The organism is Cupriavidus sp. CPT47-8839-RL05A (assembly GCF_058792255.1).
In genome coordinates, this window is sequence record NZ_JBYTEG010000003.1 from 307328 (window position 1) to 349343 (window position 42016).

Sequence of the window (42016 nt, forward strand, 5' to 3'; positions counted from 1 at the left end):
GTGCGCGGCATTGCCTGCACCCGCTTTACCAGCATCGACGTGGTGCGCCATCCGCTGGTGGCCCGCATCGTCGATGCCTATGACGAATACCACGCCCAGCACAAGGACGCTTAATTGAAATCCCAGAAATCCAAGTCTTCCGCCGTGAGCCTGACCCTGTTCGACGGCGACGGCCGCGCGCGCAAGAGCGCCGCGCACGCGCTGCGCGTGCAGCTGCCCGACGGCCGCAGCCTGACGCTGGACCTGTCGCAGGCAGCCGACGGCGTGGTCGCGCTGCTGGCCGAGCACACCGACACCAACCAGCAGGCTGGCCTGCTGGTGCGCCCGGACAACCATGACTCGCTGTCGGTGGCCGTGACCGCCACGCCGGTGGTCACCACCACCGGCACGCCGGCCACTCCGCCCGGGCTGGAGCTCGAGATCCAGAACGGCGACGGCGTCGGCAAGCGCGCCGGCCTGCCGCCGCGCCGCAAGATCGAGACCTGGGTCAAGTCGGCGCTGTATGCCGACGCCGCGCTGACCATCCGCTTCGTCGACGAGGAAGAAGGCCGCACGCTGAACCGCACCTATCGCGGCAAGGATTACGCCACCAATGTGCTGACCTTTGCCTATGCGGAGAACGAGGAAGACCCGGTCACGGGCGATATCGTGCTGTGCTGCCCGGTGGTGGAAACCGAGGCGCGCGAGCAGCGCAAGCCGCTGGAAGCGCACTATGCGCACCTGATCGTCCACGGCGTGCTGCACGCGCAAGGCTACGAGCACGAGGAAGACGTCGAGGCCGAGGAAATGGAAGCGATCGAGACCGAAACGCTGCAGGCGCTCGGTTACGCCGACCCCTACCAGAGCGACCGCGCCGCGTGATCCCCGCGTAATCCCTTTCTCACGGGCGGCGCCGACCGGGCGCCGCCTGCTGCACATATCGTCGCAGGACACCGCCCGCCGTCACGGGACGGCCAGGCTTTTAGTGTATCCTTCAGACGATCTCCACCACGCGCTCGCCGCGAAATGAACGACCCTTATCCCAGTTCGAAGCCCGCTTACCTGAAGCAGGCCGATCGTCCCAGATCGCTTCTCGAACGCCTGTCAGACCTGATTTCCCCCGAGCCGGACACCCGCGCGGAATTGCTCGAAGTGCTCCAGGAAGCGCATGAGCGCAACCTGATCGACGCCGACTCGCTGTCGATGATCGAGGGCGTGTTCCAGGTCTCCGAACTGACCGCGAGCGACATCATGGTGCCGCGCGCGCAGATGGATATGGTCAATATCGCGGATGCCCCGGAGGCGTTCATCCCCTTCATGCAGCAGACCGCGCACTCGCGCTTTCCGGTCTATGAAGGCAGCCGTGACAACATCATCGGCATCCTGCTGGCCAAGGACCTGCTGCGCTACTACACCGACCCCGCCTTCGACCTGCGCGAGACCCTGCGCCCGGCGGTGTTCATCCCCGAGTCCAAGCGCCTGAACATCCTGCTGCGCGACTTCCGCATCAACCGCAACCATATCGCCATGGTCGTCGACGAGTACGGCGGCGTGGCCGGCCTGGTGACGATCGAGGACGTGCTGGAGCAGATCGTCGGCGACATCGAGGATGAGTTCGACCTCGACGAAGACCAGGACAATATCCTGCCAATGCCCGACGGCAGCTGGCGCGTGCACGGCCTGACCGAGATCGCCCAGTTCAACGACGCCTTCGGCACCGCCTTCTCCGACCACGACGTCGATACCGTGGGCGGGCTGCTGTCCAACCACGTGGGCCACGTGCCCCACCGCGGCGAGGTCATCACCCTGCCGCCGATCCGCTTCGAGGTGCTGCGCGCCGACGCGCGCCAGGTGCACCTGCTGCAGGTGCACCGGGAATCCAACGGCGACAACGCGGGCGCGGCCGGCGCATGAAGCGTTCCGCCCCGATCCTCAACGGCGCCGCCGCTGCCGACGCCGCCCCGGCGGGCGTGCCTGGCACGCGCGCGCATTCGCGCACGGCGACCATGGCGCGGCTGCTGCTGGCCGGCGTGCTCGGCATCGCCCATACGCAAGCCTTCGCCCCCCATGACTGGTGGTGGCTGCAGATCCTGTCGCTGGCCGGCCTGGCCGCGCTGATGGCCGACGCGCCGCGCGCGCGCCTGGCCGCCGCCACTGGCTACGCCTTCGGGCTGGGCTGGTTCCTGTCCGGCATCTGGTGGCTCTATATCAGCATGCACGTCTACGGCGAGATGCCGGCGTGGATGGCCGCGCTCGCGGTGGTGCTGTTCTCTGGCTTCCTGTCGCTCTACCCGGCGCTGGCCGGCGCGCTGTGGCATCGGCTGACGGCGCGCCTGCCCGGGGCCACGCTGCTGGCGCCGCTGGCCTTCGGCGCTGCCTGGGGTCTCACCGAATGGCTGCGCGGCGTGGTGTTTACCGGCTTCCCGTGGCTGTCGGGCGGATATGCCCATGCCGATGGCCCGCTGGCCGGCTTCGCGCCGCTGCTTGGCGTATACGGCATCGGCGCCCTGGCAGCCGCGGTGGCGGCACTGCTGGCGGCTGCCGTACGCGGGCTGGGCCGCGGCGAGCGCGGCCGGGCGCTGGGCGCCTTGGCACTGGCACTGGCCCTGCCCGCCGCGGGCGCCGCGCTGGCGCCGCTGGCCTGGACCACGCCCGCCGGCAAGCCGCTGTCGGTGCGGCTGCTGCAAGGCAACGTGGCCCAGGACATCAAGTTCGAGCCCGCCGGCATCCAGCGCTCGATCGAGCTGTACCGCGACATGATCACCGCCGCGCCGGCCGACCTCGTGGTCACGCCGGAAACCGCGTTCCCGGTCATCCTGCAGGAGCTGCCGGTCGACGTGGCCGTGGCGGTGCGCGACTACGCGCTGGCCAGCGGCACCACGGTGCTGTTCGGCGCCGCCGGCGCCGACTCGCCGGTGGACTTCACCAACAGCGTCTTCGGCCTGGGCCCCGAGACCGAACGCCTGTACCGCTACAACAAGCACCACCTGGTGCCGTTCGGCGAATTCATCCCGCTGGGGTTCCGCTGGTTCGTCGACATGATGAAGATGCCGCTGGGCGACTTCCGCCGCGGCGGGCTCGACCAGGCCTCGCTGCCGGTGCGCGGCGTGCGCGTGGCGCCCAATATCTGCTACGAGGATCTGTTCGGCGAGGAGATCGCGCAGACGCTGCGCCAGCAGCCGGCGCCGGCCAATGTCCTGGCCAACCTGACCAACCTGGCGTGGTTCGGCGACACCATCGCGCTGGACCAGCACCTGCAGATCTCGCGCATGCGCGCACTGGAAACGCGCCGGCCGATGCTGCGCTCGACCAATACCGGCATGACTGCGGTGGTGCGTCCGGACGGCTCGGTGCAGCAACGCCTGCCGACCTTCACGGTCGGCACGCTGGCGGCCGAGGTGCAGGGCATGCAGGGCTTGACGCCCTATATCCGCTGGGGGAACGCGCCGGTGCTGGCGCTGTTTGCACTGGTGCTGGGGCTTGCTGCCTGGCGTATGCGCAAGCTGCGCGGTGCAGGCTGAAGGCACAGGCTGGCGCAGGCACCGGACGCGGCGGGATCGCCGCCGCCGTCCGGCGCTGGATTGCGGTGCCGGTGGTGGCGCCTCAGGTGAGCGCCAGCCGGTTCAGTTCAGCAGCCCGGTCGCCACGGACACGGTGGCCGCGGCGATCATGACCGCGATTGCGACCAGGTAAGGTTTGCGAGAAAGAAGTGCCATGATGCCAAGTCCCCATCAATAATCAGTTACCGACAAACGGCCACTGCGGTGCCAGCCAGCAGCCGCCGTGCCCGCCATGCCGGCACGGACTGTCAATCGCAACGCTCTGAAACGGGTTGCTTACTCATACTGTATACAAAAACGTTATCGGCCAGCAGCGGCCAAACCTGAAATCCGCCTCGGTATTTTCCCGATGCGTTGCGTAGGACCGACATTGGCGGGCATCCTCCACCATCGGTGCGTGACCTAGCCGGCCCCGCCAAACGGGGCGCCTCGCCAAAAAGCCGATAGAATTCAGGGTTTGGCAAAATCCGCATGCGCCGGCTCCGGCACGCGCCGCGCGGCCTGCATGCCGGGCGCCGCGACCGCGCCCGGGTGCCTCTACCTAGTCTTCATATGCTGACCTTCCAACAAATGATTCTGACCCTGCAGGCCTATTGGGACCGGCAGGGCTGCGCGCTGTTGCAACCCATCGATCTGGAGGTCGGCGCCGGCACATCCCACGTACACACCTTCCTGCGCGCGCTCGGCCCCGAGCCGTGGCGCGCCGCCTACGTGCAGCCGTCGCGCCGCCCCAAGGACGGCCGCTATGGCGAGAACCCCAACCGCCTGCAGCACTACTACCAGTACCAGGTGGTGCTCAAGCCCGCGCCGGAGAACATCCTGGAGCTGTACCTGGGCTCGCTCGAGGCGCTCGGCCTGGACCTGAAGCAGAACGACATCCGCTTCGTCGAGGACGACTGGGAGAACCCCACGCTGGGTGCCTGGGGCCTGGGCTGGGAAGTCTGGCTCAACGGCATGGAAGTGACGCAGTTCACCTACTTCCAGCAGGTGGGCGGGATCGACTGCAAGCCCATCACCGGCGAGATCACCTACGGCATCGAACGCCTGGCGATGTACCTGCAGAAGGTCGAGAACGTCTATGACCTGATCTGGACCGAGTGGGTCGAGAACGGCGAGACGCGCCGCCTGACCTATGGCGACGTGTACCACCAGAATGAAGTCGAACAGTCGACCTACAACTTCGAGCACAGCAACACCGAGATCCTGTTCCGCCATTTCGCCGAGCACGAAGGCGAGGCCAAGCGGCTGATGGGCAACGGCGAAGGCACCGAGGAAGGCCAGGCCGCCGGCACGCGCCTGGCGCTGCCCGCCTACGAGCAGGTGCTCAAGGCCGCCCACACCTTCAACCTGCTGGACGCGCGCGGCGCGATCTCGGTGACCGAGCGCGCGGCGTATATCGGCCGCATCCGCAACCTGTCGCGCCAGGTGGCGCAGGCCTACTACGACTCGCGCGAGGCCCTCGGCTTCCCGATGTGCGGCAACGGCGGAGCCCGGGCATGACGCAACTGGCGCGCAGCGCGTTGTGCTGCGCCACGGCGATCGCCGCGCTCGCCGCCGCCGGCAATGCCATCGGCGCGCGCGCGCAGGCGGCACCCAGCGCGCAGGTGCTGATGCTGCCGGCCGAACTGAGCAATGTGTGCGAGGCCGATCCGCAGGCGCTGCAGCTGGCCATGGCGCGCCAATGGCGCCCGTCGCTGAATGCGCTCGACCAGTGGACGCAGCTGGTGCGCTCGTTCTCGTGCGACCTGTCCGGCCAGCGCGACCTGGGCTGGCACCGCGTGCCGCTGCGCGCCTATGAAAGCGCGATCCGCTACCCGCTGACGTGGGTGGAGATGGAGACCCACAACGGCCGCACCCGCCGCACGGTCAAGACTTACTACTCGGCGGCGCAGCTGCCGCCGAAGATCGATTTCTGGGTGGGCGGGCGCATCGACGAGATCCGCTACGACAAGCGCCTGCGCCGCATCGACGCACGCTTCCCGGCTGCAGGCAGCCGCGGCGGCAGCAACGGCGCGGCCAGCGCCGCGGCGGCCGCGCAATGCGCCTACACCACGCTGCAATTCCGGCAACAGAACGGCCTGTGGCTGCTGTCCGGAGTGGAACCTAATCTTTCGCCACGCTGCTGATAAGCGGCGCGCGCTACAACCTGTTGGATACGATTCATGTCGCAACCCATGACCGACTCGCTGCTGATCGAACTGTTCACCGAAGAGCTGCCACCCAAGGCGCTGGCGCGCCTGGGCGACGCCTTCGCGCAGGGCCTGTTCGCCGGCCTGGGCGAGCGCGACCTGCTTGAGCCGGGCGCCACCGTGACGCCGTTCGCCACCCCGCGCCGCCTGGCCGCGCTGGTGTCGGGCGTGCGCCGCAGCGCGCCGGACCGCGAGCAGCGCGAGAAGGTCCTGCCGCTGTCGGTGGCGCTGGACGCCAACGGCGAGCCCACCGCGCCGCTGGCCAAGAAGCTGGCTGCGCTGGCCAAGTCGGTCGGCGTTGCCGAGATCGACTGGCAGTCGCTGGAGCGCGCCTCCGACGGCAAGGCCGAGGCCTTCTTCTACCGCTATACCGCACGCGGCGCCGAACTGGCTGCCGCGGTGCAGGCAGCGCTGGAAGACACCATTGCGAAGCTGCCGATCCCCAAGGTCATGAGCTACCAGCGCCCGGACGGCAGCACCGTGCATTTCGTGCGCCCGGCGCACAGCCTGATCGCACTGTTCGGCGCCGAGATCCTGCCGGTGACGCTGCTGGGGCTGCAGGCCAGCAACCTGACCCAGGGCCACCGCTTCCTGTCGCATGGCGTGATCGAGATCGCGCATGCCAATGACTATGCGCAGCGGCTGGAATCCGCCGGCCACGTGGTCGCCAGCTACGCCGAGCGCCGCGAGCGCATGCGCGCCGCGCTGCTCAAGGAAGCCGGCGCCGACCAGGTGATCATGCCCGAGCCGCTGCTCGATGAAGTCAATTCGCTGGTGGAATGGCCGGTGGTCTATGCCTGCCATTTCGAGGAAGCCTTCCTGGCAGTGCCGCAGGAATGCCTGATCCTGACCATGCAGACCAACCAGAAGTACTTTGCGCTGACCGATGCCGACGGCCACCTGCGCAACCGCTTCCTGATCGTGTCGAACCTGGCCACCGAGACGCCGCAGTCGATCATCACCGGCAACGAGCGCGTGGTGCGCCCGCGCCTGGCCGATGCCAAGTTCTTCTTCGACCAGGACCGCAAGAAGACGCTGGCGTCGCGCGTGCCGCAGCTGGCCAGCGTGGTCTACCACAACAAGATCGGCACCCAGCTGGACCGCGTGCAGCGCCTGCAGCAGATCGCCGGCCATATCGCCGATGCGCTCAACGCAGTCGGCGTGCCTACCGACAAGGCCGCCGCGATGCGCGGCGCCGAACTGGCCAAGGCCGACCTGCTGACCGACATGGTCGGCGAGTTCCCCGAGCTGCAGGGCACCATGGGCACGTACTATGCCCGCCACGACGACGAAGCCGAAGACGTGGCGCTGGCCTGCTCCGAACACTACCGACCGCGCTTTGCCGGCGATGCGCTGCCCGCAGGTGCGGTCAGCACCGCCGTGGCGCTGGCCGACAAGCTCGAGACCCTGGTCGGGATCTGGGGCATCGGCCTGCAGCCCACCGGCGAGAAGGATCCGTTCGCGCTGCGCCGCCATGCGCTGGGCATCCTGCGCATGCTGATCGAAAAGCCGCTGGCGCTGTCGCTGACGTCGATGCTGGCGCTGACGCAGCAGGCCTTTGCCGGCATCGCTGCAGTCAAGCCGGCACCCGAGGCGATCGCCGACTTCCTGTACGACCGCGTGCGCGGCTACCTGAAGGACAAGGGCTACACCACCAACGAAGTCGAGGCCGTGGTCAGCCTGCGCCCGGACCAGCTGCACGACATCCTGGGCCGCATGGAAGCCGTGCGCACCTTTGCCGCGCTGCCCGAGGCCGAGGCCCTGGCCGCCGCCAACAAGCGCATCACCAACATCCTGCGCAAGAACACCGAGCCGGTCGGCACGGTCGATCCGACGCTGTTCCGGGAAGAGGCCGAAGGCGCGCTGCACGCCGCCATCGAGCGCGTGCGCCCGGCCGTGGAAGCCGCCTTCGCCAGCGGCGATTTCACCGCCGCGCTGCGCGACCTGGCCCAGCTGCGCGATGCCGTCGACCGTTTCTTCAATGATGTGATGGTGATGGCCGAGGACGCGCAGCTGCGCGCCAACCGCCTGGCGCTGCTGGCTTCGCTGCACGCGATGGCCAACCGCGTGGCCGACATCTCCAAGCTGGCCGCCTGATCTCAGCCACCGGAGCCGCACATGCCGCAGACGCCGCCCAAGTTTGTCATCCTGGACCGCGACGGGGTGGTCAACCTCGACAGCGACCAGTTCATCAAGACGCCCGATGAATGGGTGCCGATAGACGGCAGCCTTGAGGCCATCGCCGCGCTGAACCAGGCCGGCTACCGCGTGGTCCTCGCCAGCAACCAGTCCGGCATCGGCCGCGGGCTGTTCGAGATGAGCGCGCTCAACGCCATGCACGAGAAGATGCACACGTTGCTCGCGCGCCTGGGCGGGCGCGTCGACGCGGTGTTCTTCTGCCCGCATACCGCCGCGGACGGCTGCGATTGCCGCAAGCCCAAGCCCGGCATGCTGGAGCAGATCAGCGAGCGCTTCGGCATCGAGCTCCGCGGCGTGCCCATCGTTGGCGATTCGTTGCGCGACCTGGAAGCCGGCGTGGCGGTCGGTTGCGCGCCGCACCTGGTACGCAGCGGCAAGGGCCAGAAGACCCTCGACCAGGGCGCCCTGCCGCCGGGCACGCAAGTGCACGACGACCTGCTCGCGTTTGCGCGCTGGCTGACCGGCAACGGCGGCGCACAGCGCCCGCCCACTCATAGCGCCGGCTGACCGCCCGCATCCATTCCCTATTCGCACCCCCGCGCGCCCCCCCCGCATGACGTTTCTCCGTTCCCTGTTGTTTGCGCTGTACCTGCTGGTGCTGACGCCGCCGTACGCCTGCGCCTGCTTCCTGGTGTTCCCGTTCATGAATGCCGACCAGCGCTTCCGCTTCGTGCGCGGCTGGCCCCTGCTGGTGATCTGGGCCGCGCGCGGCATCTGCGGCATCCAGTACCGCATCGAAGGCCATGAGCATATGGACGTGATGCTCGACAAGCCGGTGGTGCTGCTGTCCAAGCACCAGTCAGCCTGGGAAACCGTGGCCTACGTGGCGCTGATGCCCAAGCCGCTGTGCTTCGTGTTCAAGCGCGAGCTGCTGCTGGTGCCGTTCTTCGGCTGGGCGCTGGGCATGCTGAAGATGGTCCATATCAACCGCAAGGAAGGCACCCGCGCCTTCGCCTCGGCCGCGCGCCAGGGCCGCGAGCGGCTGGCCGAAGGCGCCTGGATCATCATGTTCCCGGAAGGCACGCGCACGCCTTCGGGCCTGGAGAAGGCACGCTACAAGAGCGGCGGCGCGCGCCTGGCGGTGGAAACCGGCGCCTGGGTGCTGCCGATGGCGGTCAACTCGGGCCGGGTGTGGCCGCGCAATTCGTTCCTGAAGCACCCGGGCATGGTGACGATCTCGGTCGGCCCGGCGATCGCCTCGGCCAACAAGACCGCGGACCAGCTCAACCAGGAGGTGGCGGAATGGATCGAGCGCGACATGCGCCGCATCGATCCGCAGAGCTACCGGAGCGCGGCCCCGGCCGGGCCCGCCGCATGAAGCTGCTGCGACCCGCCACCGACGCCGACGGCGCGCAGCTGGAGCTGCCGCTGGCGGAGTCCGCCCAGGCGCCGCAGCCTGCGGCCCCGCTTGCGCCGGAGCCCCCGCAGCAGCCCGCCTGGCCGGTGCCGCAACCCAACGCACGCCTGCTGCGTATCGGCGAACGGCCGCTGCACTACACGCTCAAGCGCTCGGCGCGCCGCACCATCGGCTTCACCATCGACGACCGCGGCCTGTCGATCACGGCGCCGCGCTGGGTCACGCTGGCGGACATCGAGTCGGCCATCCTGGAAAAACAGCGCTGGATCTTCAACAAGCTGGGCGAGTGGCGCCACCGCGAGTCGCGCCGCATCCTGCCCACGGTGCAATGGCGCGACGGCGCCAGCCTGCCCTTCCTGGGGCAGCCGCTGACGCTGTCGCTGGAGTCGCCGCTCGGCGCGCTGCTGTTCGATGCCGACCGCCGCGTGCTGCACCTGGCGCTGCCGGGCCATGCCGACGAGCAGCAGATCAAGGACCGCGTGCAGGGCTGGCTGCAGCAGCAGGCGCGCCGGCTGCTGGCCGAGCGCCTCGATATCTACGCCGACAAGCTGGGCGTGCGCCACACCGGCTTTGCGCTGACCTCGGCCGCCACGCGCTGGGGCAGCTGCACCGCCGACGGCAAGATCCGGCTGAACTGGCGCCTGATGCATTTCCCGCTGTCGATGATCGACTATGTCGCCGCGCACGAGCTGGCGCACCTGAAGGAAATGAACCACGGCCCGCGTTTCTGGCAGACCGTGGAATCGATCTTCCCCGAGTTCCGCGATGCGCGCGCGCAACTGCGGGCGCACCCGCCCGAGCTGTTGCCGACATTCTGAGCGAGCGGGAGCGGGCCGGTACGTTTCGGCCAAACGCACTAAAATGGCGCCTTCCTATACCTAAAGCAGTTGAAGGCCCTCAAATGCGACTCCTCCACACCATGCTGCGCGTCGGCGACATGCAGCGCTCCATCGATTTCTACACCCGCGTGCTCGGCATGCAGCTGCTGCGCCAGAGCGACAACCCTGAGTACAAGTACCGCCTCGCCTTCGTCGGCTACGGCCCCGAGAGCGAGACCGCGGTGCTGGAGCTGACCTACAACTACGGCGTCGACCAGTATGACCTGGGCACGGCCTACGGCCATATCGCGCTGGAGACCGACGATGCCGCGGCCGCCTGCGAGCGCATCCGCGCCGCCGGCGGCAAGGTCACGCGCGAAGCCGGCCCGGTCAAGGGCGGCACCACCGTGATCGCCTTTGTCGAAGACCCGGACGGCTACAAGATCGAACTGATCGAGCGCCATTCCACCCGCGACGCCAGCCGTCCCTGACGGACGCTGACGATGAGCACGCAAGCCCTGACCCGGCAGCCGCTCGACGGCATCGCCGTGGGCCTGATGGTGGTGCTGTGCGCCGCCTGGGGCCTGCAGCAGGTGGTGATCAAGGTCACCGCGCCGCTGATGGGCGCGGTGCTGCAGGCCGGCGTGCGCTCGGCGGTGGCGGCGTTGCTGGTGTTCGGCTTTGCCGCCTGGCGCGGCACGCCGCTGTGGCGGCGCGACGGCACGCTGAACGCCGGCTTGCTGGCCGGGCTGCTGTTCGGCGCAGAGTTCTTCTGCATCTTCGTCGGGCTGGGACACACCACGGCCTCGCGCATGGCGGTGTTCCTGTACACCGCGCCGATCTTCACCGCGCTGGGCCTGCATTTCGTGGTGCCGGGCGAGCGCTTGCACACCGGGCAATGGCTGGGCGTGGCGCTCGCGTTCGCGGGCATGGCGCTGGCCTTTGCCGATGGCATTGCCGCGCCGTCGGCGCAGGGCAGCACGCTGCTGGGCGATGCGCTTGGCATCCTCGCCGGCGCACTGTGGGCTGCCACCACCGTGGTGGTGCGCGCCAGCCCGCTGGCCAGCGCCCCGGCCAGCAAGACCCTGCTGTACCAGCTGGCGGTGTCCGCGGTGATGCTGCTGGCGATGGCGGTGGCCGCCGGCCAGACCGCAACCGTGCAGATCGACGGGGTGGTGCTGGCGAGCCTGTTCTACCAGTCAGTGCTGATCGCGTTTGCCAGCTACCTGACCTGGTTCTGGCTGCTGCGGCGCTACCTGGCGTCGCGGCTGTCGGTATTTTCCTTCCTGACGCCGCTGTTCGGGGTCGCCTTCGGCGTGGTGCTGATGCACGACGCGGTGGGCCCGCGCTTTGCCATGGCGGCACTCCTGGTGCTGGCCGGCATCGTGCTGGTCAATCGCCGCGCCTGAGCGGCGCGGCAAGCGCAATACTGCGGCGGCCGGAGCCGCCGCTGCCTGACGCTCAGCGGCGTGCCTCGAACGAAAACATGCCGAGCGCGTCGCGCACTTCGTCCAGCGTCTGCTGGGTCAGCGCGCGTGCCTTCGCGGTGCCCTGGCGCAGGATGTCGAACACATAGTCCGGATCCTTGGCCAGTTCTTCGCGGCGCGCGCGGATCGGGGCCAGCATGTCCTGCAGGATGCCCTCGACGCGGCGCTTGAGCACCATGTCGCCCAGGCCGCCCTTCTGGTAGTGCTCCTTCAGCGCCTTGACTTCCTCGGTGTTGGGATCGAACGCATCCAGGTAGGTGAACACCACGTTGCCCTCGACCTGGCCCGGGTCCGACACGCGCAGGTGGTTGGGGTCGGTGTACATGCTGTGCACCGCAGCCTTGATCTGCTCAGGCGAAGCCCCCAGCGCGATCGCGTTGCCCAGCGACTTGCTCATCTTGGCCTTGCCGTCGACGCCAGGCAGGCGGCCGAACTCGGGGATCAGGGCCTTGCATTCGGGCAGCACTTCGCGGCCGACCTGGTGGTTGATGCGGCGCACGATCTCGTTGGTCTGCTCGATCAGCGGCGCCTGGTCTTCGCCCACCGGCACCACGTGGGCCTTGAAGGCAGTGATGTCCGCGGCCTGCGATGCCGGGTAGCACAGGAAGCCGGCCGGGATGTCGCGGCCAAAGCCACGCGCCTGGATCTCTTCCTTGATGGTCGGGTTGCGCTCGAGCCGCGCCACCGTGACGAAGTTCAGGTACATCAGCGTCAGCTCGGCCAGCGCCGGCAGGTGCGACTGCACGGTGATGGTGGTCTTGGCCGGGTCGATGCCCACGGCCAGGTAGTCCAGCGCCACTTCCAGCACGTTGCGGCGCACCTTGTCGGGATCGTGCGCGTTGTCGGTCATGGCCTGGGTGTCGGCCAGCAGCACGTATTGCTCATGCGTGTCCTGCAGCGTCACGCGGCTCTTCAGCGAGCCGACATAGTGGCCAAGGTGCAGCGGGCCGGTGGGACGGTCGCCGGTCAGGATCACGGGACGCCGGTTGGTTTGGGTCTGGGCTGTCATGGGACGGTCTTGCACGAAATAGTCGCGGGAAACTCGGGATTCGGGAATCGGGATGTGCGGGCCTCAGGCGGCCTGTCCGGCCTGGCCGGATGGCGTACCACCGAGGCGCCGGGCCAGTTCGACATATTCGCCGACGGGCACTTCCTCGGCGCGGCGGCCGAGGTCGAAGCCCATCGCATCGAAGTCGACCTGGTCGCGCAGGAACGAGAGCGTGTTGCGCAGCACCTTGCGCCGCTGCGAGAACGCTGCAGTGACCACGTCGCCCAGCACGGTGATGTCGCAATCGGCATGCGGCGAACGCAGCCGGCCGTCGCTGTGGCGCGGCCACGGGATCATGCGGACCACGGCGGAATCGACCTTGGGCGGCGGATTGAAGGCGCCCGGCGGTACGTCCAGCACGTGTTCCATGTAGTAGCGCACCTGCAGCATGATCGAGAGCCGGCCGAAGGCCTTGCTGCCGGGTTCGGCCACCATGCGCTCCACCACCTCTTTCTGCAGCATGAAGTGCTGGTCGCGCACCTGGTCGGCGAAATCCATCAGGTGGAACAGCAGCGGGCTGGAGATGTTGTACGGCAGGTTGCCGACGATGCGCAGCGGGCGGCCGGGCACGGCGAGCTTGTCGAAATCGAACGCCAGCGCATCGCCGGCGTGGACCTGCAGGCGCTCGCCATAGCGGCGGCGCAGGCGCTCGACCAGATCGCGGTCCAGCTCAACCACCTGCATCTGCGGGATCCGTTCGAGCAGCGGGTCGGTCAGCGCGCCCAGACCGGGACCGATCTCGACCAGCACGTCGTCGGCCTGCGGGCTGATGGCATTGACGATGCCGTGGATGATGGTGTCGTCGACCAGGAAGTTCTGCCCGAATCGTTTGCGGGCCACATGGCCCTGGTGCACGTTTGAACGCATGGGTTATTCGTCCAGCTTCAGCATGGCGGCTGCAGGCCGGAATGGGTGTGGCCAGGATGGCTGCCCGTGGCACCGTTGCTGCCAGGGCGCCGGCCATTGGCGTGGCCGGCCATGGTGACCGCACTGCGGATGGCCTCGATCATGCTGCCGTGTTCGGCCTGGCCGGTGCCGGCAAGGTCGAGCGCGGTGCCATGGTCCACCGAGGTGCGGATAAAGGGCAGCCCCAGCGTGATATTCACGCCGTGGCCGAAGGTGCCGTATTTCAATGGCGCCAGCCCCTGGTCATGGTACATCGCCAGCACGCAGTCGGCATCGCGCAGGTGGCGCGGCTGGAACAGCGTGTCGGCCGGAAAGGGCCCGCGCGCGTCGATGCCGGCATCTTTTGCCTGCGCCAGCGCGGGCGTGATGATGTCGATCTCTTCGCGGCCCATATGGCCGCTTTCGCCGGCGTGCGGGTTCAGGCCCGTGACCAGGATGCGCGGCCGCGAGATGCCGAAGTAGCGGCGCAGGTCGGCATCGATGATCGACAGCGTCTGCACCAGCAGCGGCACCGACAGCGCATCGGGCACCGCGCGCAGCGGCAGGTGGGTGGTGGCCAGCGCCACGCGCAGCATGGCGCCGTCGTGCGCGGGCTGCGGGCCGGCCAGCATCATCACCACGCGCGGCACGCGGGCGCTCTCGGCCAGGTATTCGGTATGGCCGGTGAAGGGGACGCCGGCGTCGTTGATGGTGCTCTTCTGCACCGGCGCCGTGATCATTGCGGCATACCGGGGCGCGGCCTTGCCGCGCGCGCGGCAGCCGCGGATGGCGGCATCGAGCAGCTTCAGCACATAGGGGCCGTTGCGCGCGTCGAGCCGCCCGGCCTCGCACGCGACCGCCAGCGGGATATCCTCGACCACCACGTCGCCGTCGGCAATGCGCCGCTCCCAGGCGTGCGTGGCGCCCAGCGCCGCCGCGCGGTCGGCCAGCAGGCGGGCATCGCCCAGCACATGGAAGCGGTATTGCCCGCCGCCGACGCCATTGTTGGCGCCCGCCAGCTGCAGCAACGCCCCGATGGTGATATCGGGACCGATGCCGGCGGGTTCTCCGGTCGAGATGGCAAGGGCTAGCGGGTCGGGCATGTCAGGTCAGCGGATCGGGGACCGGCGCTTCAGCGCTGCCGGTTGACCCGGTACTCCACGTACGCCTGCGAACGCAGCTGGCGCACCCAGTCATCATAGGCTGCGCGCAGCTTCTGTTCGCGGACTTCGGCACGGGCGAAGTCGCGCTGCTTCTCGGGCGACATCTCGGTCTCGCGCCGGTTGAGCACCTGGATCAGGTGCACGCCGAACTGCGTGACCACCGGCTCCGAGATCTCGTTCGGGCGCAGGCGGCTCATGGCCTGCTCGAACTCGGGCACCAGCTCTCCCGGCGAAACCCAGCCGAGGTCGCCGCCGTTCTGCGCCGAGCCGTCCTGCGAGAAGCGCTTGGCCGCGTCGGCAAAGTCGCCGCCGTGGGTGATGCGGTCGCGCAGCGTGCTGAGCTGGCGGCGCGCCTCGGCCTCGGGCATGTTGGGGCCGGTGCGGATCAGGATATGGCGCACCTGGGTCTGGGTGATCTTCGAGGCCGCGGCCGGGCTGGATGCCGGCGCCGCGCGCTTGGTCATCAGCTTGACTACATGGAAGCCCGCCGCGCTTTCCACCACCTGCGGCGCCACCCCGCCAGCCTGCAGGTCGACCACGGCGTTGGCGAACAGTGCCGGCAGGCGGCCGATCTCGCGGAAGCCCATCGCGCCGCCCTGGGCCGCCTCGGGGCCCTCGGAGTTGGCCTGCGCCAGCTGTGCGAAGTCGGCACCGCCCTGGGCCTGCTTGAGCAGCCCTTCGGCCTTGGCGCGCTGCGCCTGCTTCTGTGCCTCCGAGGCATTCTCGGGCACGCGCACGAGGATCTGCGCCACGTTGTACTCGGTCGGGCCGCTGGCGGCGCCCTGGCCGCCGCGCGCCGCCAGGTAGTTGTCGATCTCGCCGTCGTAGACCTGCACCTTGGAATCGACCTCACGCTCGCGCAGGCGGATCACCTGCACCTGCTTGCGCAGTTCCTCGCGGTACTTGGTCCAGGTCATGCCGCTGGCCTCGACGCGGCGGCGCAGCTCGGTCGCGTTCAGCCGGTTCTGCTGTGCCACCGATTCGATGGCACGGTCGATTTCCTGGTCGGTCACGCGGATGCCGGCCTCCTGCGCGGCCTGGGTCTGCACGCGCTCCATTACCAGGCGCTCAAGCACCTCGCCCAGCAGGTCGGCGCGCGCGGGCGCCGGGCGGCCGGCGGCACGCAGCTGGCCTTCGATTTCATCGGCACGGTCGAGCAGCTCGCGCCGCGTGATCACGCTGTTGTTGACGACCGCGACCACTTCGTCGACCAGTTGCGAACGCTTCTGGCCCCCGGCCTGGGGCACGCCCAGCTTGGGCTGGCTCGACGGCGCCGCGACGTCAGACGCCTGCGGCACGAAGATGCCACTGGAGCGCGGCGCCGTCCCGGGCGCCTTGAGCTGCGCCGCAGCCGGCACCGTCATGGCGGCCAGCACGGCCGGCAGCAGCAAGCGGTGCCAGGACGTCAGGAGAAAGGAAAACACGGCGAATTCTTGACGTTTCATCGTAATCCGTCATTCATAGTGATCGAACTGGGTCGTCGGCACCGGCTTGGCCGACACCGGCTCATAGCCGGGCACGTTCAGGCGCAGGATGTTCAACGGGTTGGAACCGATCTTGGAAAGGCCACGGAACTCCACCTGCAGGAAGACCCGCCCGGTGTAGCCTTGCGTGGTGTTGCGGAAGCGCTGGTAGACCACGCGGCCGACCCAGCAGTCGGCGGCGTACTCGACGCCGGCCAGCGCATCGACCATCTGGCTCGCGGTCAGGTCGAAGGCAAAGCGTGCGATGCCGTAGGCACGGCGCGTGATCGGCCACTGGCTTGACACCTCGAACTGGTCGATCGCGGTGTTGTCGGTCACCGAAGTCGGGCGGCGGTAGCGGTAGCCTGCATTAATCACCTTGCGCGACTCGGGCCGGTAAGAGACCGCCACGTTGCCGTAGTTGATCCGGTCGCTGTCCGGGTTGTACTGCACGCCCGCGTCCAGGTAATAGCCGCGGAACATCTGGATGGTGGTGGCCGCCAGCAGGTCCGAGAAACCCGCCTTGGGATCCGCCAGCGTGCCGTTGATCTGCACGCGCTGGCCGGTGAAGTCGTAGCGCTGCGCGATGGTGCCGCGGAAGCGTTCGATCCCGGTGTCGGCTTCGATCAGGCGCGTGGTCAGGCCGCCGGTCAGCTTGTTGTTGTCGGCGACGCGGTCGTAGCCGGTGAACGGGTTCTCGCTGAAGATCTGCCCGTAGCCGAAGTCGGACTGCACCGTGTCGAACAGCGGGAACTGGCTCTGGTCGCGGAACGGGGTGTACACGTAGAACAGGCGCGGCTCCAGCGTCTGCACATAGTTCACGCCGAACAGGCGGCTGACAGTCGGTGCCTCGCGCTCGAACGTCATGCCCGAGTCCAGGCTCATGGTCGGCAGCACGCGTGAGAAATTATTCTGCACCGTAGGCGTGTTGGAGGCTGCCTCCATCTGGTACTGGGTCGCGTTGAAGGTGACCTTCGGCGTCACGTACCAGCCTGCCCGCACGATCGGGTAGCTGATGCTCGGCTGGATAAACATGCGCTCGCCCTGCGGCTGCTGGAAGCCGGTGGACGTCAGCGGAATGCGGAAGCGCGTGTAGTCCGCTTCCACCTGCACGTCGAAGCCGCCGAGGTCATAGCGGATGTACTTGCCGTTGAGCTGCGGCACGCGCTCATACGACGGCTCGCTTGGACGCAGGGTCTGGAACTTCTGCACCCGAGCCAGGAACGTGAAATCCTGCCAGTTATAAGTAACGCCCCCTTCCTGCGTGTACTGGCGCAGCGTCGATTGCGACACGCTGCGGTTGAAATCGTCCGGGTACTGGTCGTCCGATACCCGGTTCACATTCAGGTAGGCATTGAGACCCTTGGCCAGGTTCTGGTTATGCTGGATCGAATAGGCCCAGCGGTTCGAATTGGTCTTCTTGTCGTCCGGCAGGAACTCGGCGCGCAGGCGCCCGTTGTAGCCCTGGCCAAGGTAACGGTACTCGCCGCCGAGCTGCAGGCCGCGCTCCGTCATCAGCCGCGGATAGATGGTCAGGTCGCGGTTCGGCGCGATGTTGACGTAGTACGGCGTGGTCAGGTCGAAGCCCGAACGCGAGCCGTAGCCCATCAGCGGCGGCAGGAAACCGCTGCGGCGGTCGTCGTTCAGCGGAAAGCTGAACGCCGGCGCCGCCGCGATCGGCACGCCGAAGAAATTCAGCACGCCGCCGTAGGCCACGCCCACCTGGCGGTCGTTGTCCAGGTCGATCCGGTTCGCGCTGAAATACCAGTCGGCGTTGTCCGGCGAACAGGTGGTGTATGACGCGTGCCTGGCGGTGCTGCGGTCCTTGTCCAGGAAGTCGATGCGCTCGGCCTTGCCCGAGCCGCCGGTCTGCTGGAAATAATAGTCCGGCGACAGCATATAGCCTTCGTTGGCCTCGACCTTCATCCGCGCCTCGGGGCCGACCGCCAGCGTGCCGCTGCGCGACATGCGCACATTGCCCTGCGCGAAGGCTTCGTCGGTGTCCTGGTCGTAGGTCAGCTTGTCGCCCTTGATCGCACCGCCGTCACGGCGCAGCTCGGCATGGCCTTCCAGCTCGACGCCGCGCTCGCTGTAGCCGGTCATGCGGTCGGCCTCGATAAAGGTCGGGGCGTCGGAGCCGGCGTCAGACTGTTTGCCGGGTTCGGCAAGCCGCGGCACCAGTTCGCCGGATTCCACGGGAAGCGGCGGCGCTTTCGGCGCGGCTTCGAACACCGGCTCGACCTGGTCGAGATCGGGGATCGCCGAACCGGACATCTGCGCGTGTGCGCCGGCCGAAAGGCTGGCCATGGCCAGCACCAGCGGCCGCAGCGCGCCCGCGTGCAGGCCGCCGGCGCGCCTGGCTCGGGCAGGAACGCTGGTTGGGGCAGGCGAAGGCAAGGCCCTGTTGTTCGGTGATCGTCGTTGTTCGGTCATTCGCACGGGTTGTCAGTCTCGGCGTCGGCTGCGGCCCGCCTGCAAGCCGCCAGCCCCCGCCGGAGCAGGCTGCGGGGCACCGAATGGCCCCACCCGGGGGCCGCCCGGCGCCCGGGTCTGGTCGGGTATTATACGGGGCAACCTAGGGTCGCCTTCCCGCTTACTTTCGGTTTCATTTACGTTTCCACTCTGCGCCCGTTCCCCACACGTATCTGTATGGCAGCTCTCCCCCACGACCCGCGCCTGGACCAGCTCAAGGCCTGGGTATCCGGACTTGGCCCGACTTGGTCCGCCGATCCCGATTCCTGCGCCCCCGCCTCGGCCGACGCCAGCTTCCGGCGCTATTTCCGCGTCAGCACCGGCCATCCGGCGCATCCCACCGCCATCGTGATGGACGCCCCGCCGGCGCACGAGGACTGCCGCCCGTTCATCCACGTATGCGGGCTGTTCGGCGCGGCCGGCGTGACCGTGCCGACCGTGCTGGCGCAGGACCTGGAGCAGGGTTTCCTGCTGCTGGCCGACCTTGGCAACCAGACCTACCTGTCGCGGCTCGATGACTCCACCGCCCACGGCATGTACGCCGACGCGGCCGCCGCGCTGGTCCGCATCCAGGCCGCCACCCGCCCCGGCGAGCTGCCGGCCTACGACCGCGCGCTGCTGCAGCGCGAGCTCGACCTGTTCCCGCAGTGGTATGTGGCCAGGCACCTCGGCGCCACCCTGACCGAGGCTCAGCAGGCGGACCTGCGCGAAGTGACTGAAGCGCTACTCGCCAATATCCTGGCGCAGCCGCAGGTCTACGTGCACCGCGATTTCCACTCGCGCAACCTGATGGTGCTCGACGGCGGCGCCAACCCGGGCGTACTCGACTTCCAGGACGCGGTGATCGGCCCGATCACCTACGACGCGGTCTCGCTGTGGCGCGACGCCTATATCGAATGGGACGAGGAGCAGCAGCTGGACTGGCTGATCCGCTACTGGGAGCGCGCGCGCAAGGCCGGCCTGCCGGTCAGCGCCGACTTTGGCGAGTTCTATCGCGATTTTGAGTGGATGGGCCTGCAGCGCCACCTCAAGGTGCTGGGCATCTTTGCCCGCCTGTACCACCGCGACGGCAAGGACGGCTACCTGGCCAACCTGCCGCTGGTGATGAAGTACACCCGCCAGGTGGCCGGCCGCTACACCGAACTGCGCAAGCTGATCCGGCTGCTGGACGCGCTCGAAGGCGTGGCCAGCCCGGCCGGCTACACGTTCTGACGCCGTGCCCGACAACCAGCCCGTTCTGCCCGACCACCGCGCGCCCGCCATCACCGCCGCCGGCGAATGGCTGGCCGGCGCGCGCGCGCTCGCGCCGATGCTGCTGGGCGTGGTGCCGTTCGGCCTGATCTACGGCGTGCTGGCCGTCGGCGCCGGCATGCCGGCGTGGCTGGCCTGCGCGATGAGCGTGGTTGTGTTCGGCGGCGCCTCGCAGATGATCCTGACCCAGTTGTGGACTGCCGGCACGCCGGCAGTGGTGATCACGCTGACGGTGGCCATGGTCAACCTGCGCCACGCGCTGTATTCCGCCACCATCGCGCCCACGCTCGCGCACCTGCCGCGGCGCTGGAAGGCGCTGATCGCCTACCTGCTGACCGACGAAGCCTTTGCCGCGATGACGCACCGGCTTGGCGACAGCGGCCCGCGCGCCCGCTACCGCCACTGGTACTACTTCGGCGGCGGCTTCGCGCTGTGGGCCAGCTGGCAGCTGTCGACGCTGGCCGGCGTGCTGGTCGGCGCCCAGGTGCCGCGCGACTGGCCGCTCGATTTCTTCCTGCCGCTGACCTTCATCGGCATCATCGTGCCGGGTCTGAAGCACCGCTCGCACGTGGCCGCGGCGCTGGCCGCCAGCGTGCTGGCGGTGGCCTGCTACAGCCTGCCGCACAAGCTCGGGCTGATGGTGGCGGCGCTCGGCGGCATTGCCGTGGGCATGCTGGTGCTGGGCCGCGGCAACCGCCCCGGGCAACGCCCGGCCAGCCGTGGCGCCGATGCCACGCCAGGCGGAACAGCCGGCAAGGAGGCCGCATGAGTGCGATGACCCTGCTGTGGGTCTTCCTTGCCGCGGGCCTGGCGACCTTCCTGATCCGCCTGTCGTTCATCGCCGTGGAAGGCCGCGTGCGGCTGCCGTCGTGGTTCCGCACCGCGCTGCAGTTCGTGCCGGCAGCGATGCTGTCGGCGCTGATCGCCCCTGACCTGCTGATGCAGCATGGCGAGCTTGCCCTCACCCCCGCCAACGCGCGGCTGGTGGCCGGCGTGGTGGCCATCCTGATCGCCGCTCGAACCCGCAGCGTGGGCTGGACCATCGCCGGTGGCATGGCCGCGCTGCTTGCCCTGGAGGCTCTGTTCTGATGAAGGCCATGATCTTCGCCGCCGGCCGCGGCGACCGCATGCGTCCGTTGACCGATACCTGCCCCAAGCCGCTGCTGGCGGTTGGCGGCAAGCCACTGATCGTCTGGAAGATCGAGGCGCTGGCGCGTGCCGGCCTGCGCGACATCGTCATCAACCATGCCTGGCTGGGCGGACAGATCGAAGCCGCGCTGGGAGACGGCAGCCGTTTTGGCGTGCGGCTGGCCTATTCTGCCGAGGGCACTGCGCTGGAAACCGCCGGTGGCATCGCACAGGCCCTGCCGCTGCTGTCCGCGCACCCGGAGCGCGGCGAGATCTTCCTGGCCGTGTCGGGCGACATTTTCTGCGACTACGACTTCCGCAGGCTGTTGCCTCGCGCGCACGACATGGCCGGCGCGCCCGCCCCGCGCATGCACCTGGTGATGGTGCCCAACCCGGACTTTCACCCGAACGGCGACTTCACCTTGCAACCGAACGGGCTGCTGACGCTCGACGGCAAACTGGCCAACGGTGGCGAACGGCTGACATTCGGCAATATCGGCCTGTACGACACGCGCCTCTTCACCGCCATCGAACCTGGCACCAAAATGCCGATGACACCCTACTACTGGGAGGCCATCGAGGCCGGCGCCGCTACCGGCGAACGCTTCGACGGACGCTGGGAGAACGTGGGCACGCCGGCGCAGCTGGCCGAGCTGGATGCGGCGCTTGCGACAGCAGCGCCTGTGGCGGCGCACGGGCGCTAGGTCGACTGACTGGGCGGGGGCTGGCAAGGCGCCCGGACGATCCCGCGGCCAGCGAGGCGCCAGCGGCGGTAGAATCGCCCTGATCCTCCTCATCCCAGGCCCTACCATGTCCTCACCCGACAACGCCCTCCTCGCCGCCTGCCGCGACCGCCGCGCCCGTGTGCTGCAGCACCTGCGCGCCGGCGGCGGCGGCGTGGCGATCCTGCCCACGGCGCCGGAAGCCATGCGCAACCGCGACAGCGACTACCCGTATCGGCACGACAGCTATTTCTATTACCTGAGCGGCTTTACCGAGCCCGATGCCGTGCTGGTGCTGGTGGCCGGCGCGCCGGGCGACCCCGCCGATGCCGACCGCAGCATCCTGTTCTGCCGCCCCAAGCATGAAGAGCGCGAGATCTGGGACGGTTTCCGTTTCGGCCCGGATGGCGCGCGCGCCGCGTTCGGCTTCGATGAAGCGCATTCGGTCGAAGAGATCGACGCCGCGCTCCCGCCGCTGCTGGCCAACCGCGCGCAGATCGCCTACCCGCTGGCCGACTCGACCCGCACCGACGTGCAGATGCGGCGCTGGATGGACGCCGTGCGCATGCAGGGCCGCGCCGGGGTGGCCGCGCCGTCGGTTGCGCTCGACATCCGCACCGTGCTCGATGAAATGCGCCTGTTCAAGGATGCCGGCGAGCTGGCCACCATGCGCCGCGCGGCGCAGATCTCCGCCGGGGCCCATGTGCGGGCCATGCAGGCCACCCGCGCCGGGCTGCGTGAATACCACCTGGAGGCGGAACTGCTCTATGAGTTCCGCCGCCATGGCGCGCAGAGCGTGGCCTATAACTCGATCGTCGCGGCCGGCCCCAACGCCTGCGTGCTGCACTACCGCGCCGGCCCCGCCGAACTGAGGGACGGCGACCTCTGCCTGATCGATGCCGGCTGCGAGTTCGACGGCTACGCCTCGGACATCACCCGCACCTTCCCGGTCTCGGGCCGCTTCTCGCCGGCGCAGCGAGAGCTGTACGACCTGGTGGTGGCCGCGCAGGACGCCGCCATTGCCGAGACCCGCGCCGGCGTGCCCTACAACGTGCCGCATGACGCCGCCGTGCGCGTGCTGGCACAGGGCATGCTCGATACCGGCCTGCTCGACCGCAACAAGGAGGGCACGCTCGACGATGTGCTCGCCAGCGGCAGCTACCGCCGCTTCTACATGCACCGCACCGGCCACTGGCTAGGCATGGATGTCCATGACGTGGGCGAATACCGCGTGGCCAGCCACGGCGGCGAAGGCGAGCGTCCGTGGCGACCGCTGCAGCCGGGCATGGTGCTGACCATCGAGCCCGGCATCTATGTGCGCCCGGCCGAGGACATACCCGAGCGCTATTGGCATGTCGGCATCCGCATCGAGGACGACGCCGTGGTCACCGAGGGCGACTGCGAGCTGATCACGCGCGGCGTGCCGGTGCTGGCCGACGAGATCGAGGCGCTGATGCGCGACAACGCGAGCGTTGCCGGAGGTCTGCGATGATCGGCTGGCTGCGCAGGATCTTTCCGGGCCAGGCCCGCAGCGGCAGCAATGCTGGCAGCGACCGCCGGCCCGATCCGTCCGAACCCTTCATCATCAACCTGTACGACGACCGCGTGGTGGTGCACCGCCCCGACGGCCAGCGCGAGGAAGTCGCCTGGGACACGCTCGAGCGCGTGGTGGTGCGGGTGTCCGACCGCGCGCCCTGGGCCGGCACGGCCTGGCTGATCCTGATCGGCACGCCCGATTCGGGCCAGGGCTGCGTGGCGCCGCTGAATGCCGCCAACCATGGTGCACTGCTTGAGCAGCTGCGCGCACTGCCGGGTTTCAACCACCAGAAGCTCGAGAACGCGCTGCGCGACGCTGCGGCCGGCAAGTCGCGCTCGGATGCGATCTGCTGGAAGCGCGATGCGGCAGCACCAACGGAGGCGGATGCGGGTCATGCAGGAGGCAGCGACGATGCCGGCCGCGCAGCCTGATTTCCAAAGCCTGCGCGATATCGCCATCGTCGGCGGCGGCCCGGTCGGGCTGGCGCTGGCCTGCCAGTTGCTCCGCACTACCGGCTGGCGCCTGACACTGGTCGATGCCGCCACGCCGGCGCGCGCCGCGCGCGATCCGCGCGCGATCGCGCTGTCGCATGGCAGCCGCCAGCTGCTGGAGCAGATCGGCGCCTGGCCGGTGCCCGGCAGCCCGATCGAGCATATCCATGTCTCGCAGCGCGGCCGCTTCGGCCATGTGCGGCTGCACCATGACGACTACGGCGTGCCGGCGCTCGGTTACGTGGTCCGCTACGGCGACTTGTGCGAGGCACTGGAGCGCGCGCTCGCCCATGCCGCGCAGGCGGCGGGCGAAGGCCGGCTGCAGCGCGTGTTCGAGACCCGCATCGACCAGATCGCACAGGAGCACGCGCCGAGCGCCGCGGACGATCCCGATGCCGGCGCCGTGCGACTGGCCGGCACCGGCCACGACGGCCAGGTGGAGCACCTGGCCGCGCGCCTGGTGGTGCAGGCCGAGGGCGGGCTGTTCCACCAGCAGGCCGCCCACCAGGGTCGCGGCGCGCGCACGCGCGACTATCGCCAGACCGCGGTGATCGCCCATGTGACCTGCTCGCGCCCGCAGCCGGGCTGGGCCTGGGAGCGCTTTACCGACGAAGGCCCGCTGGCGCTGCTGCCGCACGAGGAGCACGGCGTGCCGGGCTATGCGCTGGTGTGGTGCTGCCCGCCGGAGCAGGCCGCGCGGCGCATCGCGCTGCCGGAAGCGGAGTTCGCGGCGGAACTGGGCCGGGCCTTTGGCGACCGCATGGGCCATTTCACGCTGGCCGGCAAGCGCCATGCCTTCCCGCTCGGCCTGAATGCGGCCCCGGTGACCGTCAACGGCCGCGTGGCGGCCGTCGGCAATGCCGCGCAAACGCTGCACCCGGTGGCCGGACAGGGGCTCAACCTGGGCTTGCGCGACGCCTTCGCGCTGGCCGATTCGCTGCGCAGCGCCTGCACGCCGCAGGCGCTGCAAGCCTTCGCCAGCCGCCACCGGCTCGACCGCGCCGTCACCATCGGCGTGACCGACCTGCTGCCACGCGTGTTCGGCATCTCCTACCCGCTGGCCGCGCACGCGCGGGGCGCGTCGCTGGCCGTGCTGGCCTGCCTGCCGCCGCTGCGGCACGCGCTGGCGCGCCACATGATGTTCGGGATGCGTCGCTGACCTCGCCAGTGGCGCAAGCGCCACGCGCATGGCGGCGTTTGCGCCACGGTCCCTGCCGGGTTGCGCTCCGGATGCTCAAATCTTGGGCAATGGCGATGGTTTGGCGGTAGAATCCTGCCCTCGCACATGTCCCGATCCAACGCCGGCAGCAGTTTCGGCAGGGGCATGTTTTTCCGTTTCGTCTTCCGTCTCAGAGCAGGCTGTCCCGATCCCTTCCCTGGCGCCATCCGCGCCGCGAGGGCGCTACGGTCACCGGGACGGCCTCTCAGAACCGCCGCCCAACCGTGCAGATCGGACCTCACCAACTCCGCAACAACCTGTTTGTCGCCCCGATGGCGGGCGTGACGGACCGGCCCTTCCGCCAGCTGTGCAAGCAGCTCGGCGCGGGCTATGCGGTGTCGGAAATGGTGGCGTCCAACGCACAGCTGTGGAAGAGCGAGAAAACCATGCGCCGCGCCAACCACGCCGGCGAGGTCGAACCCATCGCCGTGCAGATCGCCGGCGCCGAGCCGTCGATGATGGCCGAGGCCGCGCGCTACAACGTGGACCGCGGCGCGCAGATCATCGACATCAACATGGGCTGCCCGGCCAAGAAGGTGTGCAACGTCGCCGCCGGCTCGGCCCTGCTGCAGAACGAGCCGCTGGTGGTGCGCATCGTCCAGGCCGTGGTCGGCGCCGTGGGCGACCGGGTGCCGGTCACGCTGAAGATCCGCACCGGCTGGAACCGCGAGAACCGCAATGCGCTGCGCATCGCGCACATGGTCGAGGATGCGGGCATCAGCATGCTGACCATCCACGGCCGCACCCGCGCCGACCTGTACCACGGTGACGCCGAGTACGAGACCATTGCCGCGGTCAAGGCAGCGGTCTCGATCCCGGTGGTCGCCAACGGCGACATCACCACGCCGCAGAAGGCCAAGCAAGTGCTGGCGCTGACCGGCGCGGACGCGATCATGATCGGCCGCGCGGCGCAGGGCCGGCCCTGGCTGTTCCGTGAGATCGAGCACTTCCTGAAGACCGGCGAGATGCTGCCGTCGCCGGAAGTGGCCGAGATCCGTGCCATCATGAATGCGCACCTGGAAGACCACTACGCTTTCTATGGCGAATTCACCGGCGTGCGCACCGCGCGCAAGCATATTGCCTGGTACACGCGCGGGCTGCGCGGCGCCAACCTGTTCCGCCACCGCATGAACACGCTGGAGAGCACCGCCGAACAACTGGCGGCGGTCAATGCGTTCTTCGACGAGCAGGCGCAGATCTCTGACCGGCTGGTGTACGTGGACGACGCAGCACAAGACCAAGACGAAGCGAACAACAACAAAAACGGGGAGTTGCTTGCCGCATGAGCCGCAACGCTATCGACCAGTGCATCCGGGAAAGCCTGGACACTTATTTTCGCGACCTGGACGGCGAAGAGCCGTCGAATATGTACAACATGGTGCTCGAGGCGGTCGAACGGCCGCTGCTGGAAGCCGTGATGGTGCGCGCCGAGCGCAACCAGTCGCTGGCCGCCGCCTATCTGGGCATCAATCGCAATACGCTGCGCAAGAAGCTGCAGCAGCACGGTTTACTTTGAATTTGAAGCGTCTCCCACAGCCATGATCAAGCAAGCCCTACTCTCCGTTTCCGACAAGACCGGCATCGTCGATTTCGCGCGCGAACTGAACGCGCTCGGCGTCACGCTGCTTTCCACCGGCGGCACCGCCAAGCTGCTGGCCGACAGCGGCCTGCCCGTGACGGAGGTGGCCGACTACACCGGCTTCCCGGAAATGCTCGACGGCCGCGTCAAGACGCTGCACCCGAAGGTGCACGGCGGCATCCTGGCGCGCCGCGACCTGCCCGAGCACATGGCCGCGCTGGCCGAGCACGACATCCCGACCATCGACTTGCTGGTGGTGAACCTGTACCCGTTCCAGCAGACCGTGGCCAAGGATGACTGCACCCTGCCCGACGCGATCGAGAACATCGACATCGGCGGTCCGACCATGCTGCGTTCGGCGGCCAAAAACCATCGCGACGTGACCGTGATCGTCGACCCGGCCGACTATGGCGTGGTGCTCGACGAAATGCGCGCCAACGCCAACAGCGTCGGCTACGACACCAATTTCCGCCTGGCCACCAAGGTGTTCGCGCACACCGCGCAATACGACGGCGCCATCACCAACTACCTGACCAGCCTCGGTGCCGACAAGTCGCACCAGGGCCGCAGCGCCTACCCGCAGACGCTGAACCTGGCCTTCGACAAGGTGCAGGAAATGCGTTACGGCGAGAACCCGCACCAGTCGGCCGCGTTCTACCGCGACCTGAAGGCCGTGGACGGCGCGCTGGCCAACTACGTGCAGCTGCAGGGCAAGGAACTGTCGTACAACAACATCGCCGACGCCGATGCGGCCTGGGAATGCGTCAAGTCGTTCGACGCCGCCAGCGGCGCCGCCTGCGTCATCATCAAGCACGCCAACCCGTGCGGCGTGGCGCTCGGCGCGAATGCGCTGGAAGCCTATGACAAGGCCTTCAAGACCGATTCGACCTCGGCCTTCGGCGGCATCATCGCCTTCAACGTCGAGCTGGACGAAAGCGCCGCGCAGGCCGTGGCCAAGCAGTTCGTCGAAGTCCTGATCGCCCCGTCGTTCAGCGCCGGCGCGCGTGCCGTGTTCGCGGCCAAGCAGAACGTGCGCCTGCTCGAGATCCCGCTGGGCAAGGGCATCAACCAGTATGACTTCAAGCGTGTCGGCGGCGGCCTGCTGGTGCAGAGCCCGGACGCCAGGAACGTGCAGCCGTCCGAGCTGCGCGTGGTGACGCGCCGCCACCCGACCCCGAAGGAAATGGACGACCTGATGTTCGCCTGGCGCGTGGCCAAGTTCGTCAAGTCCAATGCCATCGTGTTCTGCGGCGGCGGCATGACGCTGGGCGTGGGCGCGGGCCAGATGAGCCGCGTCGATTCGGCCCGCATCGCCAGCATCAAGGCGCAGAACGCCGGCCTGACGCTGGCCGGCTCGGCAGTGGCATCGGACGCGTTCTTCCCGTTCCGTGACGGCCTGGACGTGGTGGTCGACGCGGGCGCGACCTGCGTGATCCAGCCTGGCGGCTCGATGCGCGACGACGAAGTGATCGCCGCCGCCGACGAGCGCGGCATCGCCATGGTGGTGACCGGCACGCGGCATTTCCGCCACTAAGTACTGGCAGTGCTTGCAGTCTTGCCTGGCAAGGCCGCCGGCTCCCGAAGCGGTTTCGTTCTCCTGCAAGGGAAAGCGAAACCGCTTTTTGCATTAGGTGCCGGCGCAAAAGGCAATACACTAGCGACGGCATCCACCCTACCCACCCAATGCGAATCCTAGGCATCGACCCCGGCCTGCGCACCACCGGCTTCGGCGTGATCGAGAAGCACGGCAACAAGCTTGCCTACGTGGCCTCGGGCACGATCAAGAGCGACGGCAATTCAACGCTGCCGGAACGGCTGAAGACGCTCTACGACGGCATCAGCGAAGTGTCGCGCACCTATGCACCCGACTGCGCCGCGATCGAGAAGGTCTTCGTCAACGTCAACCCGCAGTCCACGCTGCTGCTCGGCCAGGCCCGCGGCGCGGCGATCTGCGGGTTGGTGGGCTACGGCTTGCCGGTGTTCGAGTACACCGCGCTGCAGCTGAAGGTGGCGGTGGTCGGCTATGGCCGCGCCAACAAGGCGCAGGTGCAGGAAATGGTGACGCGGCTGCTGATGCTGCCCGGCCAGCCCGGCAGCGATGCGGCGGATGCGCTCGGCGTGGCGATCTGCCATGCCAACGGCAGCGATACCCTGGGCACGCTGTCGGGCCTGGCGCCCGACCTGGTGCGCAAAGGCATGCGCGTGCGGCGCGGGCGGCTGGTCGGCTGAGCACGCCAGCGGCTGGCGCTTGCTGCGCCCGCTTCCCCATCTTTTACAATCGGGCCTTGGTCTCACCACAGGAACGCTGCATGCCTAGCCAGTCCCGATTGAGCGCGCCGCGCCGGCGCCCCAGCCTCTTCCCTGTTCTTGCCTTCCGGCGCTGGCTGTTTCCGGCCGCCGCGGCCTGCGCCGCGCTGGTCGCGGGCTGCGCCACCGCGCCGCGCCCTAAGCCCGTGTCCGCGGCTCCGGTGCCGGCACCCACCGCGAGCGCTGCGCCTGCGGCCGCCGCCACCCAGCCTCCCAAACCGCTGGTGATCGCCCATCGCGGCGCCAGCGCACTGCGCCCCGAACATACGCTTGCCGCCTACGCCAAAGCCATCGAGGACGGCGCCGACGCCATCGAGCCCGACCTGGTCATGACACGCGACGGCGTGCTGGTAGCGCGCCACGAAAACGACATCACCGGCACCACCAATGTGGCCGAGCTGCCGCAGTTTGCCGAGCGCAAGCGCACCAAGGTGATCGACGGCGAGCGCGTGAGCGGCTGGTTCACCGAAGACTTCACGCTGGCCGAGCTCAAGACGCTGCGCGCGCGTGAGCGTATCCCGCGCCTGCGCCCGGACAATGCGCGCCTGAACGACCAGTTCGAGGTGCCGACCTTCGACGAGATCGTGCGCCTGGCCGAGCAGGCTGCGCTGCGCACCGGCAAACCCATCGGCATCTACGCGGAGCTGAAGCACCCGAGCTACTTCCGCGGCATCGGGCTGCCGCTCGAGGACAAGCTGGTGGCCGCGCTCCGGGCACAACCCTACCTGCGCAACGCACCCGTTTTTATCCAGTGCTTCGAGACCGGCAGCCTGCGCGCGCTGCGGCGCACGCTTGGCAGCGGGCAGCCCAACGTGAAGCTGGTGCAGCTCATCGGCAACCCGCGCAAGGGCCCGGCCGACTGGAAGCTGGCGGGCGACGGCCGCACCTTCGGCGACATGCTGGGCGCGACCGGCCTGCGCGAGGTGGCGGCCTATGCCGACGGCATCGGCCCCGAGAAGAGCAGCGTGGTGCCGCGCGATGCGCAGGGCGCGCTGGCTGCGCCGACGCCGGTGGTGCGCCAGGCGCATGCTGCCGGGCTGTTCGTCCATCCCTACACCTTCCGTCCGGAAAACAGCTTCCTGCCCAAGGCGCTCCAGACCGGCGGCGACGACGCCACGCGCAGCCCGTCCGGCATGGAGCGGGAGGTGCAGGCCTTTATCGCGGCCGGCATCGATGGCTTCTTCACCGACGACCCGGCGCTGGGCCGGCGCGCGGTGGATACGCCGGCGCGCTGACCCGGCCGTGCGGCCGCTGGGCTACACTTGCGGCCGCCTGTTCCCTGACCCCCACCTTCCATTCCCTCCTCCGCACCATGATCGGACGCATCGCCGGCACCCTTATCGAGAAGAATCCCCCGCACCTGCTGGTCGATTGCCACGGCGTCGGCTACGAGGTGGACGTGCCGATGAGCACCTTCTACAACCTGCCCGCGGTGGGCCAGCCGGTGACGCTGCTGACGCAGCTGATCGTGCGCGAGGACGCGCACCTGCTGTACGGCTTCGGCACCGCATCGGAGCGCAACACCTTCCGCGAGCTGATCAAGATCACCGGCATCGGCGCGCGCATGGCACTGGCGGTGCTGTCGGGCATGTCGGTGCCCGAGCTGGCGCAGGCCATCACGCTGCAGGAAGCCGGCCGCCTCACGCGCATTCCCGGCATCGGCAAGAAGACCGCGGAGCGGCTGCTGCTCGAACTCAAGGGCAAGCTGGGCGCGGAGCTGGGCCACGTGCCGGGCACGCCGGCGGTGCCGGACAGCGCCGTCGACGTGCTCAATGCGCTGCTGGCGCTGGGCTACTCGGAGAAGGAAGCCGCCGCCGCGATCAAGCAGGTGCCGGCGGGGACCGGCGTGTCGGATGGCATCAAGCTGGCGCTCAAGGCATTGTCCAAGGCTTGAGACCTGCATAGGCGCGTAGAATGGCGGATTGTTGCCGCTGTCCGGGCCCCTGACCACCATGATCGAAACTGACAAGCTTGCCGCCCCCGCCCGCGTAATTGCCGCCACCCCCGCCTCGTCGCAGGAGGAGGCGTTCGAGCGCGCGCTGCGGCCCAAGCTGCTGGACGAATATGTCGGCCAGGAAAAGGTGCGCGGGCAGCTCGATATATTCATGCACGCCGCGCGCAACCGGCGCGAGGCGCTGGACCACGTGCTGCTGTTCGGCCCGCCGGGCCTGGGCAAGACCACGCTGGCCCACATCATCGCGCGCGAGATGGGCGTCAACCTGCGCCAGACCTCGGGCCCCGTGCTGGAGCGCCCGGGCGACCTGGCCGCGCTGCTGACCAACCTGGAAGCCAACGACGTGCTGTTCATCGACGAGATCCACCGGCTCTCGCCGGTCGTCGAGGAAATCCTGTACCCGGCGCTCGAGGACTACCAGATCGACATCATGATCGGCGAGGGCCCGGCGGCGCGCTCGGTCAAGCTCGACCTGCAGCCGTTCACGCTGGTGGGCGCCACCACGCGTGCCGGCATGCTGACCAACCCGCTGCGCGACCGCTTCGGCATCGTGGCGCGGCTGGAGTTCTATACCGCCGATGAGCTGGCCCGCATCGTCACGCGCTCGGCGCAGCTGCTGCATGCACGCATCGATCCGCAGGGCGCGCTGGAAATCGCCCGGCGCGCGCGCGGCACGCCCCGTATCGCCAACCGGCTGCTGCGCCGGGTGCGCGACTACGCCGAGGTCAAGGGTGACGGGAACATCACCCGCGCCATGGCCGACGCGGCGCTGGCCATGCTGGACGTGGACAGCGTCGGCTTCGACCTGATGGACCGCAAGCTGCTGGAAGCCGTGCTGCACAAGTTCGGCGGCGGCCCCGTGGGCGTGGACAACCTGGCCGCGGCCATCGGTGAGGAGCGCGACACCATCGAGGACGTGCTCGAGCCCTACCTGATCCAGCAAGGCTACCTGCAGCGCACGCCGCGCGGGCGCGTGGCCACGGCTGCCGCCTACCGGCATTTCGGCCTGGCCAACCCGCAAGGCAGCGGCGCCAGCGAGCTGTTCGGCGACGCCTGACAGGCGAGCTGCAGCGCAGAACTGACGCCTTGGCAGGGCCCCGGCGCAGCACCAATTAAACGTTTTAATTTCGCGCTCCAAATTTTTTCGAAGTGGATTGCTGGCCCGTGGCCGATTGTCCACAATGGCTTTATCGGCACCGGCCCGGTGCTGCGATGGCCGCGCCCCGCCAGGCACGGCACCTTTACAAATACGTCAAGGAAAGCCAATGATTCGCCATTCGTCCAGCCTGCTCGCCGCAGCCCTCGCCGCCACCGCGTTCGCCGCCGGCAGTGCCAACGCCCAGCGCCCGCCGGCGCCGGTCGGCGTGGCCGAAGAGGCGGTCATCAGCGGCAAGATCGTCGATATCGATCCCCAATCCAAGGCCGTGCTGGTCCAGGGCCCGCGCGGCAACGTGGTCGAACTGGTGGCTGGCGACGAAGCCCGCAACTTTGGCCAGATCCGCAAGGGCGACATCCTCACGGTGGCGCGTGGCGCCGCGCTGGTCGCCGCGCTTGAGCCGGTCGACAGCAAGGCCACCGCACTGGCCGAATCGGTCGACCGCACCACGCGCGCCGCCGAGGGCGGCAAGCCCGGCATCATGCGCGAGATCACCACCACAGTGACCGCACAGATCACCAAGGTCGACCCGGCCAAGCGCCTGATCACCTTCCGCGGTCCGCGCGAGACGCTGCGCACCGTGAAAGTGCAGGATCCGGCCATCGACCTGAACGGCATCAAGCAGGGCCAGATGGCCAAGATCGTCTACCGTGAAGTCGTGGCCATTACGGTCAAGGCACCCGCGGCAGCCGCAGCCAACTGAGCCACTGAGCCAGACGCGGTACTTTTCCCATCAGGAGGTTACCTATGAATCGTCGCCACTTTGTTACCCGGGTTGCCGGATCGGGCCTGCTCGTTGCCACCGCAATGGCGGCAGGCTGCACCACCACCGGCACCAGCGCCTCGAAGGACCCGGTCGCCAAGAAGCAGGAAATCGATGCAGGGGTGGACGGAGCGCTGAACCGGCTGTTCTCCGCCAATCCCGGCGCACGCGACCTGGCGCAGCGTGCGCAAGGGGTCCTGGTGTTCCCGCGTGTCATCTCGGCCGGCCTGGTGGTAGGCGGCGAGTACGGCGAGGGTGCGCTGCGATCGAAGGGCGCGACGGTCGGCTACTACAGCACGACGCAGGCCTCGGTCGGGCTGACCGCCGGCGGGCAGTCCAAGGCCGTCATCATCATGTTCATGACCCCGGAGGCCTACAACAAGTTTGTTGCCAGCAAGGGCTGGACCGCCGGCGCCGATGCCAACGTGGCGGTGGCCAAGGTCGGCGCGGACGGCAGGCTCGACACCCTGACCAGCCAGCAGCCGGTGATTGCCTTTGTGCAGACCAATGCCGGCCTGATGTTCGACGTCTCGGTAAACGGCTCCAAGATCAGCAAGCTGGATATCTGACCCGGCTGCGCCGCTCCACCTGAAGTTCCCGGCTTCGGCCGGGAATTTTCATTTCAGGCGGCCGCAGCAACGCTTGCGCACGCCGCGGCAGAATCCGGGGCCCGCTGGCATAATCGCGCCCAAAACACCGCGCGCCAGCGCGTCCGACCGGGAGCCCCCATGTCCGCCATCCCCGCCAGCGCAGGCCCCGCCGGCCGCGTCTACCGTTACTATGACTTCGTCATGGTGGCCTTTGTCACCGTGCTGCTGTGCTCGAACCTGATCGGCGCGGCCAAGGCGGCACAGGTGACGCTGCCCGTGATCGGCACGGTGACCTTCGGCGCCGGCGTGCTGTTCTTCCCGATCTCCTACATCTTCGGCGACGTGTTGACCGAGGTCTACGGCTACGGCCGCGACCGGCGCGTGGTCTGGGCCGGCTTTGCCGCGCTGGCTTTCGCCACCTTCATGAGCCTGGTGGTGCTGAACATGCCGGTCGCGCCCTTCATGGCGGACTACCAGAAAAGCCTGCAGGACGTGTTCGGCAACACCTGGCGGATTGCACTCGGCTCGCTGATCGCCTTCTGCTGCGGCAGCTTCACCAACAGCTACGTGCTGGCCAAGATGAAGCTGTGGACCTCGGGGCGGTGGCTGTGGACGCGCACGATCGGCTCCACGCTGGCCGGGGAGCTGGTCGACTCGTCGCTGTTCTACGTGATCGCCTTCTACGGCATCTGGCCGCTGGAGAAGGTGATCCAGGTGGCAGTGGCGCAGTACGTGCTGAAGACCGGCTGGGAAGTGGTGATGACACCGGTGACGTACAAGGTGGTGGGGTTCCTGAAGCGGGCCGAGAACGAGGATTATTTCGACCGCAATACCGACTTCACCCCGTTCCGCGTCCGCGTGTAGCGCTAAGGCACGCGCCGGTCCACCTCGTCCAGCGCCAGGTTTTCAAGGTGGCTGACATCGCCCCACTGCGCCAGCGTCAGGTGGCTGCTGTCGCTGCGTAGCCGGTTGACGCTGGCATTGAGCAGTTCATGCTGGCGCGGCGCTTCCAGCGTCATGCCGGTGGCCTCGCGGTACAGGCAGTCGAGCACGCCGCCGTGCGCCACCAGTGCGATACGCTCACCGGGATGCCGGCGCGACAGCGCCAGCACCACCTCGACCGCGCGCTCATGGAAGCCCAGCAGCGACTCGCCTTCAGGCGGTGCGTAGTCCGGAACGCGCGCCTGCCAGCGGGCGAAATCCTCGGGCAGGTGCTCGGCCACTTCGGCGTAGGTCTTGCCCTGCAGCGTGCCGTAGCTGCGCTCGCGCAGGCGCGCATCGGGGCGCACCTGCAGCCCGAGCACCTCGGCCAGCGGCGCAGCGGTTTCCATCGCACGCGACAGGTCGCTGGCATAGACCGCATCGATCGGCTCGCCCGCCAGCGCCGTGGCCAGCGCGCGCGCCTGGGCGCGGCCGGTCTCGTTCAGGGGAATGTCGAGCTGGCCCTGCAGCCGGCGCTCCCGGTTCCAGGCCGTTTCGCCGTGGCGGATCACGATCAGGTGGGTATAGGCCAGCGAATGCGGCCCGGGGCTTTGCGACATGCCGTTTCCTTCGGGATTTCCTTGAGGCCGGCGCCGCGCGGCTGGCGCGGCGCCGGCCAGGCGTTATTTCGCCAGATTAGGGTTCAGCGTATAGGTGCCGGTGAGGCTGGCCTGCGCCAGCACATGGCCCTGGATCGCCTCGCGCACCTGCGCGCCGGTGAAGGTGCCATCGAGCGGCAGCCGGTCGATGTCCAGCGCATACAGCGTGAACACGTAGTGGTGCAGCAGCGTGTCGTTCCACGGGGGGCACGGGCCGTCATAGCCGTAGTAGTCGCCCTTCATGTCGGCATCGCCGGCGAACCAGCCGGTGTAGTCGTTGATGCCGTGGCGCAGGCCGCCCGCAGTGGCGGTGCCGCCGGTGGCTTCGGGGCCCGGCTTGCCGCGCGCGATCACGCCGTCGCTGTGCGAGCCCGCCGCGATCGAGGTCAGCCCCGGCGGGATGTCGACCAGCACCCAGTGGAAGAAGTCCACGCGCGGCAGCGCGGCCGGCACTTCGCGGCCTTCCTGGTTGACGTCGTCGCCCTTGCTGGGGACGTCGCGGTCGTGGCAGATCAGCACGAACGAGCGCGTCTCGGCCGGGGCGTCTTCCCAGCGCAGGTCGGGATTGCGGTTGTTCGACAGGGCCACGTGGGCAGCGGCGTCGGGCACGCAGAAGGCGAACTCGCCGGGAATCGGCGCGTTGTCGTTGAAGGACTTGCTCCAGAGTTTCATTTGTCTCTCCTGTCTTGATGCCGCGCCGGAGCGCGGCAGCTTGAAATCTGTTCAGGCCGGCGGCACCCGCAGCCAGAAGGTGACCGGGCCGTCGTTGACCAGGCTGACCTGCATCATCGCGCCGAACTCGCCGGTCTGCACTTGCGGATGGGCGGCGCGCGCCTGCGCCACGAAATGCTCGTACAGGCGCCGGCCGTCCTCGGGCGATGCCGCGGGCGTGAAACTCGGCCGCGTGCCGCTGTTGGTATCGGCCGCCAGCGTAAACTGCGACACCACCAGCAGCCCGCCGGCGTTGCCGTTGCCGTCCATGTTCTGCACCGGCAGGTTCATCTTGCCGGCCGCATCGGAAAACACCCGGTACGACAGCATCTTGGCCAGCAGCCGCTCGGCCTGCGCCTCGGTGTCGCCGCGCTCGGCGCAGACCAGCGCCAGCAGGCCGGCGCCGATTTCACCGGTGGTGCGGCCTTCGACCGTGACGCGGGCCTGGGCCACCCGCTGGATCAGCGCGATCATCCCGGCCGCCTCAGGCCAGCGTCACGCGCGCGAAGCGGCGCTTGCCGACCTGCACGACATAGGTGCCCGCCGCCACCCTGGTGGCCTTGTCGCTGACCGTGGCGCCGTCGATCTTGACGCCGCCCTGCTCGATATTGCGGTTGGCTTCCGAGGTGGACGGCACCAGGTTGGCCTGCTTGAGCAGCTGCGCGATGCCCAGCGGCGCGCCAGTCAGACTCACTGCCGGGATATCGTCCGGCACGCCGCCGCGGGCGCGGTGGTTGAAATCTTCCAGCGCCTTCTCGGCATCGGCCTGGCTGTGGAAGCGCGCCACGATCTCCTGCGCCAGCAGCACCTTGCAGTCGCGCGGATTGCGGCCCAGCGCGATTTCCTGCTTCATCAGCTCGATCTCGGCCAGCGGGCGGAACGACAGCAGCGTGTAGTACTGCCACATCAGGTCGTCCGAGATGCTCATCAGCTTGCCGAACATCTCGTTGGGCGCCTCGGTCACGCCGACGTAGTTGCCCTTTGACTTGGACATCTTCTCGACGCCGTCCAGGCCAACCAGCAGCGGCATGGTCAGGATGCATTGCGGCTCCTGGCCGTATTCCTTCTGCAGCTCGCGCCCGACCAGCAGGTTGAACTTCTGGTCGGTGCCGCCGAGCTCCAGGTCTGACTTGAGCGCGACCGAGTCATAGCCCTGCATCAGCGGGTAGAGGAACTCATGCACGGAGATCGGAATCCCGGAGCGGAAACGCTTGGTGAAGTCGTCGCGCTCCATCATGCGCGCCACGGTGTACTTGGCCGCCAGCTGGATCATGCCGCGCGCGCCCAGCGGATCGCACCACTCGCTGTTGTAGCGGATTTCGGTGCGGGCCGGGTCCAGCACCAGGCTGGCCTGGCGGTAGTAGGTCTGGGCGTTGGCCTCGATCTGCTCGCGCGTGAGCGGCGGGCGCGTGCTGTTGCGGCCCGACGGATCGCCGATGGTCGAGGTGAAGTCGCCGATCAGGAAGATCACCTGGTGGCCGAGGTCCTGCAGCTGGCGCAGCTTGTTCAGCACCACGGTGTGGCCGATATGGATGTCGGGCGCGGTCGGATCCAGGCCCAGCTTGATGCGCAGCGGCACGCCGGTGGCCTCGCTGCGCGCCAGCTTCTGCGCCCACTCGGATTCGATCAGCAGTTCGTCGCAGCCTCGCCTGGAGACTTCCAGGGCCTGCATCACCGACGGCGTCAGGGGGTATTTGGCCGTGGGGCCCGTGGCAACTTCAGTCATGACGTAAGTCTTTGAAATACTTGAAATTTTAGGAAATTTCCTGACAGCCGCCAGGGCCGGATTTTGGTATAATCCGCGATTCCCGGCGCCTACGGAAGCCTTTCCAGTGCGCTACCCGCCACTTTATGCAGCAATGCAGGCGGCCAAATAACAGTGAAGAGCCCGCGCCGCACCTCGGGGGAGGAAGGCAGACGAGACACATCGTCCCCGGCAGCGGTGCTCAGACCAAGGTTGAATTTTACGTGATGTGGTCCAGACTCCGCGAAGTTTTCGCGCGTGAGCTGGTGGTTCTTGTCGATCCGACCAACCCCCAGCACGCGCGGCGGCGCAAACAACTGACGGCCTCGGTGGGCGCAATCTTCACGCTCGGCATGGCCGCGGCGATGGGCGTTGCGCCGCGCAGCGCCTTTGACGATCCGCTCGCACCGCGCACGCAGCAGGCGCTGCGCATGCCCGACGTGCGCGAGCAACTTGAACAGCTTACCGGCAGCCAGGCCGTCTACGTGCGCGAAGAACGCATGCAGCGCGGCGACACCATCGCCAGCCTGCTCAAGCGGCTGGGCGTGGACGATGCCGATGCGCAGGCGTTCATTGTCAAGAACCCGACCGCGCGCGGCCTGTTCAACCTGAACCCGGGCCAGGCGGTGCAGGCGGAGATCGACGAAAGCAACACGCTGGTGTCGCTGCAGGCCAACCTGGGCGGCGACGCAGCCGCCTCGCGCGAGCTGGTGATCGAGCGCGTGCGCGCGGCCAGCGACAACACCGCCGCCACCTACAAGGCCAAGGTGCAGCGCGTCGACAATGACGTGCACTACGAGATGGCCTCGGGCGCGATTTCCGCGGGCGGCTTCTTCAAGGCCATGGACGCGGCCAACGTGCCCGACGAAGTCGTGCAGCAGATGCTGTCGATCTTCTCCGGCGTGATCGACTTCCACCACGACATCGCCAGCGGCGACCGCTTCCGCATCATCTACGAAGCGGGCTTCCGCGACGGCACCTTCGTGCGCAACGGCCGCGTGGTCGCACTGGAGCTGATCAACCGCAACCAGCTGCACCAGGCGCTGTGGTTCGCGCCCGAAGACAGCAAGGACGGCGGCGCCTACTACACCTTCGACGGGCGCAGCATGAAGCGGCCGTTCCTGCGTTCGCCGGTGGAATTCTCGCGCGTGTCGTCGGGCTTCGGCGGCCGCGAGCATCCGCTGCATCATGACTGGGCGCAGCACAAGGGCGTGGACTTCGCCGCCCCGACCGGCACCAAGGTGCTGGCCACCGGCGACGGCGTGGTCGAGTTCGTGGGCCAGCAGAACGGCTACGGCAATATCGTCATCCTGAACCATGCCAACGGCTACTCGACCTACTACGCGCACCTGTCCGGCTTTGCCGGCATGCGCCAGGGCCAGCCGGTGCGCCAGGGCCAGCTGATCGGCTATGTCGGCTCGACCGGCTGGGCCACCGGCCCGCACCTGCACTATGAGTTCCGCTTCAACGACGTGCCGCAGAACCCGCTGACCATCACGCTGATGGAATCGCCGACGCTGACCGGCAAGTCGCGCCAGGAATTCCTGACCTACACCAGCGGGCTGCTCAGCCGCATCAATGCGCTGCGCACCTACAACGTGCTGACCGCCTCCAACTGACCGCGCCCATCGTGACCCAGCCCGTGACTGGCAGCGAACGCTATATCGGCATCATGTCCGGCACCAGCATGGACGGTGCCGACGCGGTGCTGGTGGATTTCAGCGGTGCGCGGCCCGCCGTGCTGGCGGCCGCCAGCCAGCCCTTCCCCGACACGCTGCGCGCGGCCTTTGCCGCCCTGCAGCAGCCGGGCGAGGACGAGATCCATCGCGAGGCGCTGGCAGCCAATGCGCTGGCGCAAGTCTACGCCGGCTGCGTGGCGACACTGCTGAGCGAGGCCCAGGTCGACGCGGCCGCGGTGGCCGCCATCGGCGCCCACGGCCAGACTATCCGCCACCGGCCGGGCCTGTACGACGGCATCGGCTACACTCGCCAGAGCCAGCATCCGGCGCGGCTGGCCGAGCTGGCGGGCATCGACGTGGTGGCGGACTTCCGCAGCCGCGACCTCGCCGCCGGCGGCCAGGGCGCGCCGCTGGTGCCGGCGCTGCACCATGCGCTGTTCCGCAGCGACACCGAAACCCGCGTTGCCTGCAATATCGGCGGCATCTCCAATATCAGCATCCTGCCCGCGGCAGGCGGCGCCGTCAGCGGCTTCGACTGTGGCCCGGGCAATGCGCTGCTCGACTACTGGATCGGCCGCCACCGCCAGCTTCCCTTCGACAGCAACGGCGACTGGGCCGCCAGCGGGCGTGTCGACGCCGCACTGCTGGCGCAGTGCCTGGCCGAGCCCTACTTCAGCGCGGCGCCGCCCAAGAGCACCGGGCGCGACCTGTTCCATCCGGGCTGGCTCGAAGCCCGGCTTGCCTCGTTCCAGCACCTCACGCCTGCCGCTGTGCAGGCGACGCTGGCGGCGCTGACGGCCGAGGCCATCGCGCGCGACGTGCGCACCCATGCGCCCGATGCGCGCCGCCTGATCGTCTGCGGCGGCGGCGCCCGCAATGCGTTCGTGATGGCACGGCTGGCGCAGGCATTGCCCGGCGTGGCCATCGAGACCTCGGAAGACTATGGCGTGCCGGTGTCGCAGGTCGAAGCGATCGCCTTTGCCTGGCTGGCACGCCAGTGCCTGCTGCGCCTGCCCGGCAACGTGCCCACCGTGACCGGCGCCGCCGGGCCGCGCGTGCTGGGCGCGATCTATCCGCGCTAGGGCAGGCGCATCGCGCCGCCCGCCTCCACCCAATCCATGAACGCCTGCGCCAGCGGCGAGGCCCGCATGGCCGGCGAGCGCGCCAGCACCACGCGCTGCGGCGTCACTGGCTCGCGCAGCGGCAGGCAGGCGATTGGCACGCCGTCGTAGCTTTGGTCGCCGGCCGGGCGCGTGCACGACAGCGCCACGCCATAGCCGTGCGCCACCAGTCCGCGCTGCATCTCGAAGGTCTGCGTGTACTGGTGCAGCACCGGGTGCAGGCCATGCGCCCAGAACAGCGACAGGAAGTACTCGCGCGTTTGCGGGATGTCCTCGAGGATCAGCCGTTCGCCGGCCAGGTCGGCCAGGCTCACATCGGTGCCGCTTGCCAGCGGATGGCCGGCGGGCAGCAGCGCATAGGGTGCCAGTTCCGCCAGCGTGCGGCGCTCGGTGCGGGCATCGAGCCCCAGTTCATAGGTCAGCGCCAGTTCGGCCTTGCCCGCCTGCAGCGTGCGGTGGACGGTGGCCAGGTCGGCCTCGAACAAGGTCACCGAAATGCCCGGATGGTGCCGGCGCAGCCCCGCCAGCAGGCGTGGCGCAAAGTACGGCCCAAGGTCCTGGAAGCAGGTCAGCGAGAGCTGGCCGATCAGCCCCCGGCCGGTGGCGTCGTCCACGGTGAGGCCGGCCGCCAGCGCGAGGATGTCTCGCGCCCGCCCCAGCAGGCGCTGCCCTGCCGGCGTCAGGGACAGCCCGCGGCTGACCTGGCGCTTGAACAGAGGCTCCCCCAGGGTGTCTTCCAGCTGCGCGATCGCGGTGGAAACAGAAGGCTGCGACACATGGCGCGCACGAGCCGCCGCGCTGATGCTGCCGTGCTCGGCTGCAGCGACAAAGTATTCGAGCTGGCGGAAGGAGAAGGGAATCATGATTTCCTATATCGCAACATAGGAAATATATGCTTTTCCTATCCACTATGCATGGCGATACTGGGCACATCGCCCCCCACACAAGATCGCCATGAACATCACCCAGGAACAGATCGACACCTACCAGCGCGACGGCGTGCTGGTGCTGCGCGGCGCCTTCACCGACTGGGTCGAACGGCTGCGCGACGGCTTTGCGCAGAACCTGGCCGAGCCCGGTCCCTTCGCCATCGAGAACGTAAGGCCCGGCGAAAGCGGGCGCTTCTTCGAGGACTACTGCAACTGGCAGCGCATTGCGCCGTTCGATGACTTTATCCGCCAGTCGCTGGCGGCCGCCATTGCCGGGCGCATCATGCAGTCACAGGCGGTGCAGGTGTTCCACGAACACATCCTGGTCAAGGAGCCCGGCACGGCCAAGCCCACGCCGTGGCACCAGGACCTGCCCTATTACTGTGTCGACGGCACCCAGACCGCGAGCTACTGGATCCCGCTGGATCCGGTGACGCAGGCCAACACCCTGCGCGTGGTGGCTGGCTCGCACCGCTGGCCGCGGCTGGTGCGGCCCAAGCGCTGGGCCAGCAACGAGAACTTCTATGGGGGCGACGATGCCTTCATGGAGATGCCGGACGTGGAGGATGGCAGCCACACCCTGCTCGCCCCCGAACTTGAGCCAGGCGATGCCGTGGTGTTCGACTTCCGCACCGTGCACGGCGCCGCCGGCAATACCGGCACCGGGCGCCGGCGCGCGTTCTCGGCGCGCTTCCTGGGCGACGACGTGCGCTTCATGCAGCGGCCCGGGCGCACTTCGCCGCCCTTCCCCGGCATCGATCAGCAGACCGGCGAGCGCATGCGCGAAGACTGGTTTCCCGTGGTCTGGCGCGCCGCGCAGTAAGCCATCGCGGAAAAGAAAAAACGCACCCGAAGGTGTAATGCCGTTCAGTTAAGACTGAACGGCATTTTTCATTGTTAGCCGCCGAAGCAGTTGTAAACCGCAAGCCGCAATG

At 68.5% G+C, this 42016-nt stretch carries 42 protein-coding genes (1 of these 42 only partly in view); 32 read left to right on the forward strand and 10 right to left on the reverse strand.

Annotation, left to right across the window (positions count from 1 at the left end; all coding sequences use genetic code 11):
* From AC3WVS_RS05085 to AC3WVS_RS05140, 12 genes are all read left to right on the forward strand, one after another.
* Window positions 1-114: the end of a PhoH family protein gene (locus AC3WVS_RS05085; RefSeq protein WP_010813862.1), read on the forward strand. The gene continues 885 nt to the left of window position 1, outside the view; 114 of the gene's 999 nt are visible here — the last part of the coding sequence; the start codon falls outside the window, past its left edge; it ends in the stop codon at window positions 112-114.
* Window positions 115-861, forward strand: coding sequence for an rRNA maturation RNase YbeY (gene ybeY / locus AC3WVS_RS05090; RefSeq protein ID WP_492317660.1), 747 nt, complete (start codon window positions 115-117; stop codon window positions 859-861).
* Window positions 862-1005: 144 nt separating this feature from the next.
* On the forward strand, window positions 1006-1893 hold the full coding sequence (locus AC3WVS_RS05095; protein ID WP_010813864.1) for a CorC family transporter: 888 nt from the start codon (window positions 1006-1008) through the stop codon (window positions 1891-1893).
* Window positions 1890-3500, forward strand: a complete 1611-nt coding sequence (lnt, locus tag AC3WVS_RS05100; protein ID WP_492317661.1) for an apolipoprotein N-acyltransferase — start codon at window positions 1890-1892, stop codon at window positions 3498-3500. The genes AC3WVS_RS05095 and lnt overlap by 4 nt, the downstream gene beginning before the upstream one ends.
* A 591-nt stretch (window positions 3501-4091) precedes the next feature.
* Window positions 4092-5039 (forward strand): glycine--tRNA ligase subunit alpha, encoded by a 948-nt coding sequence (gene glyQ / locus AC3WVS_RS05105; protein ID WP_492317662.1) that lies wholly within the window; start codon window positions 4092-4094, stop codon window positions 5037-5039.
* On the forward strand, window positions 5036-5665 hold the full coding sequence (locus AC3WVS_RS05110) for a hypothetical protein (RefSeq protein WP_492317663.1): 630 nt from the start codon (window positions 5036-5038) through the stop codon (window positions 5663-5665). The genes glyQ and AC3WVS_RS05110 overlap by 4 nt, the downstream gene beginning before the upstream one ends.
* 36 nt (window positions 5666-5701) lie before the next feature.
* Window positions 5702-7825 carry a glycine--tRNA ligase subunit beta gene (gene glyS, locus AC3WVS_RS05115; RefSeq protein ID WP_492317664.1) on the forward strand — a complete coding sequence of 708 codons (2124 nt, stop codon included), beginning with the start codon at window positions 5702-5704 and terminating at the stop codon, window positions 7823-7825.
* A 21-nt stretch (window positions 7826-7846) separates the two neighbouring features.
* A complete protein-coding gene (gmhB, locus tag AC3WVS_RS05120) occupies window positions 7847-8434 on the forward strand; it encodes a D-glycero-beta-D-manno-heptose 1,7-bisphosphate 7-phosphatase (protein ID WP_010813869.1) in 588 nt (195 codons plus the stop codon).
* Window positions 8435-8480: 46 nt separating this feature from the next.
* Entirely contained in the window at window positions 8481-9245 is a 765-nt protein-coding gene (locus AC3WVS_RS05125; protein ID WP_492317665.1) for a lysophospholipid acyltransferase family protein, read from the forward strand.
* On the forward strand, window positions 9242-10102 hold the full coding sequence (locus AC3WVS_RS05130) for a M48 family metallopeptidase (RefSeq protein WP_492317666.1): 861 nt from the start codon (window positions 9242-9244) through the stop codon (window positions 10100-10102). Before AC3WVS_RS05125 ends, AC3WVS_RS05130 begins: the two co-directional genes overlap by 4 nt.
* 83 nt (window positions 10103-10185) lie before the next feature.
* Window positions 10186-10593 carry a lactoylglutathione lyase gene (gene gloA, locus AC3WVS_RS05135; protein WP_492317667.1) on the forward strand — a complete coding sequence of 136 codons (408 nt, stop codon included), beginning with the start codon at window positions 10186-10188 and terminating at the stop codon, window positions 10591-10593.
* A 12-nt stretch (window positions 10594-10605) separates the two neighbouring features.
* A complete protein-coding gene (locus AC3WVS_RS05140) occupies window positions 10606-11511 on the forward strand; it encodes a DMT family transporter (RefSeq protein WP_492317668.1) in 906 nt (301 codons plus the stop codon).
* Between the two features lie 52 nt (window positions 11512-11563).
* On the opposite strand, the gene trpS is transcribed toward AC3WVS_RS05140, so the two are convergent.
* The 5 genes from trpS to AC3WVS_RS05165 form a co-directional block, all read right to left on the reverse strand.
* On the reverse strand, window positions 11564-12598 hold the full coding sequence (trpS, locus tag AC3WVS_RS05145) for a tryptophan--tRNA ligase (RefSeq protein WP_492297307.1): 1035 nt from the start codon (window positions 12596-12598) through the stop codon (window positions 11564-11566).
* 63 nt (window positions 12599-12661) lie between these two features.
* Window positions 12662-13504: a 16S rRNA (adenine(1518)-N(6)/adenine(1519)-N(6))-dimethyltransferase RsmA gene (rsmA, locus tag AC3WVS_RS05150; protein WP_018312802.1), complete on the reverse strand. Its 843-nt coding sequence runs from the start codon at window positions 13502-13504 to the stop codon at window positions 12662-12664.
* A 17-nt stretch (window positions 13505-13521) separates the two neighbouring features.
* The gene (gene pdxA, locus AC3WVS_RS05155) at window positions 13522-14625 is read right to left on the reverse strand and encodes a 4-hydroxythreonine-4-phosphate dehydrogenase PdxA (RefSeq protein ID WP_011614551.1); all 1104 of its coding nucleotides are present in this window, start codon (window positions 14623-14625) and stop codon (window positions 13522-13524) included.
* A gap of 29 nt (window positions 14626-14654) precedes the next feature.
* On the reverse strand, window positions 14655-16130 hold the full coding sequence (locus AC3WVS_RS05160) for a peptidylprolyl isomerase (RefSeq protein ID WP_492317669.1): 1476 nt from the start codon (window positions 16128-16130) through the stop codon (window positions 14655-14657).
* A 9-nt stretch (window positions 16131-16139) separates the two neighbouring features.
* Window positions 16140-18581, reverse strand: coding sequence for an LPS-assembly protein LptD (locus AC3WVS_RS05165; RefSeq protein ID WP_492317670.1), 2442 nt, complete (start codon window positions 18579-18581; stop codon window positions 16140-16142).
* Between the two features lie 216 nt (window positions 18582-18797).
* Between AC3WVS_RS05165 and AC3WVS_RS05170 the strand changes: the two genes are divergently transcribed.
* The 17 genes from AC3WVS_RS05170 to AC3WVS_RS05250 all read left to right on the forward strand — a co-directional run bounded on the left by AC3WVS_RS05170 (window position 18798) and on the right by AC3WVS_RS05250 (window position 34181).
* The gene (locus tag AC3WVS_RS05170; protein ID WP_492317671.1) at window positions 18798-19832 is read left to right on the forward strand and encodes an aminoglycoside phosphotransferase family protein; all 1035 of its coding nucleotides are present in this window, start codon (window positions 18798-18800) and stop codon (window positions 19830-19832) included.
* A 4-nt stretch (window positions 19833-19836) separates the two neighbouring features.
* Window positions 19837-20640: an AzlC family ABC transporter permease gene (locus AC3WVS_RS05175; RefSeq protein ID WP_492317672.1), complete on the forward strand. Its 804-nt coding sequence runs from the start codon at window positions 19837-19839 to the stop codon at window positions 20638-20640.
* On the forward strand, window positions 20637-20960 hold the full coding sequence (locus AC3WVS_RS05180) for an AzlD domain-containing protein (RefSeq protein WP_010813881.1): 324 nt from the start codon (window positions 20637-20639) through the stop codon (window positions 20958-20960). Before AC3WVS_RS05175 ends, AC3WVS_RS05180 begins: the two co-directional genes overlap by 4 nt.
* Window positions 20960-21703: an N-acetylmuramate alpha-1-phosphate uridylyltransferase MurU gene (murU, locus tag AC3WVS_RS05185; RefSeq protein WP_492317673.1), complete on the forward strand. Its 744-nt coding sequence runs from the start codon at window positions 20960-20962 to the stop codon at window positions 21701-21703. Before AC3WVS_RS05180 ends, murU begins: the two co-directional genes overlap by 1 nt.
* 106 nt (window positions 21704-21809) lie before the next feature.
* On the forward strand, window positions 21810-23213 hold the full coding sequence (locus AC3WVS_RS05190) for an aminopeptidase P N-terminal domain-containing protein (protein ID WP_492317674.1): 1404 nt from the start codon (window positions 21810-21812) through the stop codon (window positions 23211-23213).
* Window positions 23210-23689 (forward strand): hypothetical protein, encoded by a 480-nt coding sequence (locus tag AC3WVS_RS05195; RefSeq protein ID WP_010813884.1) that lies wholly within the window; start codon window positions 23210-23212, stop codon window positions 23687-23689. The genes AC3WVS_RS05190 and AC3WVS_RS05195 overlap by 4 nt, the downstream gene beginning before the upstream one ends.
* Window positions 23670-24908, forward strand: coding sequence for a UbiH/UbiF/VisC/COQ6 family ubiquinone biosynthesis hydroxylase (locus tag AC3WVS_RS05200; RefSeq protein WP_492317690.1), 1239 nt, complete (start codon window positions 23670-23672; stop codon window positions 24906-24908). The genes AC3WVS_RS05195 and AC3WVS_RS05200 overlap by 20 nt, the downstream gene beginning before the upstream one ends.
* A 284-nt stretch (window positions 24909-25192) precedes the next feature.
* Complete coding sequence (dusB, locus tag AC3WVS_RS05205; protein ID WP_454749237.1) at window positions 25193-26254, forward strand: tRNA dihydrouridine synthase DusB; 1062 nt, start codon at window positions 25193-25195, stop codon at window positions 26252-26254.
* Window positions 26251-26484: a Fis family transcriptional regulator gene (locus AC3WVS_RS05210; RefSeq protein WP_010813887.1), complete on the forward strand. Its 234-nt coding sequence runs from the start codon at window positions 26251-26253 to the stop codon at window positions 26482-26484. The genes dusB and AC3WVS_RS05210 overlap by 4 nt, the downstream gene beginning before the upstream one ends.
* A 22-nt stretch (window positions 26485-26506) precedes the next feature.
* On the forward strand, window positions 26507-28081 hold the full coding sequence (gene purH / locus AC3WVS_RS05215) for a bifunctional phosphoribosylaminoimidazolecarboxamide formyltransferase/IMP cyclohydrolase (RefSeq protein WP_492317675.1): 1575 nt from the start codon (window positions 26507-26509) through the stop codon (window positions 28079-28081).
* Window positions 28082-28230: 149 nt separating this feature from the next.
* Window positions 28231-28776, forward strand: a complete 546-nt coding sequence (gene ruvC, locus AC3WVS_RS05220) for a crossover junction endodeoxyribonuclease RuvC (protein ID WP_010813889.1) — start codon at window positions 28231-28233, stop codon at window positions 28774-28776.
* Window positions 28777-28856: 80 nt separating this feature from the next.
* Complete coding sequence (locus AC3WVS_RS05225; RefSeq protein WP_492317676.1) at window positions 28857-30089, forward strand: glycerophosphodiester phosphodiesterase; 1233 nt, start codon at window positions 28857-28859, stop codon at window positions 30087-30089.
* A gap of 77 nt (window positions 30090-30166) precedes the next feature.
* Window positions 30167-30748 (forward strand): Holliday junction branch migration protein RuvA, encoded by a 582-nt coding sequence (gene ruvA, locus AC3WVS_RS05230; protein WP_010813891.1) that lies wholly within the window; start codon window positions 30167-30169, stop codon window positions 30746-30748.
* A gap of 58 nt (window positions 30749-30806) precedes the next feature.
* Window positions 30807-31865 (forward strand): Holliday junction branch migration DNA helicase RuvB, encoded by a 1059-nt coding sequence (ruvB, locus tag AC3WVS_RS05235; protein ID WP_010813892.1) that lies wholly within the window; start codon window positions 30807-30809, stop codon window positions 31863-31865.
* A 208-nt stretch (window positions 31866-32073) separates the two neighbouring features.
* Window positions 32074-32667 (forward strand): hypothetical protein, encoded by a 594-nt coding sequence (locus AC3WVS_RS05240; RefSeq protein WP_492317677.1) that lies wholly within the window; start codon window positions 32074-32076, stop codon window positions 32665-32667.
* Window positions 32668-32711: 44 nt separating this feature from the next.
* Window positions 32712-33296, forward strand: coding sequence for a BPSL1445 family SYLF domain-containing lipoprotein (locus AC3WVS_RS05245; RefSeq protein WP_010813894.1), 585 nt, complete (start codon window positions 32712-32714; stop codon window positions 33294-33296).
* Window positions 33297-33455: 159 nt separating this feature from the next.
* Window positions 33456-34181: a queuosine precursor transporter gene (locus AC3WVS_RS05250; protein ID WP_010813895.1), complete on the forward strand. Its 726-nt coding sequence runs from the start codon at window positions 33456-33458 to the stop codon at window positions 34179-34181.
* Between the two features lie 2 nt (window positions 34182-34183).
* Here the strand turns inward: AC3WVS_RS05250 and AC3WVS_RS05255 are convergent, their stop codons facing one another.
* The 4 genes from AC3WVS_RS05255 to tyrS form a co-directional block, all read right to left on the reverse strand.
* Entirely contained in the window at window positions 34184-34858 is a 675-nt protein-coding gene (locus AC3WVS_RS05255; RefSeq protein ID WP_010813896.1) for a histidine phosphatase family protein, read from the reverse strand.
* Window positions 34859-34921: 63 nt separating this feature from the next.
* Window positions 34922-35569 (reverse strand): YbhB/YbcL family Raf kinase inhibitor-like protein, encoded by a 648-nt coding sequence (locus AC3WVS_RS05260; RefSeq protein ID WP_010813897.1) that lies wholly within the window; start codon window positions 35567-35569, stop codon window positions 34922-34924.
* Window positions 35570-35620: 51 nt separating this feature from the next.
* Window positions 35621-36082, reverse strand: coding sequence for a D-aminoacyl-tRNA deacylase (gene dtd / locus AC3WVS_RS05265; RefSeq protein WP_010813898.1), 462 nt, complete (start codon window positions 36080-36082; stop codon window positions 35621-35623).
* Window positions 36083-36092: 10 nt separating this feature from the next.
* Window positions 36093-37334: a tyrosine--tRNA ligase gene (tyrS, locus tag AC3WVS_RS05270; RefSeq protein WP_492317678.1), complete on the reverse strand. Its 1242-nt coding sequence runs from the start codon at window positions 37332-37334 to the stop codon at window positions 36093-36095.
* Between the two features lie 245 nt (window positions 37335-37579).
* Here tyrS and AC3WVS_RS05275 point away from each other — a divergent pair, with 245 nt between their 5' ends.
* Complete coding sequence (locus tag AC3WVS_RS05275) at window positions 37580-38971, forward strand: M23 family metallopeptidase (RefSeq protein ID WP_492317679.1); 1392 nt, start codon at window positions 37580-37582, stop codon at window positions 38969-38971.
* 11 nt (window positions 38972-38982) lie between these two features.
* Complete coding sequence (locus tag AC3WVS_RS05280; RefSeq protein WP_492317680.1) at window positions 38983-40113, forward strand: anhydro-N-acetylmuramic acid kinase; 1131 nt, start codon at window positions 38983-38985, stop codon at window positions 40111-40113.
* Here AC3WVS_RS05280 and AC3WVS_RS05285 read toward each other — a convergent pair.
* A complete protein-coding gene (locus AC3WVS_RS05285) occupies window positions 40110-41015 on the reverse strand; it encodes a LysR substrate-binding domain-containing protein (RefSeq protein WP_492317681.1) in 906 nt (301 codons plus the stop codon). The genes AC3WVS_RS05280 and AC3WVS_RS05285 overlap by 4 nt on opposite strands.
* A gap of 91 nt (window positions 41016-41106) precedes the next feature.
* Between AC3WVS_RS05285 and AC3WVS_RS05290 the strand changes: the two genes are divergently transcribed.
* A complete protein-coding gene (locus AC3WVS_RS05290) occupies window positions 41107-41904 on the forward strand; it encodes a phytanoyl-CoA dioxygenase family protein (RefSeq protein WP_492317682.1) in 798 nt (265 codons plus the stop codon).
* The last annotated feature ends 112 nt before the right edge of the window (window positions 41905-42016 follow it).

Excerpts from the sequence above, each read along its gene's own strand:
- AC3WVS_RS05095 (WP_010813864.1), top strand. The coding sequence starts at position 1,006 with ATGAACGACCCTTATCCCAGTTCGAAGCCCGCTTACCTGAAGCAGGCC.
- lnt (WP_492317661.1), top strand. The coding sequence starts at position 1,890 with ATGAAGCGTTCCGCCCCGATCCTCAACGGCGCCGCCGCTGCCGACGCC.
- glyQ (WP_492317662.1), top strand. The coding sequence starts at position 4,092 with ATGCTGACCTTCCAACAAATGATTCTGACCCTGCAGGCCTATTGGGAC.
- AC3WVS_RS05110 (WP_492317663.1), top strand. The coding sequence starts at position 5,036 with ATGACGCAACTGGCGCGCAGCGCGTTGTGCTGCGCCACGGCGATCGCC.
- glyS (WP_492317664.1), top strand. The coding sequence starts at position 5,702 with ATGTCGCAACCCATGACCGACTCGCTGCTGATCGAACTGTTCACCGAA.
- gmhB (WP_010813869.1), top strand. The coding sequence starts at position 7,847 with ATGCCGCAGACGCCGCCCAAGTTTGTCATCCTGGACCGCGACGGGGTG.
- AC3WVS_RS05125 (WP_492317665.1), top strand. The coding sequence starts at position 8,481 with ATGACGTTTCTCCGTTCCCTGTTGTTTGCGCTGTACCTGCTGGTGCTG.
- AC3WVS_RS05130 (WP_492317666.1), top strand. The coding sequence starts at position 9,242 with ATGAAGCTGCTGCGACCCGCCACCGACGCCGACGGCGCGCAGCTGGAG.
- gloA (WP_492317667.1), top strand. The coding sequence starts at position 10,186 with ATGCGACTCCTCCACACCATGCTGCGCGTCGGCGACATGCAGCGCTCC.
- AC3WVS_RS05140 (WP_492317668.1), top strand. The coding sequence starts at position 10,606 with ATGAGCACGCAAGCCCTGACCCGGCAGCCGCTCGACGGCATCGCCGTG.
- trpS (WP_492297307.1), bottom strand. The coding sequence starts at position 12,598 with ATGACAGCCCAGACCCAAACCAACCGGCGTCCCGTGATCCTGACCGGC.
- rsmA (WP_018312802.1), bottom strand. The coding sequence starts at position 13,504 with ATGCGTTCAAACGTGCACCAGGGCCATGTGGCCCGCAAACGATTCGGG.
- pdxA (WP_011614551.1), bottom strand. The coding sequence starts at position 14,625 with ATGCCCGACCCGCTAGCCCTTGCCATCTCGACCGGAGAACCCGCCGGC.
- AC3WVS_RS05160 (WP_492317669.1), bottom strand. The coding sequence starts at position 16,130 with ATGAAACGTCAAGAATTCGCCGTGTTTTCCTTTCTCCTGACGTCCTGG.
- AC3WVS_RS05165 (WP_492317670.1), bottom strand. The coding sequence starts at position 18,581 with ATGACCGAACAACGACGATCACCGAACAACAGGGCCTTGCCTTCGCCT.
- AC3WVS_RS05170 (WP_492317671.1), top strand. The coding sequence starts at position 18,798 with ATGGCAGCTCTCCCCCACGACCCGCGCCTGGACCAGCTCAAGGCCTGG.
- AC3WVS_RS05180 (WP_010813881.1), top strand. The coding sequence starts at position 20,637 with ATGAGTGCGATGACCCTGCTGTGGGTCTTCCTTGCCGCGGGCCTGGCG.
- murU (WP_492317673.1), top strand. The coding sequence starts at position 20,960 with ATGAAGGCCATGATCTTCGCCGCCGGCCGCGGCGACCGCATGCGTCCG.
- AC3WVS_RS05190 (WP_492317674.1), top strand. The coding sequence starts at position 21,810 with ATGTCCTCACCCGACAACGCCCTCCTCGCCGCCTGCCGCGACCGCCGC.
- AC3WVS_RS05195 (WP_010813884.1), top strand. The coding sequence starts at position 23,210 with ATGATCGGCTGGCTGCGCAGGATCTTTCCGGGCCAGGCCCGCAGCGGC.
- AC3WVS_RS05200 (WP_492317690.1), top strand. The coding sequence starts at position 23,670 with ATGCCGGCCGCGCAGCCTGATTTCCAAAGCCTGCGCGATATCGCCATC.
- AC3WVS_RS05210 (WP_010813887.1), top strand. The coding sequence starts at position 26,251 with ATGAGCCGCAACGCTATCGACCAGTGCATCCGGGAAAGCCTGGACACT.
- purH (WP_492317675.1), top strand. The coding sequence starts at position 26,507 with ATGATCAAGCAAGCCCTACTCTCCGTTTCCGACAAGACCGGCATCGTC.
- ruvC (WP_010813889.1), top strand. The coding sequence starts at position 28,231 with ATGCGAATCCTAGGCATCGACCCCGGCCTGCGCACCACCGGCTTCGGC.
- AC3WVS_RS05225 (WP_492317676.1), top strand. The coding sequence starts at position 28,857 with ATGCCTAGCCAGTCCCGATTGAGCGCGCCGCGCCGGCGCCCCAGCCTC.
- ruvA (WP_010813891.1), top strand. The coding sequence starts at position 30,167 with ATGATCGGACGCATCGCCGGCACCCTTATCGAGAAGAATCCCCCGCAC.
- ruvB (WP_010813892.1), top strand. The coding sequence starts at position 30,807 with ATGATCGAAACTGACAAGCTTGCCGCCCCCGCCCGCGTAATTGCCGCC.
- AC3WVS_RS05240 (WP_492317677.1), top strand. The coding sequence starts at position 32,074 with ATGATTCGCCATTCGTCCAGCCTGCTCGCCGCAGCCCTCGCCGCCACC.
- AC3WVS_RS05245 (WP_010813894.1), top strand. The coding sequence starts at position 32,712 with ATGAATCGTCGCCACTTTGTTACCCGGGTTGCCGGATCGGGCCTGCTC.
- AC3WVS_RS05250 (WP_010813895.1), top strand. The coding sequence starts at position 33,456 with ATGTCCGCCATCCCCGCCAGCGCAGGCCCCGCCGGCCGCGTCTACCGT.
- AC3WVS_RS05255 (WP_010813896.1), bottom strand. The coding sequence starts at position 34,858 with ATGTCGCAAAGCCCCGGGCCGCATTCGCTGGCCTATACCCACCTGATC.
- AC3WVS_RS05260 (WP_010813897.1), bottom strand. The coding sequence starts at position 35,569 with ATGAAACTCTGGAGCAAGTCCTTCAACGACAACGCGCCGATTCCCGGC.
- dtd (WP_010813898.1), bottom strand. The coding sequence starts at position 36,082 with ATGATCGCGCTGATCCAGCGGGTGGCCCAGGCCCGCGTCACGGTCGAA.
- tyrS (WP_492317678.1), bottom strand. The coding sequence starts at position 37,334 with ATGACTGAAGTTGCCACGGGCCCCACGGCCAAATACCCCCTGACGCCG.
- AC3WVS_RS05275 (WP_492317679.1), top strand. The coding sequence starts at position 37,580 with ATGTGGTCCAGACTCCGCGAAGTTTTCGCGCGTGAGCTGGTGGTTCTT.
- AC3WVS_RS05285 (WP_492317681.1), bottom strand. The coding sequence starts at position 41,015 with ATGATTCCCTTCTCCTTCCGCCAGCTCGAATACTTTGTCGCTGCAGCC.
- AC3WVS_RS05290 (WP_492317682.1), top strand. The coding sequence starts at position 41,107 with ATGAACATCACCCAGGAACAGATCGACACCTACCAGCGCGACGGCGTG.